We start from the raw sequence: 56,724 nt of genomic DNA on the forward strand, positions 1-56,724 counted from the left end.
ACTACCCGGCACCGCTTCGTTCTGCGTCGCTGCATCAGCAGCAGAGAAACGAGATTATGAAGAACTTTCGCTACGCCGTCAACAGGTTTTTCTAACTTCCTGAACCTGCCCGCCTCGCGCAAAGCCTTGCCACTGCTGGCTCTCCCACTTCCCGTGCCCCGGCGTCCGAAGCACGAAAGAGCGAGATTCTAGCGAGCCGCACGGCCCCTTGCAAGCCATATCTGGAATTTATTTCAAGGCGCCTTTTCTATGCGCCCCGGCTCATCGACAACCGGCACTTTCATGTCGGGCGCCAGAGCGTCCACTACTGGGGCACCGATCGTCCAATCGTGCAGCACGGTATAAGCAACCGCCAGCAACGTCGGGCCGATGAACACACCGAGGAAGCCAAAGGCAAACGCCCCGCCCAGAATACCCAGCATCACCAGGATCAGCGGCATATCACTACTCTTGCCGATCAGGATCGGCTTGATGACGTTGTCGGACATGCCGACGACCAACACGCCCCACACGACCAGAAAGATCGCCCAGCCAGTTGAGTCGCCGTGATACAGCCAGATTGCCGCAGGCAACCAGACGACCACCGGGCCGCCCGGTATCACCGACAGGAAGAACGTCGCCAGCCCGAGCAGCGCCGGCGCCGGGACGCCCGCAATCCAGCAACCGAAGCCGGCAAGAATGCCTTGCACAAGCGCCGTGCCGAGAATCCCGTAGACCACGCCCTTCACCGTACTGCCCGCCAGCGCCAGCAAGTAATCAGCGCGTTCGCCGGCGATGCGGCGCATGCCCGCCCTCAACCAGGCCGCCGCGCCCTCCCCTCCGGTGTAGAAGAAGAACGCGAGCACGATGCTCAGCGCGAGCAAACCCAAACCATGCGTAACGGCAATCGCAGCCGCCAGAATCCACTTGCCGGCCGGCGCCGCCAGCGCACGCATTTGCGCGATCAGTTCAGAGTTGCTACTCGTTACATTCGCCCAGAACGTCTCGATGTTCGAGCCAACCAGCGGGATTCGTCCGACCCACGGCGGCAAATCCGGCAAGCCAGCCTCGAAGAGCCTTTGTACCAACGCGACGATGTCGTGAACGTGCGCGCCAAAGGCAAAGCCCGCATAGACGAACGGACCGAGCACCACAATCAGGATGATGAGCACGATCAACGTCGCGGCGAGCTTTCGGCGCCCACCGACTGCCGCAGTGAGCCGCCGGTACAAGCCCCACGAGCTATAACTGAGAATGGCGCCCCACAACAGCGCGGTCGTAAAAGGCGCAAGCACCAGCAGGGAGCCACCTACCAATATGATCAACGCGAACACTGCGGCGAGACGTTCAATCAGTTGGTCCGATTTCACTATGAATCTCCTGTTGTGCCAGACCACAGCGACGAATAGACATACGCTTGCCAGGCGCCGACCGACGGTGGTCAGTATAGAAGTGGGCCGCGCCCCTGGGCATGTCTTATATCATCCGGCCAGGACGCCGCGCAACGCATCCGGCGCCCCCTGCAACGGGCTTATTTTTAATGTGGAAACGTCCCAATCCATCCGGCATAGTCAGGCAAATAATATGGCGGCATAGAAAAGACTAGAATATAAGGTTCTGTGCCTCCCAATTTCCGGATTTATGCGCTCGCGAATCGCCAAACGTCTCCCCCCCGATGCCGACAAGCTTGTCGGTCTCTCGCTCGCGCTTTTCGCGTCGGGCAGCCGCACCGAAGACCGCTTCTGGGAAGCGAAGCTCGATGCGCTGCTGACCAAGATCGTCCGTAACGCCAACCAGACTACGCTGGACGCCGCACTCGATCATCTGCAGCAGAATCATCCCGATGCTTACGGCGCGCTCGCCGACATGGCGGAAACGCACAGCGAGTCGTTCATCATCGACCATGAAGGCGCTCCTTATGAAGCGCTGCTGATTGCCGCGCCCGTGCTGGCCTGGACTCGCTACATGATTCCTTCCGGCCCGCTCAAAGTGGACGCGGCCGACGCGCTGCGCGCGCACCTGCAGGCGCACGTGCTCGCGGCCAATACGCGTGTGGCCATGGTGCCGTTCCTGTACAGCATCGACCAGCTGCCGCGTCACCACGTCGAGACCTGGCGTATCGCCCAGCAACTCGCTCAAGCAGCCATGGCGGGTGGCAACGTCAAACTCAATTTCGGCGAACTGCCGGAAACCTCGCCCATCCTGGCCGACCCGCGCTTTCTGCTGGCTGTGGTCGCGGCGCCGGTGGGCGAGCCGGCGTTTCGCTGGCAGGAAGAAGAAAACGGCAGCCGGATTGAGCGTGGTCAATGCCTCGAACAATGGGCAACGCAAGGCGGCGCCAATCTGTCGCTGGTGCTGCCCGGATGTGAGTTCGAGTGTCTGCTGCCGGATGCCTATTATTCGGCCTGCCGCGACGCCGACGAACGGGTGCGCCCGCATACGGTACGCACTGCCGTGCGCTACCTGTTCGACACGATCGGCGCGGCGCCACAGGAATTGCGCGCGGTTGTCGCAGGCTTCGGCGAGCGCCGTATCGACGAATACCGCGTCGGCTTCACACGCCGCGGCAGCAATGATGTGATCTACGGCGTTGTATGGCCGCTTTACGGCCGCGAGAACGGTGAGCCCGGCATCGATGAAGAACCGCAAGAGACTGCTGCGTCGGATGACCCGCTCGAAGAAATCGTCGCATTGCTCAAGGAAACCGGCGTGACAGACGTGCGCCGCCACTCGGGCCGCTTCGAGCCGGAATATTGCGATGACTGCGGTGTGCCGCTCTATGCGGACCCGCTCGGCGAAATCGTCCACGCCGAAATGCCGGAGGACGCGGAGCCCGCGCAACCGCATTTCCACTGAGCCGCCAGCGTCGGCGTCATTGCGCCGCAGTCGACATCAAAAAGCCCCGCCACGCGCGGGGCTTTTTTTATGTCATTCCTCCTATGCCTTTTGGACAGGGGGTCAAACCGAAGGGAATTTGTCATCATAGTGCCGGTGGTGCATCGCAATGCGCCCGGCACCTTCGCCGGCCCGCGCGCATCGCGCCACTTCGCCCGATTCATCTGGAGACACGGCATGCGATTCTCAATACTCAACACAGACGCGGAACGACGCGATGGACTCAAAGCACTGCTGCGGCAAATCGACCGGCTAGCGCGCTTTAACGAAGCACAGGATTGGCGTCAGGTTGAGCGTACGCTCAAGCGTCTGCTGCCCGACCTGCTCGTGATCGACTGGCAGGACTGGATGTCGGTTGACGACACCCGTCATCTGCTCAGCCACTACCCGGACCTGCGCATTGCAGTGCTGACCGACAAGGTCTCTCCAACTGTCGTACGGGACCTCATGGACGAAGGTGTGCTCGGCGTGATTCCGCGCGAAACCGACCCATGCCTGATCGTGCGCGCTTTCGAGATGGTTCTGCTGGGCGGTCACTATGTGCCGCCCGGCGCGTTGGCGCTCAATCCTCCTCTACCGCCGGATGCCACCATCCGACCGTTCGATGAAAAGAGTCCACCACCGCGCCGGGCCAAACTTTCCAACGGCCTGTCGCCCCGCCAGGAGCAGATCATGCGCTGCGTCCACATGGGCAGCACTAACAAGATGATCGCGCGCACGCTCGGCATCAGTGAAGGCACCGTCAAGATCCATCTGACCAGCATATTTCAGCAACTCGGAGCGCCTAACCGCGCCGCCGCAGTCGCGCTGTACAACGGCTGGCTGTCGGCTCATTTGCAAGTACTGCGCAACGATGGAGGAGGTCAGGTTCGTCCGGTAATGGGGCAAGCCGGAGTGGTGCCATTGCGGCGCCGCACCCTGCGGCGCTTCCAGTATCCGTTGCCCGCGAACGACACGGCCGACGCGCTGCCAATGGCGGCCGAACCGACCACGCCGTACGGCGATGCGCCCGCCGAATTGACGGCGGAACAGGTCACGCAGGGTTCGGCATAACGTCAGCCGGCGCGCGCGCCAGAATCGAAACGCGCGTTTTCTCACAGCGTTCGCGCCGGCTGGCATGGAATCCGCTCACACCTTTTCTCGTCCAACGAGTAATATGGAATACATGGGTTTCCTCTACACACCGCTTCCGTTCTGGGTCGCTGTCGGTGGCTGGATCGCCACTGCGATAGTGGTCGCGCTCGCGCTGTGGAAAAATCCTTTCAAACGACTTCAAGACGGCACACTCCAGCATGTCTGGCTCGCAATCATCGTTGCGGTGTCCGTGCTGTGGGCGAGCAACGCGTGGCTCGACGACGGTACTGTCATGCATCTGCTCGGCGCCACGCTGGTCGTCACATTATTCGATTGGGCGCTGGCGCTGATCGCAATGGCGATCGTCACCGGTCTCGCCGCTGTCGTCTTCGACGCCCCCTGGCAGGGTATTGCGCTGACCTTCCTCGTGTTCGGTGCGTTGCCTGTCGGTATCTCCACCCTCATCCAGCGCGCCAGCATCGCCTGGCTGCCGCGCAACCTCTTCATGTTCATCTTCGGCCAGGGTTTTGTCTCACCCGCCATTGCCGTGTCGCTTACCGCGGCCGCGGCGCTCGGCGTTCACATCACACTCGCAGACGGTTCGATGACCGTGGTGCCGGTCGGCTACGCGTTCAGCGTGCTCCTGCTCGCCACTGGCGAAGCCTGGTTCACGGGCATGTCGACGGCATTGATCGCGGTATACCGCCCGGCGTGGGTTACCACTTATGATGTGCGTCGGTATCGCCTGGGCGGGCCACGCACCTGACACGAGCGCGGCATCGAGCACGTATCGACGGCAATCTGCCATCCCGGCACATCAGCGCCTGAGTCCACGCGCCACGACAGGACAAAATATTTGTGTCAGGATTGAACTCATCCCTCTCGCCAGGCATCTTACGTGCCTCATGTCTTATTAGCGTCTAACGAACTAGATGGATCGCACCAACGTACCGCGCCGATTGCTGCGGTTGGTCGGCCGGTTAGCAACATTTGCAGCGAGTCTCTCGCTCATTTGCTCTGCTCCCGCATACGCCGATCAACTCGAACAGCACAACGATCTCGTCAACAAATTTGTCAATGACATGCATGCGGACCCGCTAGTCGCGGACTGCGCTGCCCATGGCAATTTTGTTGCGAGCACATCGACCGCCTTCGACCATGTCGAATTTCCACCCAGCTCCTTCGATAGCGCGCATGCCGCGGTCACGCCCTGGAACGATTCGTTCGACGAGGGCAAGCAGCGCGTCAAGGTGGACAACATCGTTACCGTCGAGGGCCTAGGTATCCGCCAGAGCGGCGGTGGAGATCCAGCCGATCTCAAATTCCGTTGCGGCTATGTGGGCGCCCAGATGCTGGCGTTCAGCTGGAACGATCCGGTACCGCCGGCCCGTGCGCACAGCACCGGGTCAACGGGATCGCGAGCGTCCTCGGGCAAGCACAAGAATGTGAAGGGCAAGCACTCCGCCGGCGGCAAAACTACGAAGAAAGCGACCGGCAAGTCCTCGAAAGCAAGCTCGGGAAAATCTTCGCGAGCAACTTCCAGCAAGCCTTCGAGCAAATCGACCGCGAAGAAGTCCCCAGCGAAGAAGACTCAATAGCGGACAAGAGCGAAGGCCGCGTCAACGAGTCCGCACTACTGACCGGGCTCGCACCCAGCAAAAAAACGGGGCACACACTTCCAGAGTGTGTGCCCCGTTTCTCTATGCGGCGTCCAGTTACGCGAACGTCTCCACGTGCCGCAAAATAGCCTGCAGCATGGCGGCGCCCAGCGATGCGCTACGTTCGCCGTTCCAACCCACCCGCTCGTCCGGCAGATTGGCGTTGTCCTTGAACGGCATCTCCAGCGTCAACGACAAACAGCCGAATTCGTTGCCGATGTACTTCGAAGCCAGCTTGAGCGCGTCCTCACGATACTTGCTCGCGGCGTAGCCGTACTTGTCCTGGAAATCCGGGCTCGCATGCTTGAATGCTTCGATGAACGCTTTCTGCTCCTCGCCCTGCCGCTCGGTGAAACCCGGCAGCATTTCGGAGCCGGCCACGAACACATACGGCAGCGCCTCGTCGCCGTGGATATCGAAAAAGAGGTCACAACCGGTCGCGTGAATCGCATCACGCACCACGAGCACCTCGGGACTGCGCGCTGCGTCCGGCTCCATCCATTCGCGGTTCAGGTTCGCGCCCGTCGCGTTGGTGCGCAGATTGCCGTGCACGCTGCCGTCCGGATTCATGTTCGGCACGATGTAGAACACTGCGTGGTCGTAAAGCTTGCGCGCCACCGGATCGCCCGCCCAATCGCCCCAACCCGCGAGACGCTTGACGAGACCTTCGATAAACCATTCGGCCATCGTCTCGCCAGGATGCTGACGCGCGATCAGCCAGATCTTCTTCTTGGGTGTGTCGCCGGTTTGCGGCGTGCCAAGCGTCAGCAGCGACATCGGCCGGCCTTCGACGGTCTTGCCCAACTCCGTGAGCGTGGCCTGCGGCATCTGCTGAATCGCGCCGAGAAACTCCGAGTGACGTTCCTCGCTATACGGCTCGAAATAAGCGTAGTAAATACGGTCGAAATCCGGCGTGTGGTCGATCGTCAACACGCGGCCGTCGTAGGAAGTCGGCACGCGGAACCAGTTCACGCGGTCATAGCTTGCTACCGCCTGGTAGTCGCGCCAGCCTTCGGCGAACGCGCACGCTGCAGCATTTTCGAAGGTCATTACGCAGCGCTCGCCGGCCGCGCCGGACAACCGGAAGTAAAACCATTGCGCGAACTCGGCGTGACTGTCGGGCCGCACGCGCAAACGGATGTTGCCGGCGTCTTCACAGGCCAGCACTTCGATCGCGCCCGCGTCGAAGTTGCTCGTAATCGATAACGTCATGATGTTCTTCCCTGCTTGTGTGCGCGGCAATCGCTCAGTCAGCGATGCGGCGGCGGAATACGTAGGTGGAATCGTTCGAGGCTTCGGCGTCGAACGCATAGCCTTCGACGTTGAAGGACTTCAGTTGCTCGGGCTTGTCGAGACGGTTTTCGACCGCGTAGCGCGCCATCAGGCCGCGCGCGCGCTTTGCGTGAAAACTGATGATCTTGTAGCGGCCGCCCTTCCAGTCTTCGAACACCGGCGTGATGATCGGCGCTTCGAGCACCTTGGGTTTGACCGACTTGAAGTACTCACCCGACGCGCAGTTGACCAGCACGCGCGAGGCGGCAGCGCGCTTCTTCAATTGTGCGTTCAAAGCCTGCGTGATCCGTTCGCCCCAGAACGCGTACAGATCCTTGCCGCGCGTATTGGCAAAGCGCGTCCCCATTTCGAGGCGGTACGGTTGCAGCAGATCGAGTGGGCGCAGCAATCCGTACAGGCCGGAAAGCACGCGCACGTGATTCTGCGCGTAATCCAGATCGGCCGACGACAACGTCCTGGCATTGAAGCCTTCATACACATCGCCGTTGAACGCGAGCACGGCCTGCTTGGCGTTGTGCGTGCCGAAACTGGGCGACCATTGCGCGTACCGTTGGAAATTGAGGTGCGCGAGCTGGTCGGAAATGCTCATCAGCGAACCGATCTGCTGCGGCGACAAAAGACGCAATCCGCCGATCAATTCGGCCGCATCGTCGACGAAATCGGGGATCGTGTGCTTTTTGACGTGCGGAGGGGTTTCGTAGTCGAGCGATTTCGCCGGCGACAGAACGATTATCATAGAGGCTTGCAGGCACGCCGTGCCTGGCGGTCAAAGACGAAAGCCAGATTGTAACGAATGCCCGGTTCCCATGCCTCACACGGCGCTTTGCGCGTCGTCCTCGATTCCAATGTGTGGATCGACATTCTCGTGTTCGACGATCCGCACACGCGGCCGATTCGCGCCGCGCTCGAAAGTGGCGCGCTCGCCGCGCTGATCGACGCGCGCTGCCTCGCCGAACTCACCTACGTGCTCGACTACCCGCAATTCGTGCATCGCAATGTGGACAAGGCGGCGGCGCTTGCCGTCGTTGCACGCCTCGCGCAGTTGGTCGAACCCGCTGCACCCGCGGAAAATGCCAGGCCGTTGCCGAAATGCAAAGACCGCGACGACCAGAAATTCCTCGAACTCGCGCACGCCGCACAGGCCGACTGGCTGGTGTCGAAAGACCGCGCGGTGCTGAAACTGGCCAAGCGGATTGCGCGTGACTTCGGTTTCCAGATTGCGCAGCCGGCGCCGTTCGTTAGCGCCTGTATGGCAATCGCGGACGAGCCCGCATCGGTATGACCCCTGGCCGGATGGCCAACGTCGGGCCGACTGCGCGCACGCAGGGCCGCGATTCCCTACAATCAGGCTTCGTCCTTTTCGAACGGCGTCTTTCGCCAACTCACTCGACCACGCTCCGGACAGCGCCATGAATGCACCGCACGACACGCCCATGAGTCCCTCGTTTCCGTCCCGCCTGCCGGACGTCGGCACGACGATTTTCACCGTGATGAGCGCGCTCGCCGCCGAAAAAGGCGCAGTGAACCTCGGCCAGGGCTTTCCCGACTTCGGCTGCGACCCCCGCATTGTCGACGCGGTCGCAAACGCCATGCGCGACGGCCACAATCAATACCCGCCGATGGCGGGCGCCGCGCCGCTGCGTCAGGCGATTTCGGACAAGATCGCGAACCTGTACGGCCGCCGCTACGACGCCACCAGCGAGATCACCGTGACGGCAGGCGCCACCCAGGCGCTGCTGACCGCGATTCTCTGCACCGTGCATCCGGGCGACGAAGTAATCGTGGTCGAGCCGACCTACGACAGCTACCTGCCGTCGATCGAACTGGCCGGCGGCAAGCCGGTATTCGTCACGCTCGACGCACCTGACTACGCAATCCCGTTCGACAAGCTCGCCGCCGCGATCACGCCGAAAACGCGGCTCCTGCTGATCAACACACCGCATAACCCGACCGGTACGGTCTGGCGCGCGGAAGACATGCGCAAGCTCGAAGAAATCGTGCGTGGCACCAACGTACTGATTCTGTCCGACGAAGTCTACGAACACATGGTGTACGACGGCGCACCGCACGAGAGCGTGGCGCGTTATCCGGAACTGGCGCAGCGCAGTTTCGTGGTGTCGAGCTTCGGCAAGACCTACCACGTCACCGGCTGGAAGATCGGCTACGTGGCCGCGCCCGCCGCGCTCACGGCTGAATTCCGGAAAGTGCACCAGTTCAACGTATTCACGGTCAACACGCCGATGCAGGTCGGCCTCGCGGAATACATGAAGGATCCGGCGCCGTATCTGGATCTCCCCGCGTTTTATCAGAAGAAACGCGACTACTTCCGCGCCGGCCTCGCGAATTCACGCTTCAGGCTGCTGCCTTGCACGGGCACCTACTTTCAGTGCGTCGACTATTCGGGAATCAGCGATTTGCCCGAAGCCGAATTTGCGCAATGGCTGACGGGCGAGATCGGTGTCGCGGCAATTCCCGTTTCGGCGTTCTATCACGAGGCGCATGAATCGGGCGTGGTGCGCTTCTGCTTTGCCAAACAGGAAGCCACCCTCGCTACGGCGCTCGACCGGCTGGCGCGGCTCTAGGACGCCCCGCGCGATGCTGCGAACGAACCCACGTTCCTCGCCATCGCGCGCAGCGGCCCATGCGTGCGTTGCACGCCCGGGTTCATTTCAACCGCAACGCCACCGCCACGCCTCAAGCCGGGCGCGAGGCCGCGATATACGCCTTGCGATCGTCGGTCACGCGCTGCGCGGCCGGCCGGGCATTGATCGCCTTTACATAGCTTTTCCAGTCCACGCCAGCATCGAGCAGGAAATCGCGGCCGTAGATGGTCTGCGTCGCCATGCCCACCAGCGGCAAACTCACAAAACCCGCTGCGTCGGCGACACTGAAGCGTTCGCCGCGCAGATACGGCCCGAACTTCGCGATCCGCTTGAAGCCGGCAATGTGATGCGCGAGCAGTTTCTCGACGCGCCCCTTGGTCGCGTCAGTCACAGTGCCACCGAAGAATGCTTCCTTGTAGAGATTGCGCGCGGTCAGTTCGAGATGCACATCCACGAACATGATCAGTTCGCGCTCCTTGGCCGCTTCCCACGGGTCCGCGGAGAAAATTGCCTTGTCAGGAAAACGCGCGGCCAGATACTCGACGATGCCTTGCGATTCGCACAGATCGCCGTGTTCGGTCTGGATATAGGGCACCTTGCCGAGCGGAGAATGCTCGAGCATGGTTTCTTCCTGGCTCGGCAGCACGAACACCTCCTCGAACGGAATGCCGTGTTCGAGAAGCACGAACTTGACCTTGTTGTAATAGTTAGAGAGCGCGAAACCGCACAGCTTGATCATCGGGTGTCTCCTTTCTTCGGGTTGTTTGAGACCGCCCGTCAAAATCAACGCAACGGCCTTCGATCAATCATCCAGTAAATTGCACGATCGTGCTATTCTAAAATAACCATGGAGTCGAGCATCACAATGACCTCTCGCAATTTCAGCATCGAGACTATCGGCATTGTCGGAACCGGTGCAATGGGCCGTGGCATCGCCCAGATTGCCGCGCTGGCGGGCCTCACCGTGCGTCTGTACGACACGAACCCTGCTGCAATCGGTGCGGCGCGCGACTACCTTGCCGAGACTTTCGCCAAATTGACTGCCAAAGGCAAGCTCGACCAGGCCCGCTCGCTCGCCGCACTGGCGAACGTGAGCGGCGCGCAAGTTATCGGCGATCTGGCCGATTGCGATCTGGTCGTCGAGGCGATCGTCGAAAAGCTCGATGTGAAGCAAGCGCTCTTTCGCGAACTCGAAACGGTGGTGAGCGGGCGATGCGTGCTGGCGTCGAACACGTCGTCGTTATCAATTACCGCGATCGCGGCGGGCTGCACGAATCCGTCGCGCGTAGCCGGTTATCACTTCTTCAATCCGGTTCCGTTGATGAAGGTCGTCGAAGTGATCGACGGCCTGCGCAGCGACCCCGCCGTCGGCGACGCGCTGATGGAACTCGCGCGCCGCATGGGCCACACGCCAGTGCGTGCGAAAGACATGCCTGGCTTCATCGTCAATCATGCCGGCCGCGGCATGAATACCGAAGGCCTGCGCGTAGCGGGTGAAGGCGTGGCGAGTTTCGCCGACATCGACCGCATCATGCGCGAGCAGGCAGGCTTTCGTCTCGGGCCGTTCGAACTGCTCGACCTGACTGCGCTCGATGTATCGCATCCGGTGATGGAATCGATCTACCACCAGTTCTATGAAGAACCGCGTTTCACGCCCTCGCCGATCACGGGCACGCGGCTCGCGGGCGGACTGATCGGCCGCAAAACGGGCGAAGGCTTCTATCGCTACGAAGACGGCAAGCAGCAAGTGCCAGCAGAAGCGCCCGCACCCACTGAACTGCCGCACAGCGTGTGGGTCAGCAAGCGCTATCCGGAGGCGCATGAAGCCGTCGTGCAACTCATCGCCAAGGCCGGCGTAAAGCTCGACGAAGGCGCTACACCCGCAGCGGACTCGCTGATCGTCGTGACACCGTTCGGTCATGACGCGACTACCGCCGCCGTCGACGAAGCCCTCGATGCAACTCGCGTTGTCGCTATCGACGCCCTCTTCCCGTTGGCCGCCGCGCAGCGCCGCACCCTGATGACCACACCCGCCACCAGCCACGCTGCACGCGAGACCGCGCACGCACTATTCGCCGCGGATGGCGTTCCCGTCACCGTGATTCGCGATTCGACCGGCTTCGTCGCGCAACGCGTCGTGGCGACCATCGTCAACATCGGCTGCGACATCGCGCAAAAACAGATCGCGACGCCGGAGGACATCGACCTCGCGGTGACGCTAGGCCTCGGCTACCCGCGCGGACCGCTCGCACTCGGCGATGCACTCGGCTCGAAAACGATCCTTACCATCCTGCGCAATATCTTCAGCGTGCTCAGCGATCCACGCTATCGTCCGTCGCCCTGGCTTGCACGGCGCGCGCAACTTGGCCTGCCGCTGACGCAACGCGACGCTGCCGACACTCAAACGGAGACCCAACAATGAGCGCCGAACTGCTGACCTCACGCCCGACCGAAAGCGAATCGACGCTGGTCCTCACGCTGTCGAACCCCGGCGCACGCAATGCGCTGCATCCGGATATGTATGCCGCGGGCATCGAAGCGCTCGAATCGGTGGAGCGCGATCCGTCAATCCGCGCTGTTGTGATTACCGGCGCGGACAACTTCTTTTGTGCCGGCGGCAATCTGAACCGTCTGCTGGAAAACCGCGCGAAGGATCCGTCGGTGCAGGCGGAGAGCATCGATCTGCTCGGCGAATGGATTTCGGCGCTGCGTTTATCGTCGAAGCCGGTGATCGCCGCCGTCGATGGCGCCGCTGCCGGCGCGGGATTTTCATTAGCACTCGCGTGCGATCTGATCGTCGCCGCGAAAGACGCCAAGTTCGTGATGTCGTATGCACGCGTCGGTCTCACGCCCGATGGCGGCGGCTCGTGGTTTCTCGCGCAAGCCTTACCACGTCAACTGGCAACCGAAGTGCTAATCGAAGGCAAACCGATCGGCGCCTCGCGTCTCTACGATCTCGGTGTCGTCAACAAGCTAGCGAAGACCGGCGCCGTGCGCGACACCGCTGTCGCCTGGGCCGACGAGATCGGCAAGATTTCGCCGAATTCGGTCGCGCGCATCAAGGGGCTAATCGGCGCGGCCGGTGCACAACCACTCGCCGAACATCTGGTTGCTGAACGCGACAGCTTCGTCGCCTCACTGCACCATCGCGACGGTCTCGAAGGCATTTCAGCGTTCCTCGAAAAACGCGCTCCGGTCTACAAGTAAACATAAGCGAACGAAGGGACGATGCCTGACTATCAACTCCCCAAGCGCCGCCGCATCTTCCTGATGCGTCACGGCGACGTAACCTACTTCGACGACAGCGGCCGCGCGATCGATCCGGAAACGGTGCCGTTGAATGCGAATGGCCGCGAACAGGCCAGCGCGGCAGGCCGCGTATTCGCCGAGCAGCAGGTCCGGTTCGATCGGGTGATCGTGAGCGGCTTGCCGCGCACGGTCGAAACGGCGCAGCGCGTATTGGCCGAGACCGGTCAGCAGATCGAACTCGACATCGAGCCGGCATGGCAGGAAATTCGCGGCGGCAAGCTCAGCAACATTCCGCCGCAGGATATCGAAGCGGCATTTCTCGGCGTGTTCGATGGCGTCGTGCCGGAAAGCACACGCTTTCTCGACGGCGAAACCATCGGCGCGTTGTTCGACCGCGTGTTGCCCGCGGTAGAGGCGTTGCGCGAGGACACATCGTGGGACACCGTGCTGCTGGTACTGCACGGCGGCGTAAATCGCGCGATTCTGTCGCACGCGCTCACCGCCGGCGGCCGTACTTTCTTCGGCCACCTGGCGCAGGCCACCGGCTGCATCAACGCGCTCGACGTCGGCGCCGAGCCACGCGACTGGGTGCTGCGCGAGATCAATTATTCACCGCCGTCGCCGCTCCATCGCGACGTTCGCAACACCACGATGGAAATGCTCTACGCACAATTCATTCAATACAAGCGTAGCTGAACCCGAACTGGAGGAGACACATGGTGCAAGCCACACAGACCGGCGAACCAGAACAGAAACCGGATTACTCGGCCTTCGAGGGCACGCGTCCGGTCAACGAGCGGCAACGCTTCGACAGCGACGCGCTCGCCGCGTGGCTAAGCCAGCATGTCGACGGCTTTGCCGGGCCACTCACGTTGGAGCAATTCGCCGGCGGCCAGTCGAACCCCACCTTCAAACTCGTCACGCCGTCGCGCTCGTACGTGATGCGCGCGAAGCCCGGGCCAGCCGCGAAGTTACTGCCCTCGGCGCACGCTGTCGAACGCGAATACCGCGTGATGCATGCGCTCGCCGACACTGACGTGCCGGTCGCGAACATGCTCGCATTGTGCGAAGACGAAAGTGTGATCGGCCGGGCGTTCTACGTGATGGAGTTCGTCGAAGGCCGCGTGCTGTGGGACCAGTCTCTCCCCGGCATGACACCCGCGGAGCGCGCCGCGATTTACGACGAAATGAATCGCGTGATCGCCGCGCTGCATAGCGTCGACGTCACGGCAATCGGTCTTGCCGACTACGGCAAACCGGGCAATTACTTCGCACGCCAGATCGGCCGTTGGAGCAAACAGTACGTCGCATCAGAAACCGAACCGATCGACGCAATGCAGCGTCTGATCGAATGGCTGCCGCAACACATGCCGGCGGAAACGGGCGAGCTCGCCTCGGTCGTGCATGGCGACTACCGGCTCGACAACCTGATCTTCCATCCCACCGAGCCGCGCGTACTGGCCGTACTCGACTGGGAACTATCGACGCTCGGCGACCCGCTCGCCGATTTCGCCTATCACTGCATGGCGTGGCACGTCGACCCGGCGCAATTCCGCGGCATTGCGGGCCTAGACTGGGCGGCCCTCGGCATTCCCGACGAAGCACAGTACGTCGAGCGCTATTGCAAGCGCACCGGCTTCGAGATCCACGGCGACTGGAGTTTCTATCTCGCGTACAACATGTTCCGCATTGCCGCGATCCTGCAAGGGATCATGAAGCGTGTAGTCGACGGCACCGCGGCCAGCGCTCAGGCGCTCGATGCCGGCCGTCGCGCGAAGCCGATGGCCGAACTCGCCTGGCGCTACGCACAGAAAGTACGTTAGGCAAATCGGCGCACCAGATTGCGTTCCTGAACAAACGTCATTCGTCATCCGCGAGGTCATACATGAATTTCGATTACACCCCGAAGGTGCAGGCGCTGCGCGAGAAACTGCTCGCCTTCTTCGACGAGCACATCTATCCGAACGAGCAGGCGTTCTATGCCGAGATCGCGCGCAATCGTCAGAACGGCAACGCGTGGCTGCCGACCGAACTGATCGAACAACTGAAACAGAAAGCACGCGACGCCGGTTTGTGGAACCTGTTTCTGCCTGAATCGGTACGCGGCGCCGGTTTGACGAATCTTGAATACGCACCGCTCTGCGAGATCATGGGTCGTGTGCCCTGGGCGCCGGAAGTATTCAACTGCAATGCGCCCGACACCGGCAACATGGAAACGATCGAGCGCTACGGCAGCGACGACAACAAGCGCGAATGGCTCGAACCGCTGCTGCAAGGGCAGATCCGCTCGGCGTTTCTGATGACCGAGCCAGAGGTGGCGTCGTCGGACGCGACCAATATCCAGACGAGCATCGTGCGCGATGGCGACACCTACGTGATCAATGGCCACAAGTGGTGGTCATCCGGTGCGGGGGACCCGCGCTGCAAGGTCTACATCGTGATGGGCAAGACCGATCCTGAGGCGCCGCGTCATGCGCAGCAGTCGATGATCCTCGTTCCCGCCGATGCCACAGGCATCACCGTGCACCGCCCTCTCACCGTATTCGGCTACGACGACGCGCCACACGGCCACATGGAAATTACGCTCGAAAACGTGCGCGTGCCAGCTACCAACATGCTACTCGGCGAAGGCCGCGGCTTCGAAATCGCTCAAGGGCGCCTCGGACCGGGCCGCATCCACCACTGCATGCGCCTGATCGGTCTCGCCGAGCGCGCGCTCGAACTCATGGCCAAACGCTCCATGCAACGCGTCGCTTTCGGCAAGCCGGTTTCCGCACAGGGCGTCACGCAGGAGCGCATGGCCGAAGCGCGCTGCATGATCGAACAGGCGCGCCTCCTGACGCTGAAGACCGCGTACATGATGGACACGGTCGGCAACAAGGGCGCGCGTGGCGAGATCGCCATGATCAAGGTGGTCGCACCGAATATGGCATGCCAGGTGATCGACTGGGCGATTCAGGCGCACGGCGGTGGCGGCGTCAGCGACGATTTCCCGTTGGCGTATGCGTACGCCAACGCGCGAACGTTGCGCTTCGCCGATGGCCCCGACGAAGTGCACCGCAACGCGATCGCAAAGCTCGAACTGGCGCGTTATATGGATGCGGGTGCTGCGGCCCAAGTGGAAACGCCGATTACGCGGGTTTGAGATCGAGGTCGGGGCGGCAGCCGACCGCGCGCGGGTTCACCGCCAGCAGCATTGGCCGATCTATGCTCTAATTTTCGTCAACAGCGGCGCCCTTTGTGGCGCCGCTTTCACGAAACGAAGGAGCCAGGATGATCGACGTCTATAGCTGGGCAACCCCGAACGGCCATAAGGTTCACATCATGCTCGAGGAAACGGGCCTCGCGTACACGGCGCACGGCGTCGATATCGGCGCGGGCGACCAGTTCAAACCCGAGTTCCTCGCGATTAGCCCGAACAACAAGATTCCGGCAATCACCGATTCCGAAGGTCCCAAAGACGCCGACGGCAAGCCGTTCGCGCTATTCGAATCAGGCGCGATTCTGATTTATCTGGCCGAGAAAACCGGCAAATTCCTGCCGACTGATCCGGCCGCACGCTATGCCACCCTGCAGTGGCTGATGTTCCAGATGGGCGGCATCGGTCCGATGCTTGGGCAAACGCATCATTTCCGCATCTACGCGCCGGAGCCGATCGAATACGCAATCAATCGCTACACGAACGAAACGCGGCGTCTCTATGGCGTGATGGATACGCAGCTCGGCAAGACTCGATATCTGGCCGGCAACGACTACACGATCGCTGACATCGCCGCATTTCCGTGGACGCGCTCGTGGCAAAACCAGGGCATCGAGCTGGATACGCTCCCGAATGTGAAGCGGTGGCATGAAGAAATTGCCGCGCGTCCGGCGGTGGTACGCGGTGTCGAGGTGCTGGCGTCAGCCCGCAAGCCGCTCATGGACGACAAGGCTAAGGAGATGCTGTTCGGCGCGACGCAGTACGCGAAGCGGTAGTCGTCGTGCCGCCGATCTATGGCATCGGCGCGCTCGTTCGCACTGACAACGACTGCGGCATTGCCATCTGTTGAGGCATCGAAATAAAAAAGCGCGAGGCGGCATCACTGCCACTCGCGCTTTTTTGCCAACCGGTCGGCTGTGAACGGTTAGAAATAGTGCCGCGTGATGAACTCCGCGACGCAGACCGGCCGCTCACTGCCCTGCCGCTCCAGCGTCACATTCCACTCGACCTGCACACCGCCGTTGTCGACGTCGGTAACGGATTCCACCGCAAACCGGGCGCGCAACTGCGAGCCGACCAGCACCGGCGACGTAAACCGCACACGATTCAATCCGTAGTTGACACCCATCCGCTGCTTAAGCGCCACTGTCTTGCCGAGCAACGCCGGAATCAACGATAGTGTCATGAACCCATGCGCGACCGGCCCACCAAACGGTGACTCACGCCGCGCCCGTTCGGGGTCGACGTGAATCCACTGATGATCGCCGGTGGCCTCAGCGAAACGATCGACGCTTGCCTGATCGACCGTCAGCCAGTCGCTAACGAGCGGCTCAGCGCCAATCAACGCACGCAACGCCGCTGCGTCTCCAAACGTTACGGCGGCTACCGCGTTGCCGCCCGTCATGACGCGGCGCCCGGATTGCGCAGTCCGAACAAACCTTTCGAACGCACCGTAATCACGGTTTCGCCGTGCTGGTTGATGCCTTCCCACTGCGTCGAAACGATGCCGCGATCCGGCTTACTCTCCGAAACACGTTTGTCGAGTACCGCGTTCATCATCGTGATCGTGTCGCCGACACGTACCGGCTTCAGCCAGCGAATCTCGTCGATACCGGGCGAGCCCATCGAGGTGGAACCCGCGATCGCGTTGCGCACCAGCATGCCCATCATGACCGAACAGGTATGCCAGCCGCTTGCGACCAGTCCGCGAAACGGCGACGCTGCGGCTGCAGCGTCGTCCACGTGGAATGGCTGCGGATCGAACTTCTCCGCGAACTCGACGATCTCTTCACGCGTGAAAGTATGCTTGCCGATTTCTGTAGTCGTGCCGACTACCATGTCCTCGTAACTCAGACCCATCGCACACCTCTTTCTTATCCGATTCGACCGGCTGATCAGGCTTCGGTCGAGACAAAACCGGGCAGCGCGGCGAAGCGCGCGAGATGGTGATCGACATCGCCCAATGTGGTTTCGATGATAGCAAGGCGTTTGAACAGATGCGCCGCGGCGACCTCGTTCGTGACGCCCATGCCGCCGTGCAACTGCACCGCCTGCTGACCGACGAAACGGGCGGCCTGCCCGACCCGCGTCTTCGCTGCGGAGACGGCGCGGCGACGTTCGTCGGCGTCTGCGCTGGTGTAACGCACAGCCGCGAGATAAGTGATCGAACGCGCCTGCTCGGCGTGAATCAACATCTCGACCATACGATGCTGTAGCGCCTGGAAACGTGCGATCGGCTGGCCGAACTGCTGGCGCGTCTTGGTGTACTCGCCCGTTGCATGGTTCAGTGCGTCGAGCGCGCCGACCGCTTCCGCGCACAGCAATACCGTGCCGTAGTCTGCAATGTGCTCGAGCGCTGCGGCACCCGAGTGTTTGCCGGCGAGCTGGCGTGCAGGCGTGCCATCGAACTCGAGCGTCGCGGCGCGCTGGCCGTCGATTGTGCGGTAGTCGGTGACTTTGACGCCGGCCGCATCGCGGGCGACGACAAAGAGCGCGATCTCACCATTCAGCCGAGCCGGCACGATCCAGTAATCCGCTTGCGCACCGTGCAGCACAACCGATTTCTTGCCGGTCAACGCCAGCTGATTGCCTTGGCCGTTCGCAACCGTGTCGACCTCGAACAGATCGTAGCGAGCGTGCGGCTCGTGAAATGCCACTGCCAGCTTGATCTCGCCCTGGGCCGCACGTTCGAGCAGCGACGCGTCTTCGCCCTGCCCGGTGCCCGCCAGCCGCAGCGCCTCGATACCCACAGCGGTCGCCCAATACGGCTCGACCACCAGAGCGCGCCCGAGCTCCTGCATGACCACCAGCATGTCGATCGGGCTGCCGTTGAAGCCACCTTGGGCTTCCGGCACCGGCAACGCAGTCAGGCCCAGTTCGGTAAAAGCTGTCCAGTGCGCGTCCGACATACCGGCTTCCGATTGCACGATCGCCTGGCGCGCTTCGAACCCGTAGCTCTTATCAAGGTAGCGGCGCAGCGCGTCAGCGAATTGCTGTTGTTCGTCGTTGAAAGTGAAGTCCATGCGCCGCTCCTCAGAGTCCGAGAATCATCTGCGCGATGATGTTCTTTTGAATTTCGTTCGAGCCGCCGTAAATCGACGTCTTGCGGAAGTTGAAGTAGTACGCGGCCAGCGGCGCGGCGTCATCGTCGCCGGCGAGGCTATGTTCGCGTTCGCCTTCGAGGAATGGCACGTCGAATGGCGCGGCGAGCGGCCCGACCGCTTCGAACATCAGCTCAGTCAGCGCCTGCTGCACTTCCGTGCCCTTGATCTTGAGCATCGAGGCTTCCGGACCCGGCCCACGCCCGCCCGTTTCATTGGCGACCACACGTTGCACGGTAACTTCGAGCGCCATCATTTCGATCTCGAGACTTGCGACTTTCGTGGCGAATACAGGATCTTGCAGCAACGGCTTGCCGTTCTTCTTCTGATCCAGCGCGAGGCGTTTCAGGAATACCAGTTCGCGCTTCGATTGCCCGACGCGCGCAATGCCGGTGCGCTCGTGCCCGAGGAGGTACTTCGCGTAGGTCCAGCCACGATTCTCTTCGCCGACCAGATTCTCGACCGGCACTTTCACGTCTTCGAAAAAGACTTCGTTGACTTCGTGCTCTTCGTCCAGCGTGATGATCGGGCGCACGGTAATACCGGGCGTTTTCATGTCGATCAGCAGGAACGAGATGCCCTCCTGTTTTTTCGCGCCGCTATCGGTGCGCACGAGGCAGAACATCATGTCGGCGTACTGGCCGAGCGTGGTCCAGGTTTTCTGGCCGTTGACCACGTAGTGATCGCCAACGCGCTCGGCGCGGGTGCGCAGCGAGGCCAGGTCGGAACCGGAGCCCGGTTCGGAATAGCCCTGACACCACCAGTCCGTGCCGTCGAGAATGCGCGGCAAATAGTGGCGTTTCTGCGCCTCATTGCCGTACTTCATCAGCACGGGTGCCACCATGGAGACGCCGAACGGCAGCACGGACGGCGCGCCGATACGCGCGCACTCTTCGTCCCAGATATGCCGTTGGGTGGCGTCCCAGCCCGGGCCGCCGTATTCTTTTGGCCACGCGACGACCGACCAGCCGCGCGTGCCGAGCAGCTTGTGCCAACCCGCGAAGTCTTCGCGGTTCAGACGCTTGTGGTTGAGTACTTTGTCGCTCAGCTCGCGAGGCAGATTCGCTTCGAGCCAGGCGCGGATGTCGGCGCGGAATGCGTCGTCAGCGGGGGAATAGTCCAGATTCATGCGTCGTGTCTCCTGGCCGCAACCGCCCGCCGCCAGTGAGCCACTGCGCTATTGCAGCGGTTCCTTCAAGGCAGCCGGGACCGGCAACGGCATCACTTCGATGCCTTCTTCGACCAAAGCTTTCGCGTCTTCCGGTGTCGTGACACCGCGAATATTGCGTGCAGGCGCTTCGTTGTAGTGAATGCGCCGTGCTTCCTCGGCGAAGCGGTCACCCACGTTCTCAGTCTTTTCCAGTACCTCGCGCAAGGCACGCATGACGCGCGCCTGCATTTCTCCCGTATCCGCAGGGACTTTCGCTTCGGTCGCTCCCGACAGATTCAGTCGGGGCGCCGACGGCAGACGGCTCACTTCGTTCGCACCGCAGATCGGACATTCGACGAGCTTGCGGGACTGCTGCGACTCGAAGTCATCAGCCGAAGCAAACCAGCCTTCGAACCGATGGCCATGCGGACACTGTAAATCGAGGACCTTCATGTGGAATCAGGGCTTGCGTGCCAGTTTAGCGCAAAATGGAAATTTGTGAACGGTCGTTCGTAAATTTTTACGGACGGCGCGTTGACACCAGGCGTCGCTGACAAATCGAACGCGGTGCGCGATTTTAACGCTTTGCGCAGTGGGCTGCCGAAGGTCGCTCAATCGGTGAGCGGCACACCGAACCCGTCAATAAAAAAGCACGCTGGTTGTATGGAGTTCATAGGTTCGCGCAGCTGGCCGCTGCGCACCTTTTAAGCCTCCAGAAATTCGAGCCGGCGGTTAAGTTGCGGTTCGATTTCACGCGCCTCTTTGGCAAGGTTGATCTGTTTGGCCGATTTCGCGACATCGAATACGTCCGCCTTGATGTCATACCCGCCACGCTCGGTCAGCCAACCCAGGATGTCCGACAGATGCCACACCGACGCACTGCCCTCGTGAACCGGCGGCGGAAAGTCGATTGCGTGGCTCAGCATCAGCTTACGCATGTTCTGCCGTGACACGCCCGCGACCTCAGCGACATCCGTCAGGCCGACGAAATCCGGCCCCGCCTCGACAAGGCGCGCAGACGGCACTGCCTGCTTGATATCTTTGAGTGCGCTGACGAGCGCTTCGAACGCCGACGTGCCTTCGCGAGCAAAAACCAGTGCCATGCGCCCCGGTTGCCCCACGCCGATCGTAGCGTCATCGCATCCAGCTTCGCCCAGTCGTTCGACGATCTCATCAAGATCGCAGTCTTCGGCCGAGAGCCGGTACTTCAAGGTGAACACATATTCCATAAGCTACTCCTACCTTCATTCAACTGCGGGCCTTTGCCCTTCGAACACTTTTACTGCCGACGTGTCGTGCAATTGTCGACAATGCGCCTGAGGTGCTTTGCGTGATTGCCGGGATTCTTTGGCGTACGCCACACACTCGAGATGCAAAACTCGCCGCAACGGCATTCCGCGTCGTTGTACGGACAGTAAATCTTTCCCCACGCGTGACCTTTGCCGCCGCCTTGCACGCGCCAGCCGTTTCTTTCAGCGTAAACCAGCGCGGCCTCGACCTCTTTCTTTGAATGGACTCCACGAACCATCTATGCCCTCCAATTTAGCCCGTGCTCGCATGGTTGTCAAGTGACAACCATGCGAGCACGGTCATAACCAAATATGTCCCACACCCTTCGCTATCCAAAATAAGTGCGATAACAAACCTCGTTGCCAGATGTCGATACTAGAGTGACAACGGCTACGGGGCGAGACTGTCAAATGGCATAGGACTGGAGCCCGTTTTTCAGACACGGGGGGTTACGCATTGAGTCGATATCGCGCCCACAATGACAAAGCCCCTGCCGGTCGTAGACCAACAGGGGCTTTTTGCGGATTTTCTAACCGGCGTGTGAGCCGCGCCCGTTTAGCGTTCTTGCGTTCTGAACCGTGCGCGCTATTGCGGCGCGGCCATTGGCCAGGTACCCGCCAAAACTTTTTCCAGCCAGAACGTGCCAATGATGGTTTTCACGTCCGTCACCTTGCCCGTGCGTACCCATTCCAGCATATCGGTGACGCTGGCCGTGAACAGTTCGAGGAATTCGCCGTCGTCGAGTTTGCGCTCGCCGGCAGTGAGCCCGCGCGCCAGGTAAATATCGATGAATTCGGTCGAGTAGGAAATGATCGGATGAATGCGCGTCAGATAAACATACTCGCGCGCCGTATAGCCGGTCTCTTCCTGCAGCTCGCGTTTCGCGCAGGCCAGCGCGCCTTCGTTCGGATCGAGCTTGCCCGCAGGATACTCGACCATGACCTTGCCCATCGGATAGCGATACTGGCTTTCCAGCAACACGCGGCCGTCGTCGAATAGCGGAATCACCATCACGGCGCCTGGATGCTGAACGTACTCGCGAGTGGCCTTCTTACCGTCGGGCAAGCGGACCGTATCGCACTTGAGCGTGAGGAATGGCCCTTGATGGATCGTTTTGCTCTCGAGACAGGTCTCGGTGAGCGCAGCGTCGTGATCGGGAAGTTCAGCCATATGCGACCTCTGGACAGCGTGGTGCGCGACGGCGAGACGCCGTCAGCGACGTTTGACGAGATACTGGAAGGTAAAGCCAGGAAATGCGAATACGACGAACAGCGCGAACGTGATCGCGTAGAACTGCCACCCCTGTTCGAAGCGGTTACCCGCGCGCGCTTCCAGCAGGAAACCGAGCGCACCGACCACAAAATACAGCACGATCAACTCGGCAATCCGGATCCACGCGCTCTTCTTCACCGCTTTCAACGGCACGGCGGCGAAGAGGCGCTGATTCAGGAACGGCAGGTTGGCGCCGACCAGCGCCAACAACACGATAAACCAACCCGCAGCCGACATCAGAGCAGCAGCGTGTGCTGGATAGCCTGCAGGCAGGCCTTCAACAGCGGATCCGGCACGATACCGAGCACCAGCACGGCAACACCGTTTAGCGCCAGCAAAGCGCGCGTGCTCGTGTCGGCGAGGATCGGCGACTTGTCTTGCGGTTCGTCGAAGTACATCAGCTTGACGATACGCAGGTAGTAGAAGGCACCGAACAACGAAGTGATCACGGCCAGCACGGTCAGCCAAGTCAAGCCGGCATTCATGGTTGCCTGCAGCACCGCGAGCTTGGCGTAGAAGCCGACCGCGGGCGGGATACCGGCGAGCGAGAACATCATCACCATCATGACGAACGCAAACACCGGGCTGCGTTGATTCAGACCCTTGAAGTCTTCGAGCGTATCCGCTTCGAAATCGCGGCGTGCCAGCAGCATGATGATGCCGAAGGTGCCCATCGTCGTAATCAGGTAGACGATGCTGTAGTACATCGCCGAGCCGTACGCGTTGGCGGCGCCCGTGGTCTTGTGGTCGACCACGCCGGCCAGCAGGCCCAGCAGCACGAAGCCCATGTTCGAGATCGCCGAATACGCAAGCATCCGCTTGACGTTGCGTTGCACGATACCGGTGATGTTGCCGACGATCAGCGACAGCGCTGCCAGGATCACCAGCATTTCCTGCCATTCGACCGCCAGCGGCAGCAGACCCATCACGAGGAAGCGCAGGCCCCACGCGAATGCCGCCACCTTCGGGCCACCACCGACCATCAGCGTCATGGCCGTTGGAGCACCCTGATACACGTCAGGCACCCACATGTGGAACGGCACTGCGCCCATCTTGAACGCCACGCCTGCCACGATGAAGATCACGCCGAACAGCAGCACGCTCGGATCGTAGTGGCTCGTGCCGATCGCCTTGAACACTTCGTTCAGGTCGAGCGAACCGGTTGCACCGTACAGCATGGAAATGCCGTACAGCAGGAAGCCGGAAGCCAGCGCGCCGAGCACGTAGTACTTCATTGCTGCTTCGTTCGAAGGCGCCGCGTCACGACGCAGTGCGATCGCACCGTACAGCGACAGCGACATCAATTCCAGACCGAGGTACAGCGTCAGGAAGTTGTTGCCCGAGATCATCACGAGCTGACCGAGCAACGAGAACATGCCCAACAGGAAGAACTCGCCGCGGAACAGCCCGCGATCCTCGAGGTACCGGCGCGAATAAACGATCGACACAGCGTAGCCGAGCGTCACCACCGCCTTCATCACGCTGGCGAACGAATCCACCACATACATGTGACCGAAGAAGTAGTGGACCTGCGGATCGAACGCGTTCACCGCGAACCAGATGCCGGCAATCAGCGTCGAGAAGAACGCGATGAAATACGTGGTACGGCGACCGGCCTGGCCGACGAACGTGTCGTTGAGCCACGCGACCACAACGGCGAGCATCACCAGTGCGTCGGGCAACAGGGCAGTCATAGGGGCGTTTTGCATGATCTTTAAATTCCTCCGCTCTGCATTACTGTGGCAACGGCAGTTTGGACTGCGCGACGTGGGAGAGGAGGTTTTCCACGGATACGTGCATCACATCGGTAAAGGGCTTCGGATACAGGCCCATGAACAGCGTCAGTGCAGCGAGCACTGCCAGCATGAAAAATTCGCGACGGTTGATGTCGACGAGGCCCTTCACGTGATCGTTAGCGATCGCGCCGAAGTACACGCGCTTGTACATCCACAGCGTGTAGGCCGCGCCGAGAATCAGCGTGACAGCCGCACCGCCTGCGATCCAGAAGTTGTACTGGACAGCAGCCAGAATCACCATGAACTCGCCGACGAAACCGGAAGTACCCGGCAAGCCGCAATTCGCCATCGAGAACAGCATCACGAACGCCGCGAACTTCGGCATCACGTTGACGACGCCGCCGTAATCGGCGATCTGACGCGAGTGCATGCGGTCGTACAGCACGCCGATGCTCAGGAACATCGCGCCCGACACGAAGCCGTGCGAGATCATCTGTACGATCGCGCCTTCCACGCCGAGCTGATTGAAGATGAAGAAGCCGAGCGTCACGAAACCCATGTGCGCGATCGACGAATACGCGACCAGTTTCTTCATGTCGGTCTGCACCATCGCGACCAGACCGATGTAGATCACCGCGATCAGCGACAGCGTGATGACGACCGGCGCGAGGAAGTGGCTTGCATCCGGTGCGATCGGCAGCGAGAAGCGCACGAAACCGTAGGCGCCCAGCTTCAGCATGATCGCGGCCAGCACGACCGAGCCACCAGTCGGCGCTTCCACGTGGGCGTCAGGCAACCACGTGTGAACCGGCCACATCGGCACCTTCACGGCGAAGGCCATGAAGAACGCGATAAACAACAATATCTGCGGGGTCATGCCGATCTGCGCGTTCTGCCACGTAGCCAGATCGAACGTGCCGGTCTGGATGTACAGGTACAGCAACGCAACCAGCATCAACAGCGAACCCATCAGCGTGTACAGGAAGAACTTGAACGCCGCATACACGCGGTTCGCCCCACCCCACACGCCGATGATGATGTACATCGGAATCAGCGTCGCTTCGAAGAACACGTAGAACAGCATGCCGTCCGCTGAACTGAACACGCCGACCATGATGCCGGAGAGGATCAGGAATGCAGCGAGGTACTGCGCCACGTTCTTCGTGATGACTTCCCACGCGGCGATCACGACGATCACCGTAATCAATGCGGTCAACACGACGAACCACATCGAGATGCCGTCGACACCCAGGTGGTACGTGATGTTGAAGCGCTCGATCCAGTTCGCCTTTTCGACGAACTGCAGATCGGCGGTGCTCGAATCAAAACCCGTAATCAGCGGGATCGTCACGATGAAACTGACGACCGAGCCGATCAGCGCTATCCAGCGCGCCGGAGCCGGGTTCCGGTCGGAACCAATAGCCAGGACCAGTAGACCTACGAGGATCGGTAACCAGATCGCGATACTGAGAATCGGATAAGCGTGCATTAGTGTCCCTCGCCTTATTTGCCGCCGAGCGTTACAAACAGGGTCAGGAGCCCCAACATGCCGATAATCATGGCAAACGCGTAGTGGTAGATGTAGCCGGATTGGAGGAAGCGGATCACGCCGGCAAACCAGCCGATAAAGCGTGCGCTGCCGTTGACGATGCCGTCGATAACCACGACGTCGCCTTCCTTCCAGAGACCACGGCCAATCGCCACCGCGCCCCGCGCAAACACGACGTCATTGATCTTGTCCATGTAGTACTTGTTGTCGAGCAGCGTGTAGATCGGACCGAACGCGCGCTTGATGACAGCCGGCAGATCAGGACGAACCAGGTACAGGAACCACGCGACCACGACACCCGCGAGTGCCAGCCACACCGGCAGACCCGAAACCGAGTGCAGGCCCATCGACGCCCAGCCCTGGAACTCTTCCGCCATCTCATGCAGCGCCGGATGGTTTTCGCCGATGAAGATCACCTTGTCGAACGCCACACCGTGCTGGAAGAAGTCGCCGAACAGCATCGGACCGACACCGATCGCACCGATCACCACCGACGGAATCGCCAGCAGCACCAGCGGCACCCACACCACCCACGGCGTTTCATGCGGCTCATGCGCGTGGTCGTCGTGACCGTGGCCATGGCCGTGCGCGTCATGGCCGTGACCGTCATGCGCGTGCGCTGCCGCTTCGATGCCCATCGGCGATTCCGGATGCTTCGGATCGCGGAAGCGCTCCTTGCCGTGGAATACCAGGAAGTACATACGGAACGAGTACAGCGCGGTGACGAACACGCTCGCCACCACTGCGAAGTAGGCGAAACCCGAACCCGGCAGATGCGACAGCTTCACTGCGTCGATGATCGAGTCTTTCGAGTAGAAGCCGGAGAAGAACGGCGTGCCGATCAGCGCGAGCGAACCGACCAGCGACGTGATCCACGTGATCGGCATGTACTTGCGCAGGCCGCCCATGTTGCGGATGTCCTGATCGTGGTGCATGCCGATGATCACGGAACCCGCGCCGAGGAACAGCAGCGCCTTGAAGAACGCGTGCGTCATCAGGTGGAACACGGCGACCGAGTAGGCCGATGCGCCGAGTGCGACCGTCATGTAACCGAGCTGCGACAGCGTCGAGTAAGCCACCACACGCTTGATGTCGTTCTGGACGATCCCGAGGAAGCCCATGAACAGCGCCGTGATCGCACCGATCACCATCACAAACGACAGCGCCGTATCCGACAGTTCGAACAGCGGCGACATGCGCGTGACCATGAAGATACCGGCCGTCACCATGGTTGCCGCGTGAATCAGTGCGGAGATCGGCGTCGGGCCTTCCATCGAATCCGGCAGCCAGACGTGCAGCGGGAACTGCGCCGACTTACCCATCGCGCCGATGAAGAGGCAAATACAGGCGACCGTCAGCAGACCCCAGTCCGTACCCGGGAAGCTCAATGCTGCAAGTTCGGTGCGCTTCGCGAAAACGTCGCCGTAGTTCATCGAACCAGCGAACGCGAACAGCAGGCCGATACCGAGCAGGAACCCGAAGTCGCCGATGCGGTTCACGATGAACGCCTTCATGTTCGCGTAGATCGCCGTCGGACGCGTGAAGTAGAAGCCGATCAGCAGGTACGACACCAGACCCACCGCTTCCCAGCCGAAGAACAGCTGCAGGAAGTTGTTGCTCATCACGAGCATCAACATCGAGAACGTGAACAGCGAGATGTACGAGAAGAAGCGCTGGTAGCCGTCGTCGTCGGCCATGTAGCCGATCGTGTAGATGTGCACCATGAGCGACACGAAGGTCACCACGCACATCATCATTGCCGTCAGCGAGTCGACCAGGAAGCCGATCTCGAACTTCGTCTGGCCGATCTGCATCCAGTCATAGACCGTCGCGTTGAAACTCGCGCCGTCCATTACCTGGAAGAAGACGATGGCCGAAAGGATGAAGGAGATCGCGACGCCGAGGATCGTGACCGAATGCGCGCCGGCTCGCCCTACCGCTTTCCCAAACAGCCCCGCAATCAGGGAGCCGGCCAGCGGTGCCAGCGGGATCGCCAGCAGCAGGTTTTCATTGAGTGTCGTTGACATAACCGCTTTACCTGAAATTAACCTTTGAGCTGATCGAGGTCCTCGACATTGATCGTGTCGAGGCTACGGAACAGGGTCACCAGAATTGCGAGGCCGATCGCCGCTTCAGCTGCTGCAACCGTCAGCACGAAGAAGACGAAGATCTGACCATGCACGTCGCCGAGGTAATGCGAGAACGCGACGAAATTGGTGTTCACCGCCAGCAGCATCAGTTCGATCGCCATCAGGATGATGATGACGTTGCGGCGGTTCAGGAAAATGCCCACGACGCTGATCGCAAACAGGATCGCGCCGAGGACAAGGTAATGAGCAAGGGTCAACATGATTTCTATCTCCTGTCCGCTCAGCTGTTTTTAGCAGGTGCCGAGTCGGCCGCTGCGGCTGCCGCTGCGGCGGCTTCTTCTGCCGCGACAGTTGCCGCGGTCTTTTCAGATGCCATCTTCACGATACGCACACGGTCCTGGGCACGCACCTTGACCTGCTCGCTGACGTTCTGGCGCTTGCTGTCTTTCTTGTGGCTCGTGGTCAGCGCAATCGCCGCGATGATCGCCACCAGCAGCACGAGGCCGGCGACTTCGAACGCGAAGATGTAGTCGGTGTAGATGACCTTGCCGATCAGACGCGTGTTCGACCAGTCGGCCATACCGTTCGCGGCAGCCGTGGTGTCGCGCAGCGCTGTGGCGGTCGCGCCGTAGCCGTGCCACAGGATCAGCGCGGTCTCGATCACGATGATTGCGCCCACCAGCGTGGCCATTGGCACGAAGCGTTTGAAGTCTTTGCGCAGCACGTCGATGTTGATGTCCAGCATCATCACGACGAACAGGAACAGCACCATCACCGCGCCGACATACACTAGCACCAGCAGAATCGCGAGGAACTCGGCCTGCAGCAGCATCCAGATCGCGGCTGCGTTGAAGAACGCCAGCACCAGAAACAGTGCGGACGAAACCGGGTTGCGCGAGGTGATCACCTTCAGCCCTGAAACCACCAGGAGCAGCGCGAAGATGTAGAACAGTACGGTCGTGAATTCCATGATTACCGGTTCATCGTTAGGCCATCGTCAGGCATTGTTCTTTGGCACGTGGCGGATAAAGCGGCCGAAACCGCCAGAACATCCGCACAGGTGCGCCGTGCCGCGGCGCTCAGGCCGCGGCGCTCGGCCCGACAACAGGCCGTGTTACTGCTGCATTTACTGCCGCGTTTATTGCCGCGCTTTTTGCCGCAATTACCGCTTCAACTGAAGTGCTTCAACGATACGGTGCGTCGGCTGCCTTGCTCGCAGCGATCTCCGCTTCGTAGCGATCGCCCACCGCCAGCAGCATGTCTTTCGTGAAATACAGATCGCCGCGCTTTTCGCCGTGATATTCGAGAATGTGCGTCTCGACGATCGAATCGACCGGGCAGCTCTCTTCACAGAAACCGCAGAAGATGCACTTGGTCAGGTCGATGTCGTAACGCGTCGTGCGGCGCGTGTTATCCGCACGGGTTTCCGATTCGATCGTGATAGCGAGTGCCGGGCACACCGCTTCGCACAGCTTGCAGGCGATGCAGCGTTCTTCGCCGTTTTCATAGCGGCGCAGCGCGTGCAGGCCCCGGAAACGCGGCGAAATCGGGGTCTTCTCTTCCGGGAACTGCACGGTCACCTTGCGCTGGAACGTGTAACGTCCGGTCAGCGCGAGGCCTTTGAGCAGCTCCGTCAGGAAGAAGGTCTTGAAAAAGTTTTGGATTGCGGTCATGGGTTCATCCGCCCTTTATTTCCAGATATTCAACGGCGACATGATCCAGAAGCCGACCACGATGAGCCACACCACGCAAACCGGAATGAAAATTTTCCAGCCCAGACGCATGATCTGGTCGTAGCGATAGCGCGGGAACGTGGCACGCGCCCAGATGAATACCGACAGCAGGAAGAAAACCTTGGCGACGAGCCATACGATGCCCGGGACAAACGACAGGAAGCCGAACGGTGCGCTCCAGCCGCCGAGGAACAGTGTTGCAGCCAATGCCGAGATCACGATCATGTTGATGTACTCGGCGAGGAAGAACAGCGCGAACGCCATCCCCGAGTAATCGATCATGTGGCCCGCGACGATTTCCGACTCACCTTCCACCACGTCGAACGGGTGACGGTTCGTTTCGGCGATGCCCGAGATGAAGTACACGACGAACATCGGCAGGAGCGGCAGCCAGTTCCACGACAGGAAGTTCAGGCCGTAGCTGGCGAAAATGCCGCGTTCCTGTGAACCGACGATCTCCGACAGATTCAGACTGCCCGCCGTCATCAGCACGACGACGAGCGCGAAGCCCATCGAAATTTCGTACGAGACCATTTGAGCGGCCGCGCGCATGGCGCCGAGGAACGCGTATTTCGAGTTCGACGCCCAGCCCGCCAGAATCACGCCGTACACGCCGACCGACGAGATCGCCATCGCGTAAAGCAGACCTGCATTGATGTCGCCGAGAACCGCGCCTGCCTGGAACGGAATCACCGCCCAGACCGCGAAGGCCGGCACCACCACCATGATCGGCGCGATCATGTAGATCCAGCGGCTCGCCTGAGCCGGCTGAATCACTTCTTTCAGCAACAGCTTCAGCACGTCGGCGATTGGCTGCAGCAAACCTGCCGGGCCCACGCGGTTCGGACCGAGACGCACGTGCATCCAGCCGATCAGCTTGCGCTCCCACAGAATCAGGTAAGCCACGCACAGCAGGATCACGACGGCCACCACCAGGATGCGCACCAGTGCCCACACCGTGGGCCATGCCACACCGAGAAGCTGGGTGCCGCCCGAGTTGATCGTATCGAACAAGCTCATTTACGCCTTCTCCACCACCAGTTCACCGAACAGGCTGCCCAGCGCTGCACCGGCAGGCGTAGCCGCCGATACGCGGACGACCGTCTCCGCAAGATTTGCGTCGCGCACGGCCGGCAACTGCACCGATTGCTCGCCCTGGCGCACGCGCACTGCGTCGCCTTCCTTCAAACCCAGTTTGTCGAACAGCGCAGCCGGCAGACCGGCCGAATTCGCTGCGCGCGCCGCCGCCGTCAGATGCAGCGATTCGGCACGACGTACCAGCGAGTCCGCGTGGTAGATCGGCACATCGGCGATACGCTCGAACTTGCCTTCTGCTGCCTTCGCTGCCTTGCCGCGTGCAACCGTGGCGCCCGTCTTGTTCGACAGGCGCGACTTGATCTCGCCATCGCCAAGAGCGGCCGTGCGCACTTCTTCCGAGGTGTCGAATTCGAAGCCCGGCACGCCGAGCAGGCTGCCGAGGACGCGCAAGACCTTCCATGCCGGACGCGTGTCGCCGAGCGGGCGCACGACGCCGTTGAACGTCTGCACGGTACCTTCGGCGTTGACGAACGTGCCGGCCGTTTCCGTGAACGGTGCGATCGGCAGCAGGACGTCAGCGTATTCAACGCCCATCTGGAACGGCGACATCACGACGACCATTTCAGCCTGCTTCAGCGCGGCCAAAGCCTGCGCCGGATTGGCCGTGTCGAATTCCGGTTCGACGTTCAGCAACACATAACCCTTGCGCGGTTGCTCGAACACTTCGCGAGCGTTCAAACCACCCTCGCCCGGCAATGCGTTCACGAGATGCGCGCCGACCGTGTTGGCCGCTTCCGTGAGGAAACCCAGCGTTGCGCCAGTCGCGTCTGCAATCCATTGCGCCGCGGCGTGAATCGCAGCGAAGTCCGGATGACGGACCGCGCCGTTGCCGAGCAACACCACACGCTGTTCGCCGGTGACGAGCGACTTCGCGATTTGTTTGTTGGCGTCCGTCGGCTGCGCTCCGGCGAAGGCTTCCGGCAGTGCAACGCCGTTTGCTTCCGACACCGCGCCCGCGATGCCAGCCAGTGCGTCGAGCCATGCCGACGGCGCGGCAACCACGCGTTGCGCTTGCGGAATCAGCGCATCGTCGTTGGTGGCCTGCACCAACGTCAGCTTCGTGCCGCTCTTGGCGGCTTGACGCAGACGCGCGGCAAACAGCGGATGATCGCGGCGCAGGTCCGAACCGATCACCAATGCGGCGTCGAGGTTCGAGAGGTCGGCGATCGCCGTACCGAGCCACGGCGCACCGTTGGCAGGTGCGGAGAAATCCGACTGACGCAGACGGAAGTCGACGTTAGGCGTGCCGACCGCCTGGGCCAGCTGCTTCAACAGGAACAGTTCTTCAACGGTGCTGTGGGCGCTGCCGAGTGCGGCCAGCGCGTTCGCGCCGTGGTCGCCCTTGATGCCCTTCAGACCCTTGACCACGTATTCAAGCGCGGATTGCCAGTCGGTCTCGACCCACTTGCCACCTTGCTTGAGCATCGGCTGCGTGAGACGTTCCGGGCTGTTCAGACCTTCGTACGAGAAGCGGTCCTTGTCCGAAATCCAGCATTCGTTGATGGATTCGTTTTCGAACGGCAGAACACGCATCACGCGATTGTTCTTCACTTGCACCACAAGGTTTGCGCCGACGGAATCGTGCGGGCTCACCGACTTGCGGCGCGACAGTTCCCATGTGCGGGCGCTGTAGCGGAACGGCTTGCTGGTCAGCGCGCCCACCGGGCACAGATCGATCATGTTGCCCGACAGTTCGGAGTCGACCGTCTTGCCGACGAACGACGTGATTTCCGAATGCTCGCCGCGGCCCAGCATGCCGAGTTCCATCACGCCGGCAACTTCCTGGCCGAAGCGGACGCAACGCGTGCAGTGAATGCAACGCGACATTTCTTCCATCGAGATCAGCGGGCCGACGTTCTTGTGGAACACGACGCGCTTTTCTTCGCTATAGCGCGACGACGACTTGCCGTAACCCACCGCCAGATCCTGCAGTTGACACTCGCCACCCTGATCGCAGATCGGGCAATCCAGCGGGTGGTTGATCAGCAGGAATTCCATCACGGCTTGCTGGCCCTTCACGGCCTTGTCCGACTTGGTGCGCACGATCATGCCTGCCGATACCGGCGTGGCGCATGCGGGCACGGCCTTCGGCATCTTTTCGACATCGACCAGACACATCCGGCAGTTGGCCGCAATCGACAGCTTCTTGTGATAGCAGAAGTGAGGAATGTACGTGTCGACCTTATGCGCAGCCTGGATCACCATGCTGCCTTCAGGCACCTCTACTTTCTTGCCGTCTATTTCAAGTTCAACCATGATGGTCAATCTTCCTTAACCTGTTACCGCTCAATCGTTCGCCCTGTTCAGCGCCCGTTTCAGGCGATGAATCCCGCGGATGACGTGTTCTGGTGCGCTATTTCGCGTACTTAGGCAGCCACTGTTTCTGACGCCGCTGCCGCACCGGCGTGACCGCCGACGAGGCAATGCTTGTGGGCGACGTGGTATTCGAATTCGTCCCAGTAGTGCTTGAGCATGCCGCGGACCGGCATGGCCGCTGCATCGCCGAGCGCGCAAATCGTGCGGCCCATGATGTTCTCGGCGACCGAGTTCAGCAGATCCAGATCTTCCGGACGGCCGAGCCCGTGTTCGATACGATGCACGACGCGATACAGCCAGCCGGTGCCTTCGCGGCAAGGCGTGCACTGACCGCACGACTCTTCGTAATAGAAGTACGACAGACGCAGCAGCGAACGGACCATGCAACGCGTCTCGTCCATCACGATGACCGCACCGGAGCCGAGCATCGAGCCAGCCTTGGCGATCGAGTCGTAGTCCATGTCGGTCTGCATCATGATGTCGCCCGGAATCACCGGCGCCGACGAGCCGCCAGGAATCACAGCCTTGATCTTCTTGCCGCCGCGCATGCCGCCAGCCAGTTCCATCAACGTGGCGAACGGCGTGCCGAGTGGGACTTCATAGTTGCCTGGACGCTCGACGTCGCCTGCAACCGAGAAGATCTTCGTGCCGCCGTTGTTCGGCTTGCCGATTTCGAGGTAATTCTGCGGACCGATCGCGAGCAGGAACGGCACCGCAGCGAACGTCTCGGTGTTGTTGATCGTGGTCGGCTTGCCGTACACGCCGAAGCTCGCCGGGAACGGCGGCTTGAAGCGCGGCTGGCCTTTCTTGCCTTCGAGCGATTCGAGCAGCGCTGTCTCTTCGCCGCAAATGTAGGCGCCGTAACCGTGGTGCGCATGCAGTTCGAACGAGAAGCCCGAACCCATGATGTTGTCGCCAAGGAATCCGGCACGGCGGGCTTCTTCCAGCGCTTCTTCGAAGAGCTTGTAGACTTCCCAGATCTCGCCGTGGATATAGTTGTAGCCGACCGTGATGCCCATCGCGTATGCGCCGATGGCCATGCCTTCAATCAGCGAGTGCGGATTGAAACGCAGAATGTCGCGGTCTTTGAACGTGCCCGGTTCGCCTTCGTCCGAATTGCAGACGAGGTACTTTTGCCCCGGGAATTGACGCGGCATGAAGCTCCACTTCAGACCGGTCGGGAAGCCCGCACCGCCACGGCCGCGCAGACCCGACGCCTTGACGTCGGCGATCACCTGCTCGGGCGGAATCTTTTCTTCCAGAATGCGGCGCAGCTGGGCGTAACCGCCACGCGCCACATAGTCTTCGAGATGCCAGTTGTCGCCGTTCAGGCCGGCGAGAATCAGCGGTTTGATGTGACGATCGTGTAAAGACGTCATTTCGAAAGTTCCTCGAGCAGCTGGTCGATCTTCGCGCGGCTCATGAAGCTGCACATGCGATGGTTGTTCACCAGCATCACCGGCGCATCGCCGCACGAGCCCATGCACTCACCTTCTTTCAAGGTGAACTTGCCGTCAGCCGTGGTTTCGCCGAAGTCGATGCCGAGCTTCTGCTTCAGATATTCAGCGGCGCTGTCTGAGCCGCCGTCCGGGCCGAGCTGGCACGGCAGGTTCGTGCAGAGCGTGATCTTGTATTTGCCGACCGGCGAGGTCTCATACATCGTGTAGAAGGTTGCCACCTCCTGCACGGCGACCGCCGGCATGCCGAGATAGTCCGCGACGAACTGCATGAGTTCGGGCGACAGCCAGCCATGCTCTTCCTGAGCAGTAGCCAGCGCCGACATCACGGCGGACTGTTTCTGATCGGCGGGATACTTCGCGATCGCACGATCGATTTCTTTCAGGCCTTCAGCTGAGATCATTTTCAGACACGACTCTTTCAATTCCTACCGAACGAAAACCCGTCGCGCGTTGCATGTTGCGACAGACCCGGCGTTCCTTTGCTTGACGCGCGCTTCGGTGCAATCTGAAGACGCGCGCTGATGAATACGTCCTAGCGATCGACTTCGCCGAACACGATGTCCTGCGTACCGATGATCGTCACAGCGTCGGCGATCATGTGACCGCGCGCCATTTCGTCGAGCGTGGACAAGTGCGCGTAGCCCGGCGCCCGAATTTTCAGGCGATACGGCTTGTTCGCGCCGTCCGAGATCAGGTAGATACCGAACTCGCCCTTCGGGTGCTCGACCGCGGCATATGCCTCGCCTTCCGGCACATGGAAGCCTTCCGTGAAGAGCTTGAAGTGGTGAATCAGATCTTCCATGTTCGACTTCATGCCGACTCGCGACGGCGGCGCAACCTTGTGATTGTCGACCATCACCGGACCTGGATTCTTGCGCAACCACTCAATGCACTGTTTCACGATCCGTGTGGATTGGCGCATTTCTTCGACGCGAACCAGATATCGGTCATAGCAGTCGCCATTCACGCCGACCGGAATGTCGAAATCGAGCTTGTCGTAGACTTCGTACGGCTGCTTCTTGCGCAGATCCCACTCGATACCCGAGCCGCGCAGCATCGCGCCGGTCATACCGAGGTTCAGCGCGCGTTCCGGGCTAACCACGCCGATACCGACCAGACGTTGCTTCCAGATCCGGTTGTCGGTGAGCAGCGTTTCGTATTCGTCGACGCACTTCGGGAACCGCGTGAAGAAATCGTCGATGAAGTCGAGCAGCGAACCTTGGCGGTTCTCGTTCATCCTCGACAATGCCTTCGCATTGCGGATCTTCGAAGCTTTGTATTGCGGCATTGCGTCAGGCAGATCGCGGTACACGCCACCCGGACGGTAGTAAGCTGCATGCATCCGTGCGCCGGACACCGCTTCGTACACGTCCATCAGGTCTTCGCGTTCGCGGAACGCGTACAGGAAGACCGCCATCGCGCCGACGTCGAGTGCGTGTGCGCCGATCCACATCAGGTGGTTCAGCACTCGCGTGACTTCGTCGAACATCACGCGGATGTACTGCGCGCGAATCGGCACTTCGATGCCGAGCAGCTTTTCGATCGCCATCACGTAGCCGTGCTCGTTGACCATCATCGACACGTAGTCGAGGCGGTCCATGTACGGCACGGACTGGATGAAAGTTTTGGTTTCCGCGAGCTTTTCAGTCGCGCGATGCAGGAGGCCGATGTGCGGATCGGCGCGCTGAATGACTTCGCCGTCGAGTTCGAGCACGAGGCGCAGCACACCGTGCGCGGCCGGGTGCTGAGGACCGAAGTTGAGCGTGTAGTTCTTGATCTCTGCCATGGCGTTCTCTTAGTGTTTCAGACCGCCATAGCGATCCTCGCGGATCACGCGCGGCGTGATTTCCCGCGGCTCGATCGTCACAGGCTGATAGACGACGCGCTTCTCTTCCGGGTCGTAACGCATTTCGACGTAGCCGGAGACAGGAAAATCTTTACGGAACGGGTGACCAATGAAACCGTAGTCGGTCAGGATGCGGCGCAGGTCCGGGTGACCCTCGAAGACGATGCCGTACAGGTCGAATGCTTCGCGTTCGTACCAGTTGGCCGAACTCCAGATATCGACGACTGACGCGACGATCGGCATTTCGTCGTCTGGTGCGAATACACGCAGACGCAGACGCCAGTTGTTCTGCACCGACAACAAATGCAGAACGGCCGCAAAACGCGGGCCGTCATAGGCGCCATCGGCGTAGGTCTGATAGTCGACGCCGCATAGATCGACCAGTTGCTCGAAACCGAGCGAGCGGTCGTCGCGCAGACGCGTTGCCACATTGATGTAGTCGCTCGCCTTCACGACGATCGTCAACTCACCGATTGCCTCGGTGGTGCTCAACAGGAGGCCGCCAAAGGCCGCCTCGAGGTTCGCTTTCAAGGTCTCGAGTTTGCTTGCCATATTGTGGGGGAGGCGTTGGCCTTATTGACGGGCGATTGTGTTGGTGCGGCGGATCTTGGCCTGCAGCTGGATCACGCCATACACCAGCGCTTCCGCAGTAGGCGGACAACCTGGCACATAGACGTCGACCGGCACGATCCGATCGCAGCCGCGCACCACCGAATAGGAATAGTGGTAGTAGCCGCCGCCGTTCGCGCACGAGCCCATCGAAATCACCCAGCGCGGCTCGGCCATCTGATCGTAGACCTTGCGCAGAGCCGGCGCCATCTTGTTGCACAACGTGCCGGCGACGATCATCACGTCCGACTGACGCGGACTCGGACGAAACACCACGCCGAAACGGTCAAGGTCATAACGGGCAGCGCCCGCATGCATCATCTCGACCGCGCAGCACGCGAGACCGAACGTCATCGGCCACAACGAGCCGGTGCGCGTCCAGTTGATCAGTTTGTCAGCCGTCGTGGTGACAAACCCTTCCTTCAAGACCCCTTCGATACTCATTTGCTTTCCACTCCAGACGGGGCGGCAAGCCTTGGCCACCCACGCAAACCGGCGATTAATCCATCATTCCCAGTCGAGGCCGCCCTTCTTCCAGATATAGGCAAAGCCCAACAGGAATTCGAGCAGGAAAATCATCATCGCCATGAAGCCAGGCCAGCCGATGTCGCGCAGGGCTACACCCCACGGGAACAGGAACGCGGTTTCAAGGTCGAAAATGATGAAGAGAATGGCGACGAGGTAGTAACGCACATCGAACTTCATGCGCGCATCTTCGAATGCTTCGAAGCCGCACTCGTATGGTGCGTTTTTCTCGGTATCGGGCTTGTTGGGACCGAGGATCTTGCCAATGCTGACCAGTGCTACGCCTAAACCGGTGCCCACAATGAGGAACAACAAGACGGGGAAATAGGCTGCGAGGTTCAAGACTATCCTCTATCGGTTGGTTCTGAATGCCGCCAAGAGCATAGCACTCCTGACGCGAAATCACTTCGGCAACGTACATGCCGCAAGCCCAACGCAAGCCGCGCGTCAGAAGTGAAAATGCCAGCCGAAGCGAAGCAAGCGGCTGGCATTAGATAACATTTGGTGCCGACGGCGAGACTCGAACTCGCACAGCTTTCGCCACTACCCCCTCAAGATAGCGTGTCTACCAATTTCACCACGTCGGCACTAACTGCAATCCGGGAAAACAACTTATAAAACCCGCGAATCGCTTCAAGACTTAGATTGTAACTGGTCTAAACAGTTTGTTCAACGCACAAAAGCACTTTGAACGAAAAATTTATTTCGGCACATCCGTAGCCGGGACGGACGCAGCCGACGCCGGCAACACTGCCGAGCCACCAGCCGGAGCGGCCGCAGCGGAAGCCGCGACCGGTGCGGTCACAGCCGCGCCCAGCAAGCCTGCGGACGGTTTCGCACGATACGCGCCGAGGTACGTCAGCGTCAATGTCGTTACAAAAAACACGGCTGCGAGGACGGCCGTGGTACGCGACAAAAAGTTTGCCGAACCGGTCGCGCCGAACAGGCTGCCCGACGCGCCGCTACCGAAAGCAGCGCCCATATCGGCGCCTTTGCCGTGCTGCAGCAAGACAAGGCCAATGACCCCGAGTGCCGACAACAGCTGAACGACGATAATCAATGTTTTCAAATACAGCATCACACTCACCTGAGTCTTTATTTAACCGCACCACACAAAGTGTGCCGCGCGGGATTGGGTCATCCTCGCCAAGGCGCCCTGCTTAACCGGCAACGCTCGTCGCGGCCGCCGCTTTACAGATCGCCAGGAAATCCTGGTCTTTCAACGACGCGCCGCCGATCAGGCCACCGTCGATATCCGGCTCGCGGAACAATTCTTCCGCGTTCTCCGGCTTCACACTGCCGCCGTACAACACCGGCACATCCGCCACTGCCGCGCCCTTTGCCGCCAGACGCGAACGCAGGAAAGCATGCACTGCCTGCGCCTGATCCGATGTAGCGCTCTTGCCGGTGCCAATCGCCCAGACCGGTTCGTACGCGACGACGATGCGTGCCGCATCCGCTACCGACAGCTTCGCCAGCACCTCATCCAGCTGCGCGCCGACCACCTGCTCCGTCGAACCAGCCTCACGCTCTTCAAGCGTTTCGCCGACACACACGATCGGGGTCAAACCTGCTTCCAGTGCGCGCTGTGTCTTCACCGCGACCAGCTCTGCGCTTTCGCGATGGTAAGCACGGCGCTCCGAGTGCCCGACGATCGCAAGCGTGGCGCCGAAATCCACCACCATCTGCGCCGCCACTTCACCGGTATAGGCGCCATGCGTGAACGCGGAGACATCCTGCACGCCCCACACGACCTTGCCGCCTTCCAGCAACGATTGAGTCTGCGCGAGGTAAGGGCTCGGCACACAGACACCGACGCGCACATCAGCCGGCAATTCTCCCGCGCCTTGCGCCACGGCCTGCAACAGCGTTGCATTCTCGGCGAGGCGCCCGTGCATCTTCCAGTTACCGACTACCAGCTTGGCTCGTTGTTTCGACATCGTCTCGTCGTCTCGTGTATTGGCGGCGGACTTGGTTTGCGCTTACAGCCCGCCTTTCGTATTCATGCGGCGTGCGCAAAACGCGCAATTTTACTGCGTGGGGTGGATCGGGTCAAACCAACCGTGTCAAGCGTCCTGACCCCAAGTCAGCACGATCTTGCCGACGTGCGTGCTGCTTTCCATCAGCGCGTGCGCTTCGGCGGCTTGCGCTGCCGGAAACACACGATGCACCACTGGCTTAATGCGGCCGTCTTCGAGGTGCGGCCACACGCGCTCTTTCAACTGCGCGGCGATCTTCGCCTTGAACTCGATCGGCCGCGGACGCAACGTCGAACCCGTCACCGTCAGACGGCGGCGCAGCACTTCGTTCAGATTCAGCTCGGCCTTCGCGCCGCCCAGCAAGGCGATCAGCACGATGCGGCCGCCGTCGGCCAGCGCGGTCAGCTCGCGCGGCACATAACTGCCCGCCACCATGTCGAGAACGACGTCGACACCACGATCGTTCGTCAGCGACTTGATGACTTCGACGAAATCCTCAGTCTTGTAGTTGATCGCCCGTTCGGCGCCGAGCGCTTCGCAGGCGCGGCACTTTTCGTCCGACCCGGCCGTGGCGAACACACGAAAACCCAGCGCATGCGCGATCTGGATCGCCGTCACGCCGATGCCGCTCGAGCCGCCCTGCACCAGCAGCGTCTCGTTCGGGGCGCCCTCGCCCTTGCCGAGCTGCGCACGATCGAACACATTGCTCCACACCGTGAAGAATGTTTCCGGCAGCGAAGCCGCCTCGACATCCGACAAGCCAGCGGGCACCGGCAAGCACTGCAACAGCGGCGCGGTCGCATATTCCGCATAGCCACCGCCCGCAAGCAACGCGCACACGCGATCGCCGATTTTCAGACCGAACGGGTTGTTCTTCTCGTCGATAGTGCCGCCGACGATCTCACCCGCCACTTCCAGCCCCGGCAGGTCCGACGCACCCGGTGGCGGCGCATAGCCACCCTTGCGCTGAAACACGTCCGGACGGTTGATGCCTGATGCCGCCACCTTGATCAGCACCTCGCCCGCTTTCGGCTGCGGCGTGGGCCGCTCCGCCAGCTTGAGGACTTCCGGCGCGCCAAATTCGGTGATTTCGATCGCTTTCATCTGCGTCAACTCCAAGATTGGATTGCGTTGCCTACCGTCGGAAATCGTCTGAACCGAGGCGACATGCCTCGCTTAGAGAGAGTACCCGTTTGCGCCGGTTCGCACCTGCTTGCCGACAACGCAATCCACCCTGCGCCCTTCATGAAAAACGGCCGGCGCGCATTCGCGCTGCCGGCCGTCGCCCTGCTACCGCATTACTGCGGCGTCGGTTCGCCTTGCGGCGCGCCGTTTGCGGCGTCGTTCAGCAACGCCTTGGCCGACAAACGCACGCGGCCCTTTTCGTCCGTCTGGATGACCTTGACCTTCACTTGCTGGCCATCCTTCAGGTAGTCGTTGATGTCCTTGATACGCTCATTAGCGATTTCGGAGATGTGCAGCAGACCATCCTTGCCCGGCAGGATGTTCACGATCGCACCGAAGTCCAGCAGCTTGAGCACGGTGCCTTCGTACACTTGGCCCACTTCGACTTCCAGCGTGATGTTCTCGATACGCTTCTTCGCTTCGGCCATCCCTTCGCTGCTGGTGCTGGCGATGGTGACGACGCCGTCGTCCGAAATATCGATCGTCGTGCCGGTTTCTTCCGTCAGCGCGCGGATCACCGAACCACCCTTGCCGATCACGTCGCGGATCTTTTCCGGATTGATCTTGATGGTGATCATGCGTGGTGCGTAGTCCGACAGCACCGTGTTCGCGCCCGACACAGCCGAGGTCATCTTGCCGAGGATGTGCATACGGCCTTCCTTCGCTTGCGCGAGGGCGACCTGCATGATTTCCTTGGTGATGCCCTGGATCTTGATGTCCATCTGCAGCGCAGTCACGCCTTGCTCGGTACCCGCCACCTTGAAGTCCATGTCGCCGAGGTGATCTTCGTCGCCGAGGATGTCAGTCAGCACGGCAAACTTGTTGCCTTCCAGGATCAGGCCCATCGCGATGCCGGCGACGTGCGCCTTCATCGGCACGCCGGCGTCCATCAGTGCGAGGCAGCCGCCGCACACCGATGCCATCGACGACGAACCGTTCGATTCGGTGATTTCCGACACGACGCGGATCGAGTAGCCGAATTCGTCGGCGCTCGGCAGGCATGCAGCCAGCGCGCGCTTGGCCAGGCGGCCGTGACCGATTTCACGGCGCTTCGGCGAACCGACGCGGCCCGTTTCGCCGGTCGCGAACGGAGGCATGTTGTAGTGGAGCATGAAGCGTTCGCGGTACTCGCCTTCGAGCGCGTCGATGTTCTGCTCGTCGCCCTTGGTGCCCAGCGTTGCGACAACCATAGCCTGCGTTTCGCCACGCGTGAACAGTGCCGAGCCGTGCGTACGCGGCAGCACGCCGGTACGGATTTCGATCGGGCGCACGGTGCGCGTGTCACGGCCGTCGATACGCGGCTCGCCGTTCAGGATCTGGGTACGGACGATCTTCGCTTCGATGTCGAACAGCACATTGCCGACGCTAGCCTTGTCTGCTGCAACCGTGCCGGCTGCCGCTGCTTCTTCTTCCAGCTTGGCCGACGTCGCTGCATAGACTTCCTTCAGCTTGGTCGAACGGGCTTGCTTGTCGCGGATCTGATAAGCGGCGAGCAGATCGGCTTGCGCCAGTTCCGACACGCGTGCGATCAGCGGCTCATTCTTGGCGGCCGGCTTCCAGTCCCATTCCGGCTTGCCGCCTTCGCGAACCAGCTCGTGGATCACGTCGATCGCGACCTGCATTTGTTCGTGACCGAACACCACTGCACCGAGCATCACTTCTTCGGTCAGTTGTTGTGCTTCCGATTCCACCATCAGCACCGCGCGTTCCGTACCGGCGACGATCAGGTCGAGCGCCGATTCCTTCATTTGCGGACGCGTCGGGTTCAAGACGTATTCGTTGTTGATGTAGGCCACGCGTGCTGCGCCGACCGGGCCGTTGAACGGCAGACCGGAAATAGCGAGCGCCGCCGACGCGCCGATCAGCGCGGGGATGTCAGCGGGAATTTCGGGGTTCAGCGACAGGACGTGGATCACGACCTGGACTTCGTTGTAGAAGCCTTCCGGGAACAGCGGACGCAGCGGACGATCGATCAGGCGCGAGATCAGCGTTTCGCCTTCCGACGGACGGCCTTCGCGGCGGAAGAAACCACCGGGGATCTTGCCTGCAGCGTAGGTCTTTTCGAGGTAATCGACGGTCAGCGGGAAGAAGTCCTGACCCGGCTTGGCGGTCTTGGCGCCGACCACAGTAGCCAGCACAACGGTGTCTTCGACATCGACGATCACCGCACCGCTCGCCTGACGAGCGATTTCGCCCGTTTCGAGGCGAACCTTATGTTGGCCCCACTGAAATTCTTTGACGATCTTATTGAACATAGTCATTGCTTTTCCTCTTCGTTATGCCGCGCGGACCAGAAGCGGCGCGGCAACGCCAGGACCGGCGCCACAGGGGAAGAGTAGTGTTATGCCATTCCAGAGAACCACGCCTTACGTTATGTACGCGCGCGAACCGCTGGAATGACACAAAGCTCTGCCCTGAAGCCCGGCCGTATTTCTGCTTTTTGCTGCTTTTTTTACTGCTGTTTTCCTGCTAGGCGCCGCATGAATCGTCACGCTACCGCGACCGGCAGGCGGTGCACATCACATGAAGCGCACCGTGCAAAAACAAAATGCCTGTATCAGTGGAACTGACACAGGCATCTTGCTGAACGACTGGCCGATTACTTACGCAGACCCAGCTTCTCGATCAGTGCGCGGTAACGATCCGCGTCCTTACCCTTCAGGTAGTCGAGCAGCTTACGACGGCGGCTCACCATGCGCAGCAGACCGCGGCGGCTGTGGTGATCCTTCGTGTGTGCCTTGAAGTGAACGGTCAGTTCGTTGATGCGGGTCGTGAGCAGCGCGACCTGAACTTCGGGGGAGCCGGTGTCGTTAGCTGCGCGTGCGAATTGCGCAACGACTTCGGACTTCTTGCTTGTTTCAACTGCGGACATGTCGATTTCCTTGAGAACTAGACAGGCGGTCACGGAAGAAAGGCCGTGCCGTGGGTTACCCGTGGGCGCATATCCGCAATCACTTGCAGCCATGCCTCACAACGGGACGCGTATTGTAGCACAGCCCGATCCGGCCGCGAACCCTGCTGTGCCGGGCGGGATCGTGGCCGGCCCGGGTTTGTTCAGGGGCTGTTTTACGGCCGTTTCATCTTGCATACAGTCGGCGGCACAGTCCGCTCGGGCGGCAAAGCCAGCACCGTGCGGAAACCATAGCCTGAACCTTCGTTGTCGAACTTGACGCCCGGCGTGCCGGCCTTGTCCATTTCCATCACGTAAAGGGGCTGGATCAGCTGATGGTCGTCGGCACGCATCCAGGAGGCGTGGAAGCCGTTGTCGAACTTGATGCCCTCCAACGTCCGGGCGACCGCTGTCGGGTCCGCACTGCCGGCGCGGTTCATCGCCACGGCCAAGGTCTCGATCATCAGCGGCATGCGCAGCACCGGGTAGTCGTCTTGTGCAGCCGGGAAACGGGCGCGAAACGCCGCATACCAGGCGTCGGAGGCCGCGCCGCCGGCGTTCGGGTGCCAGTCGGCCACCGCGATCACGTGTTTGACGCCGGCGTCGCCCAACGCGGCAGGCGCCCCAAGGCTGTTGCCGTAGAAAGTGTAAAACCGGGTGTCCAGGCCCTGCTCTCGCGCCGCCTTGACCAGAAGGGTCAGGTCGTTGCCCCAGTTGCCGGTGATCACCGCATCCGCGCCGCTCGCGCGGATCTTCGCAATGTACGGCGCGAAGTCCTTCACGCGGCCGATCGGATGAAATTCGTCGCCGACAACCGCAATATCAGGGCGCTTGGTCGCCAGGGTCGAACGCGCGAGGCTGCTGACGTCGTGGCCGAAGCTGTAGTCCTGGTTCAGCAGATAGACCTTCTTCACGGCTTTGTCGCGCTGGATCACGTCCGCCAGTGCATCCATGCGCATGCCCGCGTGCGCATCGAAACGGAAGTGCCAGAAACTGCAGCTGGCGTTGGTCAGGGCGGGATCGTCGGCGGAATAATTGAGGAACAGTTCGCGGTTGCCCGGCTCGCGGCTGTTCTGTTTCTCGATCGCGCCGATCAGCGCCGCAGCGACCGCCGAGCTATTGCCCTGCATGATGTAGCCGATATGGCGGTCAGCGGCAGCGCGCAGTTGCACGAGCGCCTCCTCGGCACTGCCCTTGCTGTCGAGCACAACCAGTTCGAGCGGATGCGCGCCGTCGGCGAGCTTGACGCCGCCTTCCGCATTCACCTGCTCGACACCGAAGCGCAGATTGCGCTCCACCGCCGCGCCCGCATTGGCGAAGGGGCCGGACATGCCTTCGATCAGCGCCAACTGGATCGGTGCACCCATCGGCTTATTGACCGGCTTGCTTGCCGGACCCGGCACCGTTTCTCCCGCGGCGAGCGCCGCCGCGGCCATCGAAATCGCCGCCAGCGCCACGACTGCCGCTGCTGCCGCCCGTTGCCACTTCGCCATCGTCATTGCCCCGCTGGATTCGTCGAAGCGCGGATCATAGGGCGTTCCAGATGGAATAAGCAAGCCGGCAAAGCCGTTATCGTAATAACAGCGAGGGCCTGTACGACGCGCAAATCTTTTGCCGCCGCCCGTGTCAAAATAATGCGTCTCGATGATAAAAACCGCTACACAAATGCCATCGGAGGAATTCATGTTCAACCGCCACCCATCCACGGCGGCCTCGATCGAAGCGCCGCCCGCAGCACGCCTGCGCCGCGCCGCGCTCGTCTGCGTGAGCGCACTCGCGCTCACGGCTACGCTCGCCGGCTGCGTGCAGCCATGGCAGCAATACCAACAAGGCGCGGACGAATCGACCATCGTCGCCCGCCTTGGCGCGCCGCGTGAAAGCTACGACCTGCCCAACGGCGGCAAGCGGCTGATGTGGCCGACCCAGCCAATGGGCGAAACCACTACCGCCGCCGACATCGACGCATCCGGCAAGATCGTCACCGTGCGTCAGGTGCTTCAGCCCAACGAGTTCTACCGGGCGGAAATCGGCAAGTGGACGAAGAGCGACGTGCTGGTGAACTTCGGCCGCCCCGTCGAAACGTCGTACTTCCCGTTGATGAAGCGCGAGGTCTGGACGTATCGCTATCTGGAAGACAACGTCTGGTACATGATGTACAGCTTCTATTTCGACGACCAGGGCATCGTGCGGCTCACGCAAAAAACGCCTGATCCCTTGCACGATCCGGATCGCCGCAGTCTGTTCTGAGCGCTCGCTCGAACCCATTGCGCATGGATCTGCCAAGCCGCCTCTTCAGGCGGCTTTTTTTTATTTATTGCGCATGCCCGCGAATTTTATTTCGCGCACAGCAGATTTATTTTTTGATAGAAAGGTTTTCGTAAGCATTGATTCAGTACCGATTGCACCCGCTGCGCCGTCCGGGCACAGCCGTGGTGTCGGCGACGAGTCTGTGCGCCCTACTTACGGAGCCACTATCGATGAACCGTCCGAAACGCCTGCTGGTCGCCAACGTCGCTTGGGCGCATGAAACCGCCGCGCGCAACCCCGAATTTTTCCGTGATCTGGTGCGAGGCCAGAATCCGCATGTGCTGTGGGTCGGCTGCTCGGACAGCCGCGTGCCCGCAGAAACCATCACGCATTGCGAGCCCGGCGATCTGTTCGTTCACCGCAACATCGCCAACCTTTTTCATCCCGACGACGACAACACCGCGAGCGTCCTCGAATACGCGGTGCGCGTGCTGAAGGTGGGGCACGTGATCGTCTGCGGCCACTATGGCTGCGGTGGTGTGCGCGCCGCCCTGCTGCCGCCGGAACCGACGTTGCCGCATGTGAATCGGCGCATCGCGCCCCTATGTGCGTTGGCAAAAACGCATGGCGACGAGCTCCAGAGCCACGCAAACGAGCGTGAGCGTATCGACCGCCTCGCGGAGTTGAACGTGCTCGAACAGGTACGCCAGTTGCGCGCGAGTGCGATCGTGCGGGACGCTGACCCGGCACCGCTCGTTCACGGCTGGATCTTCGCGCTCGAGGACGGGCGCATCAAGGTACTCACGTCCGGCTACGAAGCCGACGACGCGATGACCTGCACAACAGCCGCCCATAGCGCCGCCTAGTGCGCAGCTTTTATGAAACCGGCCGCAGCATGGCCTTCGCCTTTGCCTTCGCCGCACACAGGGCTCCACCCACTACTGCACCGACACCATGAACCTACGAGCTTTCTTTTCCACGTTTCAGCGCGATCTGCTGGCAGGCACGGTCGTTTTTCTGGTGGCGCTGCCGCTATGTCTGGGCATCGCCAACGCCTCGGGCGTCGAGCCATTTGCCGGGCTTGTATCGGGCATCGTCGGCGGCCTGGTGGTGGCCGTGCTGAGCGGTTCGCGGCTGAGCGTCAGCGGGCCCGCGGCGGGCCTCGTCGTGATCGTCGTCGACGGAATCGCGCAACTCGGCAGCTTCTCCGCGTTCCTGCTGGCCGTCTTGTTGTCCGGCGCGATTCAGTTCGGCTTCGGCATGCTGAAGGCCGGCAGATTTGCGGCCTATGTGCCATCGCCCGTGATCAAGGGCATGCTCGCGGCGATCGGCGTGCTGCTGATCGTCAAGCAGTTTCCGCTTGCGCTTGGGCTATCCGGCGCGAATGCGTCGGCCGGATCGCACGCTGCCGCCCAGATAGCCGGTAGCGTAATGACGCCGTTCGGCTCGATATCGCTCGCGGCCTGCGTGATCACCTTGCTCTCGCTGGCGATTCTGGTGGGCTGGGAAACGCGCGCGTTACGCCGCTTTGCGCTGGTGCGCCTTGTACCCGCGCCGCTCGCGGTGGTGCTGCTGGGCATCGGCGCGACGCTGCTGCTCAGCCTGCTCGCCCCGGCGTTCGCGCCGCCTGCCGAGCATCGCGTCGCGCTGCCGTCGCTCGAATCGTTCGCCGCCTTGCAGGTTGCTCTCCAATGGGCCGACTTCGGGCCGCACTTCGCGCAACTGGTCAATCCCGATGTCTGGCGTGTCGCCATCACATTGGCAATCGTCGCAAGTCTCGAAACGCTGCTGAGCCTCGAAGCGGTCGAGCAGATCGATCCCGCCCGACGTGCCGCACCACCGGATCGCGAATTGAAGGCACAGGGCGTGGGTAACCTGATCGCCGGCGCAATCGGCGGCCTGCCGATCACCTCGGTCATCGTGCGCAGTTCCGCCAATGTGCATGCGGGCGCTCAAAGCCGGCTGTCCGCGATCATTCATGGCGTGTTGCTGCTGGTCAGCGTGTTCGCGCTCACCAGCGTCATCAACCTGATTCCGCTTGCGTGCCTCGCGGCGATTCTTATCTTCACCGGCGTGAAGCTCGCCAAACCGTCGTTGTTCGTCGCCATCGCCAAGCAGGGTTTCGCGCCGTTTGCGCCGTTCATCGTCACGCTGGTCGGCGTACTCGCCACCGATCTGCTGATCGGCATCGTGCTCGGCATTCTGTGCAGCGTGCTGCTCGCGCTGTATGCGAACCTGCGCAGCCCAATCGTGCTCGCGCAGCACGGCGATCACTACCTGCTGTCGTTTCGCAAGGACGTGTCGTTTCTCGGCAAGGTGCCGCTCAAGCACTACCTGCAGCAGATTCCCGACGGCGCGACCTTGATCGTCGACGCAACGCGTGCCGATTTCGTCGATCACGATGTGCGCGAACTGCTGGATACGTTTGTCGCCGATGCGCCGCGCCGCGAGATCGCAGTCGAAGTGCGGCATCAGGTCCAGGCGCAGGCACGCGCGGCGCGCGGGTGGTCGATGCGGCGCGCGGCTACGGAGTAGTTTCAGCGCGCGGTACTTCAGCGCGACACTCGAGGAGGAGACACCACAAAAGCAAGAAGCCCTGTGCTTTTGGGAGCACAGGGCTTCTTGACAATCCGGTTCAGCGGGCACGCAATCAGCGCGCCTGCTTCTACTACTCCGAACGTTGCGGATTCAACTTATCGAAGTTCGAATGCAGCTTGTTGAGCGCCGAGATATACGCCTTAGCCGAGGCCGCGACGATATCCGGATCGGTGCCCACACCGTTGACGATGCGCCCGCTCCTGGACAGCCGCACGGTCACTTCGCCTTGCGCCTGCGTACCGGTTGTAATGGCATTCACCGAGTACAGCAGCAACTCCGAACCGCTGCCCACTTCCGTTTCGATCGCATTTAGCGTGGCATCCACGGGACCGTTGCCACGTGCTTCCCCGGTCACTTCCTTGCCTTCGACCGAGAACACGATCTTCGCGTGCGGTTGCTCACCGGTTTCCGAATGCTGCGACAACGACAGGAACTTGTAGTGCTCCTTCTCCTGTGCTTCTGCCGATTCCTCAGTGACGATCGCGATGATGTCTTCGTCGAAGATTTCCGATTTACGGTCGGCCAATTCCTTGAAGCGTGCAAATGCGGTGTTCAATTCGCCTTCGCTATCGAGTGCGATACCCAGTTCCTGCAGACGCTGCTTGAATGCATTGCGGCCCGACAACTTGCCAAGCACGATCTTGTTCGCGCTCCAGCCCACATCTTCGGCACGCATGATTTCGTACGTGTCGCGCGCTTTCAGCACGCCGTCCTGGTGAATGCCGGATGCGTGCGCAAATGCGTTCGCGCCAACCACCGCCTTGTTCGGCTGCACGACGAAACCGGTGATCTGCGACACCAGCTTCGAAGCCGGCACGATCTGGGTCGTATCGAGACCGATTTCAAGGCCGAAGTAATCCTTGCGCGTCTTCACCGCCATCACGATTTCTTCGAGCGACGTATTACCCGCGCGCTCACCGAGACCGTTGATCGTGCACTCGACCTGACGCGCGCCGCCGATCTGCACACCGGCCAGCGAGTTCGCCACCGCCATGCCGAGGTCGTTATGGCAATGCACCGAGAACACCGCCTTATGCGAGTTCGGAATCCGCTCGCGCAGCGTCTTCACGAGCTGGCCGTACAACTCCGGCACACCATAGCCGACCGTGTCCGCAATGTTGATGGTGGTGGCGCCTTCGGCGATGACCGCTTCCAGCACGCGGCACAGGAAATCCATGTCCGAACGGCTGCCGTCTTCCGGCGAGAACTCGACGTCGTCCGTGAACTTGCGGGCAAAACGCACCGCCAGCTTTGCCTGTTCGAACACCTGATCCGGCGTCATGCGCAGCTTCTTTTCCATATGCAGCGGCGACGTTGCGATGAACGTGTGGATGCGGAAATGATCGGCCGGCTTGAGTGCGTCAGCAGCGCGTTGAATGTCTTTGTCGTTCGCACGGGCCAGCGAGCAGATCGTGCTGTCCTTGATCAGGCCCGCGATGGTGTGGATCGAATCGAAGTCGCCATTCGAACTGGCCGCGAAGCCCGCTTCGATCACGTCCACCTTCATCCGTTCGAGCTGCTTCGCGATGCGGATTTTTTCTTCTTTCGTCATCGACGCGCCGGGCGATTGCTCGCCGTCACGCAACGTGGTGTCGAATATGATCAGTTTGTCGGCCATGTCGGGTCTCCTGAGGAGTCGTTCAATTGTGGGGATCGGATATTGGAATTCGGGCGTTTTGCGCCACCGTTGGCGACGCTAAAAGCCGCAGACGAGGCAGACGGAGGGCGGAAAACGATAAGCGATCAGCGCGCTAGATGCGCCAGCACTAGCGCACCCGCGGCGCACCAGCTTGTTGAGGCTCGTGCTGCAGCTCAAATGGGAACCTGAACGCATTTATCGAACGACTATAGCGGCATTCCCGTCGCCGTGCAATTGGCGTCGGACCTGCCTGTCGCGCGCCGCCGGACGGGCTCGACAACGAAAAACGGCAGCCTGCGAAGGCTGCCGTTTTCTCATGTCACGCTCATGTAACGAAGCTGCGCGGTTACCTGTCCCGCGCCACGGACCGAGCCGGATTCGCTCTGCCCCGCATCGCCTGGTAGCCCCAGAACACATAGCCCGACAGACCGTACAGCACGAACAGGCCGAACAGCATCAGCGGCGGATCGGACGACACCAGCACGAACGCCACCACCACGAGCAGAATCACGCCGAACGGCACGCGATGCCGTACGTCGAGCGCCTTGCCGCTGTAGAACGGCGCGTTCGACACCATCGTCACACCGGCGTAGATGGTCAGCACAAAGGCGACCCACGGCAGCCACACCAGCTTGAGCGGCACGCGGTTGTCGGTGGCGAGCCACACGAAACCGGCGATCAGCGCCGCAGCCGCAGGGCTCGGCATACCCTGGAAGAAACGCTTGTCGACCACGCCGATGTTCGCGTTGAAACGCGCTAGACGCAACGCCGCTCCCGAACAGTAGACGAACGCCGCGAGCCAGCCCCAGCGGCCGAGATCCTTCAGAATCCACTCGTACATCACAAGCGCCGGCGCTACACCGAACGACACCATGTCCGAGAGACTGTCGAACTGTTCGCCGAACGCGCTTTGCGTATGCGTCATGCGGGCGACCCGTCCGTCCATGCCGTCCAGCACCATCGCCACGAAGATCGCGATTGCCGCGATTTCGAAGCGCACGTTCATCGCCTGCACCACGGCGAAGAAGCCGCAAAAGAGCGCGGCGGTGGTAAACGCGTTCGGCAGCAGGTAAATGCCGCGTTTCCTCAGGAACTGCTGACGCTGAGCGCGCCGGCTCTCGACTGCGCCTGTCTCCGCCACGATCGGCTTGTTACGGCGGAACGGGCGCGGGAGCTGCCCGCTGTTGCGGGGTCGACGCGGTTTGAATGCGGCCATTCGGAAAACCTCCTTGGTGCCGCTTTATAGTTCAGCGAGGATCGTGGACGACGCGGAAACCTTCTCACCGATCGACACACGCGGACGGCTGCCAACCGGCAGGTACACGTCGACACGCGAGCCAAAACGGATAAATCCATAGCGCTGGCCACGCGTGAGCGGCTCACCTGAGCGTACGTAGCAAAGAATGCGCCGCGCAATCAGACCGGCGATCTGCACCGACGTCACCGTCTGGCCGCCGGCCATTTGGATCACCACCGCATTGCGCTCGTTTTCGAGCGAAGCCTTATCCACAGCGGCATTCAGATACGCGCCCGGGAAATATTCGACCTTGGAGATCGCACCGTCCACCGGTGAGCGCTGCGAATGGACATTGAAAACGTTCATGAACACGCTGATCTTCAGCGCTTCACGGTTGGCATACGGATCATGCGCTGTCTCGACTGCGACGATACGGCCGTCGGCCGGGCACAGTACGGCGTTCGCCTGAGTCGGAATCGGGCGTGCCGGATCACGGAAAAACTGCACGACGAAGATCAGGATCAGCCAGAACAGCCATGCAAAGCCGAATCCCGCGAAGGCATGAACCAGTAATGCAACGACGGCCGCGATGGCGATGAACGGCCAGCCTTCTCGCGCGATGATCGGATGAGGGTAATTCATGGATGGCTTCTGTATTTTTGTAAAACCGTAGGATAGCAAAAGCCGCCCAGGGTTCAGCACCCTTGGACGGCTTTTTGCATTACCGGCTGCTGCGACGAGGCGCCGCGCCGGTCACATGCGATAAAACTGGCTTCTTAGTTCTTCGACTGGTCGACCAGCTTGTTCGCGGCGATCCACGGCATCATCGAACGCAGCTTGGCACCCACCGTTTCGATCTGGTGCTCGGCCGTCAGACGGCGGCGCGATTGCAGCGTCGGTGCGCCGGCCTTGTTTTCGATGATGAAGCTCTTTGCGTACTCGCCGGTCTGAATGTCCGTCAGCACGGCCTTCATCGCCTTCTTCGTTTCAGCCGTCACGATACGCGGACCCGTCACGTACTCGCCGTATTCGGCGTTGTTCGAGATCGAGTAGTTCATGTTCGCGATGCCGCCTTCGTAGATCAGGTCGACGATCAGCTTCAGTTCGTGCAGGCATTCGAAGTACGCCATTTCCGGCGCGTAACCCGCTTCCACCAGCGTTTCGAAGCCGGCCTTGATCAGGTCGACCGTACCGCCGCACAGCACGGCTTGTTCGCCGAACAGGTCGGTTTCCGTTTCTTCGCGGAAGTTCGTTTCGATGATACCGGCACGGCCGCCGCCGTTCGCTGCTGCGTACGACAGCGCGATGTCACGTGCTGCGCCCGACTTGTCTTGTGCAACGGCGATCAGGTGGGGCACGCCGCCACCTTGCGAGTACGTACCGCGAACCGTGTGGCCCGGTGCCTTCGGCGCGATCATGATCACGTCGAGGTCAGCACGCGGGATCACCTGACCGTAGTGCACGTTGAAGCCGTGTGCGAAGGCGAGCGCTGCGCCTTGCTTGATGTTGGCGTGCACTTCCTTTGCGTAGACTTCAGCGATCTGCTCGTCCGGCAGCAGCATCATGACGACGTCCGCGCCCTTGACGGCTTCCGCCACTTCCTTGACTTGCAGGCCGGCGTTCTCAGCCTTGCTCCACGATGCGCCGCCCTTGCGCAGACCGACCGTGATATTCACGCCGCTTTCCTTCAGGTTCAGCGCGTGAGCATGGCCTTGCGAGCCATAGCCGATGATGGTGACTTGCTTACCCTTGATGAGGGAGAGGTCGGCGTCCTTGTCGTAGAAAACTTTCATGTCGGTTCCTTGGCTAAATTCGGTGAAATCAGTGAAATACAAATACTGCGAATGGTGTGTTGCTTGGCCGGGCTCTTGAAGGCACTGCCCGGCCCCGATCGAAACGTTAGCGAATCGTCGATAAGCGCGCGTCAAACCTTCAGAATGCGCTCGCCGCGGCCGATGCCCGAACTGCCCGTACGGACGGTTTCGAGAATCGCAGTCGCGTCGATCCCTTCGATGAAGGCATCGAGCTTGTCGCTCGCGCCCGTCAGTTCGATCGTGTAGGTCTTCTCTGTGACGTCGATGATCCGGCCGCGGAAAATATCCGACATCCGTTTCATCTCCTCACGTTCCTTGCCGACCGCCCTCACCTTGATCAACATCAGCTCGCGTTCGATGTGGGCGCCCTCGGTAAGGTCGACCACTTTCACCACCTCGATCAGGCGGTTCAGATGCTTCGTGATCTGTTCGATCACGTCGTCCGAGCCAATGGAGACGATGGTCATGCGCGACAGCGAACGGTCTTCGGTCGGAGCCACCGTCAAGGTTTCAATGTTGTAGCCGCGTGCCGAGAACAGCCCCACCACGCGTGATAACGCGCCCGGTTCGTTTTCCAGCAGGACAGAAATAATGTGTCTCATGTTTCGCTTCTTCCAGATGTTTTGTCGATGTATGCGAGCGGTTTCGCGCCGCTTCGTCCGCCTTCGCCCTTTTTGAAGGCGCGCATGACGAAGCCAACGCTAAAAACCGTCGTTATAGATCTTCCGAACCCATGAGCATCTCAGTGATGCCCTTGCCGGCCTGGACCATCGGCCAGACGTTTTCGGTCGGATCGGTCTGGAAATCGAGAAACACCGTGCGATCTTTCAGGCGCAGCGCTTCCTTCAGCGCCGGCTCGACATCGGCCGTGCGTTCGATACGCATGCCGACGTGGCCGTACGCCTCGGCGAGCTTCACGAAATCCGGCAGCGCATCCATGTACGAATGCGAATAACGCTTGCTGTATTCGATCTGCTGCCACTGGCGCACCATGCCCAGATAGCGGTTGTTCAGCGAAATGATCTTGATGGGCGTCTCGTACTGCTTGCAGGTCGAGAGTTCCTGGATACACATCTGGATCGAGCCTTCGCCCGTGATACAGAGCACGTCGTCGTCCGGGTGCGCCATCTTCACGCCCATCGCCGCCGGCAGGCCGAAGCCCATCGTGCCGAGGCCACCGGAATTGATCCAGCGGCGCGGCTTGTTGAAGCGATAGAACTGCGCCGCCCACATCTGGTGCTGGCCGACGTCGGAACACACGAAGGCATTGCCGTCGGTCAGTTCCCACGCCTTTTCCACCACGTACTGCGGCTTGATGATGTCGCTCTTGCGATCGAACTTCAGGCAGTCTTTGGCGCGCCAGGCTTCGATGTCCTTCCACCAGTCGGCGAGCGCCGCGGTGTCAGGGCCATGCTCGGCCGTTTGCAACTGCTCGATCAGCTCCTTCAGCACTTCCTTCACGTCGCCGACGATCGGAATGTCGACCTTGACGCGCTTGGAGATGGAAGAAGGATCGATGTCGATATGGATGATCTTGCGCGGGCGCGATGCGAAGTGCGCCGGATCGCCGATCACACGGTCGTCGAAGCGCGCGCCGATCGCGATCAGCACGTCGCAGTGCTGCATCGCCATGTTGGCTTCGTACGTGCCGTGCATGCCGAGCATGCCGAGGAATTTCTTGTCGCTCGCTCGGTAGCCGCCCAGACCCATCAACGTATTGGTGATCGGATAACCGAGCAGATCGGCGAACTGGTTCAGCTCACGCGACGCATCCGCGAGAATGATGCCGCCACCGGTGTAGATATACGGACGCTTGGCCGACAGCAACAAGGCCACAGCCTTGCGAATCTGGCCGGAGTGACCTTTCGTGACCGGGTTGTACGAGCGCAGCGAAACGGTCTTGAGCGGTTCGTACTGGCACGGCATCTTCGACACGTCTTTCGGAATGTCGATCAGCACCGGGCCGGGACGGCCGGTACGGGCGATGTAGAAAGCTTTCTTGACGGTAGCCGCGAGGTCGCGCACGTCCTTCACGAGGAAGTTGTGCTTCACGCAAGGACGCGTGATGCCGACCGTATCGCACTCCTGGAACGCATCCTGACCGATCGCAGCAGTCGGCACCTGGCCGCTGATGATCACCATCGGGATCGAATCCATGTAGGCCGTGGCGATGCCGGTCACCGCATTGGTAACGCCGGGGCCGGAGGTCACGAGGCACACACCCACTTTGCCGGTGGAACGCGCATAGGCGTCGGCGGCGTGGACTGCGGCTTGTTCGTGGCGCACGAGGATGTGCTGGAATTTGTCCTGCTTGTACAGCTCGTCGTAAATGTAGAGTACCGAGCCGCCGGGATAGCCCCACACAAACTCGACGTCTTCGTCGGCCAAAGCGCGCATGAGCACGGTGGCGCCGATAGAGTCAGCTTCAGGATGGGGGGTCGTATCCGACGTGGAGAATTCCGCGCTGGGCATATTCATTTATTCACCTTTCGAATTTTCGGCAAAAAATTGATCGGGTGCTCTCTGCCGGGCTTGTGGCTCGGGTTCAAGCGGCGCGTCCAGTTGACAGGTGAGCTTCTTGGGCCACACCTCAATTGAGACAAGTCACTTATGTTGCGAACCAGCGAAGATATCTGCAGATGTTCGCGCGGTCAAGCAAATATTGCCCTGGCGGCCTGCCGCTGAATCCCACAATGGGTCAAAAACGACCGAGACCGTGTTATAGAGATGCAAGGTAGGACGGGTTTCGCCCCAGCGGAGCGAAAGTTTGTTAGCATCCGCGAGTTTTACGACATTTTTCGACCGATTACGCGCACGCACGCTGCGCCGACCCCCAAACGGATGGCATCAGACAAGGAACTCGCCGATTTTCTGGCGGGCGTCGAAAGGCGCGCATTCAAGCAGACGGTCTACGCCGTGCGGGACGACGACGCCTCGCTCGATATCGTGCAGGACGCGATGATCAAGCTCGCCGAAAAATACGGCGACCGTCCGGCCGCCGAACTTCCGCTCCTGTTTCAGCGTATTCTCCAGAATGCGATGCACGACTATTTCCGTCGTGCCAAAGTGCGCAATACTTGGGTTAGCCTGTTCTCCTCGCTCGGCAACGCCGACGACGACGAATTCGACCCACTCGAAACATTCGAGGCGCAGCAAGGTTCAGCGGGCTCAGAAAGCAACGAACAGAAACTCGAACGCGAACAAGTCTTACAGTTAATCGACGACGAGATCCAAAAGTTACCGGCACGTCAACGGGAGGCGTTTCTCATGCGTTATTGGGAAGATATGGATGTCGCCGAGACTGCCGCCGCGATGGGCTGCTCCGAAGGCAGTGTGAAAACACACTGCTCGCGGGCCACCCACACGCTGGCGCAAGCGCTCAAGGCTAAAGGAATCACGCTATGAGCTCC

At 61.0% G+C, this 56,724-nt stretch carries 56 protein-coding genes and 1 tRNA gene (1 of these 57 only partly in view); 17 read left to right on the plus strand and 40 right to left on the minus strand.

The window, feature by feature from the left end:
• Nucleotides 1-233 precede the first annotated feature (233 nt).
• Nucleotides 234-1,349 carry an AI-2E family transporter gene (locus KHO30_RS30940; RefSeq protein WP_200655444.1) on the minus strand — a complete coding sequence of 372 codons (1,116 nt, stop codon included), beginning with the start codon at nt 1,347-1,349 and terminating at the stop codon, nt 234-236.
• A gap of 271 nt (nt 1,350-1,620) precedes the next feature.
• On the opposite strand from KHO30_RS30940, the gene KHO30_RS30945 reads away from it, so the two are divergent.
• From KHO30_RS30945 to KHO30_RS30960, 4 genes are all read left to right on the plus strand, one after another.
• Nucleotides 1,621-2,835 (plus strand): DUF2863 family protein, encoded by a 1,215-nt coding sequence (locus KHO30_RS30945; protein WP_054034941.1) that lies wholly within the window; start codon nt 1,621-1,623, stop codon nt 2,833-2,835.
• Nucleotides 2,836-3,051: 216 nt separating this feature from the next.
• A complete protein-coding gene (locus KHO30_RS30950) occupies nt 3,052-3,927 on the plus strand; it encodes a response regulator transcription factor (RefSeq protein WP_093639756.1) in 876 nt (291 codons plus the stop codon).
• A gap of 112 nt (nt 3,928-4,039) precedes the next feature.
• Entirely contained in the window at nt 4,040-4,714 is a 675-nt protein-coding gene (locus tag KHO30_RS30955; RefSeq protein WP_093639753.1) for an energy-coupling factor ABC transporter permease, read from the plus strand.
• Between the two features lie 166 nt (nt 4,715-4,880).
• Complete coding sequence (locus KHO30_RS30960; RefSeq protein WP_211703231.1) at nt 4,881-5,546, plus strand: BspC domain-containing protein; 666 nt, start codon at nt 4,881-4,883, stop codon at nt 5,544-5,546.
• 117 nt (nt 5,547-5,663) lie between these two features.
• Here KHO30_RS30960 and KHO30_RS30965 read toward each other — a convergent pair whose 3' ends face one another.
• On the minus strand, nt 5,664-6,818 hold the full coding sequence (locus tag KHO30_RS30965) for a M14 family metallopeptidase (RefSeq protein WP_093639706.1): 1,155 nt from the start codon (nt 6,816-6,818) through the stop codon (nt 5,664-5,666).
• A 34-nt stretch (nt 6,819-6,852) separates the two neighbouring features.
• Nucleotides 6,853-7,635, minus strand: coding sequence for a peroxide stress protein YaaA (yaaA, locus tag KHO30_RS30970; RefSeq protein ID WP_093639703.1), 783 nt, complete (start codon nt 7,633-7,635; stop codon nt 6,853-6,855).
• A gap of 57 nt (nt 7,636-7,692) precedes the next feature.
• On the opposite strand from yaaA, the gene KHO30_RS30975 reads away from it, so the two are divergent.
• A complete protein-coding gene (locus KHO30_RS30975) occupies nt 7,693-8,181 on the plus strand; it encodes a putative toxin-antitoxin system toxin component, PIN family (protein ID WP_093639700.1) in 489 nt (162 codons plus the stop codon).
• Nucleotides 8,182-8,308: 127 nt separating this feature from the next.
• Nucleotides 8,309-9,481: a pyridoxal phosphate-dependent aminotransferase gene (locus tag KHO30_RS30980; RefSeq protein WP_211703232.1), complete on the plus strand. Its 1,173-nt coding sequence runs from the start codon at nt 8,309-8,311 to the stop codon at nt 9,479-9,481.
• 112 nt (nt 9,482-9,593) lie between these two features.
• On the opposite strand, the gene KHO30_RS30985 is transcribed toward KHO30_RS30980, so the two are convergent.
• A complete protein-coding gene (locus KHO30_RS30985; protein WP_154567309.1) occupies nt 9,594-10,241 on the minus strand; it encodes a glutathione S-transferase family protein in 648 nt (215 codons plus the stop codon).
• A gap of 126 nt (nt 10,242-10,367) precedes the next feature.
• Here KHO30_RS30985 and KHO30_RS30990 point away from each other — a divergent pair, with 126 nt between their 5' ends.
• The 6 genes from KHO30_RS30990 (at nt 10,368) to KHO30_RS31015 (ending at nt 16,726) form a co-directional block, all read left to right on the plus strand.
• Nucleotides 10,368-11,924, plus strand: a complete 1,557-nt coding sequence (locus tag KHO30_RS30990) for a 3-hydroxyacyl-CoA dehydrogenase (protein ID WP_211703233.1) — start codon at nt 10,368-10,370, stop codon at nt 11,922-11,924.
• A complete protein-coding gene (locus KHO30_RS30995) occupies nt 11,921-12,709 on the plus strand; it encodes an oxepin-CoA hydrolase, alternative type (RefSeq protein WP_211703234.1) in 789 nt (262 codons plus the stop codon). The genes KHO30_RS30990 and KHO30_RS30995 overlap by 4 nt, the downstream gene beginning before the upstream one ends.
• A 21-nt stretch (nt 12,710-12,730) precedes the next feature.
• Nucleotides 12,731-13,447: a histidine phosphatase family protein gene (locus KHO30_RS31000; protein WP_211703235.1), complete on the plus strand. Its 717-nt coding sequence runs from the start codon at nt 12,731-12,733 to the stop codon at nt 13,445-13,447.
• A gap of 20 nt (nt 13,448-13,467) precedes the next feature.
• Entirely contained in the window at nt 13,468-14,574 is a 1,107-nt protein-coding gene (locus KHO30_RS31005) for a phosphotransferase (RefSeq protein WP_211703236.1), read from the plus strand.
• A gap of 62 nt (nt 14,575-14,636) precedes the next feature.
• Nucleotides 14,637-15,896, plus strand: a complete 1,260-nt coding sequence (locus KHO30_RS31010; protein ID WP_175052875.1) for an acyl-CoA dehydrogenase family protein — start codon at nt 14,637-14,639, stop codon at nt 15,894-15,896.
• Nucleotides 15,897-16,024: 128 nt separating this feature from the next.
• Nucleotides 16,025-16,726 carry a glutathione binding-like protein gene (locus KHO30_RS31015; RefSeq protein ID WP_093639674.1) on the plus strand — a complete coding sequence of 234 codons (702 nt, stop codon included), beginning with the start codon at nt 16,025-16,027 and terminating at the stop codon, nt 16,724-16,726.
• Nucleotides 16,727-16,875: 149 nt separating this feature from the next.
• Here KHO30_RS31015 and KHO30_RS31020 read toward each other — a convergent pair whose 3' ends face one another.
• The 30 genes from KHO30_RS31020 to KHO30_RS31160 form a co-directional block, all read right to left on the minus strand.
• Entirely contained in the window at nt 16,876-17,355 is a 480-nt protein-coding gene (locus KHO30_RS31020) for a MaoC family dehydratase (RefSeq protein ID WP_211703237.1), read from the minus strand.
• Nucleotides 17,352-17,810 (minus strand): MaoC family dehydratase, encoded by a 459-nt coding sequence (locus KHO30_RS31025; protein WP_093639668.1) that lies wholly within the window; start codon nt 17,808-17,810, stop codon nt 17,352-17,354. Before KHO30_RS31025 ends, KHO30_RS31020 begins: the two co-directional genes overlap by 4 nt.
• 35 nt (nt 17,811-17,845) lie before the next feature.
• Complete coding sequence (locus tag KHO30_RS31030; protein WP_211703238.1) at nt 17,846-18,973, minus strand: acyl-CoA dehydrogenase family protein; 1,128 nt, start codon at nt 18,971-18,973, stop codon at nt 17,846-17,848.
• Between the two features lie 10 nt (nt 18,974-18,983).
• The gene (locus tag KHO30_RS31035; protein WP_211703239.1) at nt 18,984-20,180 is read right to left on the minus strand and encodes an acyl-CoA dehydrogenase family protein; all 1,197 of its coding nucleotides are present in this window, start codon (nt 20,178-20,180) and stop codon (nt 18,984-18,986) included.
• A gap of 48 nt (nt 20,181-20,228) precedes the next feature.
• Nucleotides 20,229-20,654, minus strand: coding sequence for a DUF1178 family protein (locus KHO30_RS31040; RefSeq protein ID WP_093639658.1), 426 nt, complete (start codon nt 20,652-20,654; stop codon nt 20,229-20,231).
• Between the two features lie 251 nt (nt 20,655-20,905).
• Nucleotides 20,906-21,430: a helix-turn-helix transcriptional regulator gene (locus KHO30_RS31045; protein ID WP_200653035.1), complete on the minus strand. Its 525-nt coding sequence runs from the start codon at nt 21,428-21,430 to the stop codon at nt 20,906-20,908.
• Between the two features lie 50 nt (nt 21,431-21,480).
• Nucleotides 21,481-21,729: a hypothetical protein gene (locus tag KHO30_RS39360; RefSeq protein ID WP_244864174.1), complete on the minus strand. Its 249-nt coding sequence runs from the start codon at nt 21,727-21,729 to the stop codon at nt 21,481-21,483.
• A gap of 347 nt (nt 21,730-22,076) precedes the next feature.
• Nucleotides 22,077-22,661, minus strand: a complete 585-nt coding sequence (locus tag KHO30_RS31050; protein WP_200653034.1) for an NUDIX domain-containing protein — start codon at nt 22,659-22,661, stop codon at nt 22,077-22,079.
• 42 nt (nt 22,662-22,703) lie between these two features.
• Nucleotides 22,704-23,000 carry a DUF2818 family protein gene (locus KHO30_RS31055; RefSeq protein ID WP_054034952.1) on the minus strand — a complete coding sequence of 99 codons (297 nt, stop codon included), beginning with the start codon at nt 22,998-23,000 and terminating at the stop codon, nt 22,704-22,706.
• Nucleotides 23,000-24,472, minus strand: a complete 1,473-nt coding sequence (gene nuoN / locus KHO30_RS31060) for an NADH-quinone oxidoreductase subunit NuoN (protein WP_093639649.1) — start codon at nt 24,470-24,472, stop codon at nt 23,000-23,002. The genes KHO30_RS31055 and nuoN overlap by 1 nt, the downstream gene beginning before the upstream one ends.
• Nucleotides 24,473-24,497: 25 nt before the next feature.
• Entirely contained in the window at nt 24,498-25,988 is a 1,491-nt protein-coding gene (locus tag KHO30_RS31065; protein WP_054034954.1) for an NADH-quinone oxidoreductase subunit M, read from the minus strand.
• 14 nt (nt 25,989-26,002) lie between these two features.
• Nucleotides 26,003-28,075: an NADH-quinone oxidoreductase subunit L gene (nuoL, locus tag KHO30_RS31070; RefSeq protein WP_093639643.1), complete on the minus strand. Its 2,073-nt coding sequence runs from the start codon at nt 28,073-28,075 to the stop codon at nt 26,003-26,005.
• Nucleotides 28,076-28,092: 17 nt separating this feature from the next.
• The gene (gene nuoK, locus KHO30_RS31075; protein ID WP_013339863.1) at nt 28,093-28,398 is read right to left on the minus strand and encodes an NADH-quinone oxidoreductase subunit NuoK; all 306 of its coding nucleotides are present in this window, start codon (nt 28,396-28,398) and stop codon (nt 28,093-28,095) included.
• A 20-nt stretch (nt 28,399-28,418) separates the two neighbouring features.
• A complete protein-coding gene (locus KHO30_RS31080; RefSeq protein ID WP_054034956.1) occupies nt 28,419-29,108 on the minus strand; it encodes an NADH-quinone oxidoreductase subunit J in 690 nt (229 codons plus the stop codon).
• Between the two features lie 214 nt (nt 29,109-29,322).
• Nucleotides 29,323-29,811 (minus strand): NADH-quinone oxidoreductase subunit NuoI, encoded by a 489-nt coding sequence (gene nuoI / locus KHO30_RS31085; RefSeq protein ID WP_054034957.1) that lies wholly within the window; start codon nt 29,809-29,811, stop codon nt 29,323-29,325.
• 15 nt (nt 29,812-29,826) lie between these two features.
• Nucleotides 29,827-30,891, minus strand: coding sequence for an NADH-quinone oxidoreductase subunit NuoH (gene nuoH, locus KHO30_RS31090; RefSeq protein ID WP_054034958.1), 1,065 nt, complete (start codon nt 30,889-30,891; stop codon nt 29,827-29,829).
• The gene (gene nuoG, locus KHO30_RS31095; protein WP_200620064.1) at nt 30,892-33,225 is read right to left on the minus strand and encodes an NADH-quinone oxidoreductase subunit NuoG; all 2,334 of its coding nucleotides are present in this window, start codon (nt 33,223-33,225) and stop codon (nt 30,892-30,894) included. It lies immediately after the preceding gene.
• A gap of 110 nt (nt 33,226-33,335) precedes the next feature.
• Nucleotides 33,336-34,664, minus strand: a complete 1,329-nt coding sequence (gene nuoF, locus KHO30_RS31100; protein WP_093639633.1) for an NADH-quinone oxidoreductase subunit NuoF — start codon at nt 34,662-34,664, stop codon at nt 33,336-33,338.
• The gene (gene nuoE, locus KHO30_RS31105) at nt 34,661-35,146 is read right to left on the minus strand and encodes an NADH-quinone oxidoreductase subunit NuoE (protein WP_054034960.1); all 486 of its coding nucleotides are present in this window, start codon (nt 35,144-35,146) and stop codon (nt 34,661-34,663) included. The genes nuoF and nuoE overlap by 4 nt, the downstream gene beginning before the upstream one ends.
• 131 nt (nt 35,147-35,277) lie before the next feature.
• Nucleotides 35,278-36,531 (minus strand): NADH-quinone oxidoreductase subunit D, encoded by a 1,254-nt coding sequence (locus KHO30_RS31110; protein ID WP_093639630.1) that lies wholly within the window; start codon nt 36,529-36,531, stop codon nt 35,278-35,280.
• A 9-nt stretch (nt 36,532-36,540) separates the two neighbouring features.
• Nucleotides 36,541-37,143, minus strand: coding sequence for an NADH-quinone oxidoreductase subunit C (locus tag KHO30_RS31115; protein WP_093639627.1), 603 nt, complete (start codon nt 37,141-37,143; stop codon nt 36,541-36,543).
• Between the two features lie 21 nt (nt 37,144-37,164).
• The gene (locus tag KHO30_RS31120; RefSeq protein WP_006052903.1) at nt 37,165-37,644 is read right to left on the minus strand and encodes a NuoB/complex I 20 kDa subunit family protein; all 480 of its coding nucleotides are present in this window, start codon (nt 37,642-37,644) and stop codon (nt 37,165-37,167) included.
• Nucleotides 37,645-37,707: 63 nt separating this feature from the next.
• Complete coding sequence (locus KHO30_RS31125) at nt 37,708-38,067, minus strand: NADH-quinone oxidoreductase subunit A (RefSeq protein WP_007175615.1); 360 nt, start codon at nt 38,065-38,067, stop codon at nt 37,708-37,710.
• Between the two features lie 160 nt (nt 38,068-38,227).
• Nucleotides 38,228-38,312 (minus strand) — tRNA-Leu (locus tag KHO30_RS31130).
• Between the two features lie 113 nt (nt 38,313-38,425).
• On the minus strand, nt 38,426-38,803 hold the full coding sequence (gene secG / locus KHO30_RS31135) for a preprotein translocase subunit SecG (RefSeq protein WP_054034962.1): 378 nt from the start codon (nt 38,801-38,803) through the stop codon (nt 38,426-38,428).
• 82 nt (nt 38,804-38,885) lie between these two features.
• Complete coding sequence (gene tpiA, locus KHO30_RS31140; protein ID WP_093639624.1) at nt 38,886-39,665, minus strand: triose-phosphate isomerase; 780 nt, start codon at nt 39,663-39,665, stop codon at nt 38,886-38,888.
• Between the two features lie 126 nt (nt 39,666-39,791).
• Nucleotides 39,792-40,808, minus strand: coding sequence for an NAD(P)H-quinone oxidoreductase (locus KHO30_RS31145; RefSeq protein WP_154567532.1), 1,017 nt, complete (start codon nt 40,806-40,808; stop codon nt 39,792-39,794).
• A gap of 194 nt (nt 40,809-41,002) precedes the next feature.
• Entirely contained in the window at nt 41,003-43,150 is a 2,148-nt protein-coding gene (gene pnp / locus KHO30_RS31150) for a polyribonucleotide nucleotidyltransferase (RefSeq protein ID WP_171925034.1), read from the minus strand.
• Nucleotides 43,151-43,488: 338 nt separating this feature from the next.
• Nucleotides 43,489-43,761, minus strand: coding sequence for a 30S ribosomal protein S15 (gene rpsO / locus KHO30_RS31155; RefSeq protein ID WP_011487489.1), 273 nt, complete (start codon nt 43,759-43,761; stop codon nt 43,489-43,491).
• A 194-nt stretch (nt 43,762-43,955) separates the two neighbouring features.
• Entirely contained in the window at nt 43,956-45,278 is a 1,323-nt protein-coding gene (locus KHO30_RS31160) for a branched-chain amino acid ABC transporter substrate-binding protein (RefSeq protein WP_211703374.1), read from the minus strand.
• 184 nt (nt 45,279-45,462) lie between these two features.
• On the opposite strand from KHO30_RS31160, the gene KHO30_RS31165 reads away from it, so the two are divergent.
• The 3 genes from KHO30_RS31165 (at nt 45,463) to KHO30_RS31175 (ending at nt 48,561) form a co-directional block, all read left to right on the plus strand.
• On the plus strand, nt 45,463-46,026 hold the full coding sequence (locus KHO30_RS31165; protein WP_054034964.1) for a hypothetical protein: 564 nt from the start codon (nt 45,463-45,465) through the stop codon (nt 46,024-46,026).
• Nucleotides 46,027-46,256: 230 nt separating this feature from the next.
• Entirely contained in the window at nt 46,257-46,892 is a 636-nt protein-coding gene (locus tag KHO30_RS31170; RefSeq protein ID WP_211703240.1) for a carbonic anhydrase, read from the plus strand.
• 88 nt (nt 46,893-46,980) lie between these two features.
• The gene (locus tag KHO30_RS31175; RefSeq protein WP_211703241.1) at nt 46,981-48,561 is read left to right on the plus strand and encodes a SulP family inorganic anion transporter; all 1,581 of its coding nucleotides are present in this window, start codon (nt 46,981-46,983) and stop codon (nt 48,559-48,561) included.
• 133 nt (nt 48,562-48,694) lie between these two features.
• Here the strand turns inward: KHO30_RS31175 and KHO30_RS31180 are convergent, their stop codons facing one another.
• From KHO30_RS31180 to KHO30_RS31205, 6 genes are all read right to left on the minus strand, one after another.
• Nucleotides 48,695-50,242: a 2-isopropylmalate synthase gene (locus KHO30_RS31180; protein WP_054034966.1), complete on the minus strand. Its 1,548-nt coding sequence runs from the start codon at nt 50,240-50,242 to the stop codon at nt 48,695-48,697.
• A 367-nt stretch (nt 50,243-50,609) separates the two neighbouring features.
• A complete protein-coding gene (gene pssA, locus KHO30_RS31185; protein WP_211703242.1) occupies nt 50,610-51,479 on the minus strand; it encodes a CDP-diacylglycerol--serine O-phosphatidyltransferase in 870 nt (289 codons plus the stop codon).
• 24 nt (nt 51,480-51,503) lie between these two features.
• Entirely contained in the window at nt 51,504-52,142 is a 639-nt protein-coding gene (locus tag KHO30_RS31190) for a phosphatidylserine decarboxylase (RefSeq protein ID WP_093639600.1), read from the minus strand.
• A gap of 134 nt (nt 52,143-52,276) precedes the next feature.
• Nucleotides 52,277-53,293 (minus strand): ketol-acid reductoisomerase, encoded by a 1,017-nt coding sequence (ilvC, locus tag KHO30_RS31195; protein ID WP_012432364.1) that lies wholly within the window; start codon nt 53,291-53,293, stop codon nt 52,277-52,279.
• Nucleotides 53,294-53,424: 131 nt separating this feature from the next.
• Complete coding sequence (gene ilvN / locus KHO30_RS31200) at nt 53,425-53,916, minus strand: acetolactate synthase small subunit (protein WP_011487482.1); 492 nt, start codon at nt 53,914-53,916, stop codon at nt 53,425-53,427.
• A gap of 112 nt (nt 53,917-54,028) precedes the next feature.
• Nucleotides 54,029-55,792, minus strand: coding sequence for an acetolactate synthase 3 catalytic subunit (locus KHO30_RS31205; RefSeq protein ID WP_054034970.1), 1,764 nt, complete (start codon nt 55,790-55,792; stop codon nt 54,029-54,031).
• 363 nt (nt 55,793-56,155) lie between these two features.
• Between KHO30_RS31205 and KHO30_RS31210 the strand changes: the two genes are divergently transcribed.
• Both KHO30_RS31210 and KHO30_RS31215 read left to right on the plus strand, forming a co-directional pair.
• On the plus strand, nt 56,156-56,719 hold the full coding sequence (locus tag KHO30_RS31210) for an RNA polymerase sigma factor (protein WP_054034971.1): 564 nt from the start codon (nt 56,156-56,158) through the stop codon (nt 56,717-56,719).
• Nucleotides 56,716-56,724: the 5' portion of a DUF3619 family protein gene (locus KHO30_RS31215; RefSeq protein ID WP_200620059.1), read on the plus strand. Its footprint extends 420 nt past the window's final position; the window shows 9 of its 429 coding nt (coding positions 1-9); it begins with the start codon at nt 56,716-56,718; the stop codon falls past the right edge of the window. The genes KHO30_RS31210 and KHO30_RS31215 overlap by 4 nt, the downstream gene beginning before the upstream one ends.

Origin of the sequence: Paraburkholderia aspalathi, from assembly GCF_905220735.1 — a bacterium.
Classification (GTDB): domain Bacteria; phylum Pseudomonadota; class Gammaproteobacteria; order Burkholderiales; family Burkholderiaceae; genus Paraburkholderia; species Paraburkholderia aspalathi.

What these genes read in the sequence shown, in the direction of transcription:
- KHO30_RS30945 (WP_054034941.1), top strand. Translation starts at nt 1,621, where the DNA reads ATGCGCTCGCGAATCGCCAAACGTCTCCCCCCCGATGCCGACAAGCTT.
- KHO30_RS30950 (WP_093639756.1), top strand. Translation starts at nt 3,052, where the DNA reads ATGCGATTCTCAATACTCAACACAGACGCGGAACGACGCGATGGACTC.
- KHO30_RS30955 (WP_093639753.1), top strand. Translation starts at nt 4,040, where the DNA reads ATGGGTTTCCTCTACACACCGCTTCCGTTCTGGGTCGCTGTCGGTGGC.
- KHO30_RS30960 (WP_211703231.1), top strand. Translation starts at nt 4,881, where the DNA reads ATGGATCGCACCAACGTACCGCGCCGATTGCTGCGGTTGGTCGGCCGG.
- KHO30_RS30965 (WP_093639706.1), bottom strand. Translation starts at nt 6,818, where the DNA reads ATGACGTTATCGATTACGAGCAACTTCGACGCGGGCGCGATCGAAGTG.
- yaaA (WP_093639703.1), bottom strand. Translation starts at nt 7,635, where the DNA reads ATGATAATCGTTCTGTCGCCGGCGAAATCGCTCGACTACGAAACCCCT.
- KHO30_RS30975 (WP_093639700.1), top strand. Translation starts at nt 7,693, where the DNA reads ATGCCCGGTTCCCATGCCTCACACGGCGCTTTGCGCGTCGTCCTCGAT.
- KHO30_RS30980 (WP_211703232.1), top strand. Translation starts at nt 8,309, where the DNA reads ATGAATGCACCGCACGACACGCCCATGAGTCCCTCGTTTCCGTCCCGC.
- KHO30_RS30985 (WP_154567309.1), bottom strand. Translation starts at nt 10,241, where the DNA reads ATGATCAAGCTGTGCGGTTTCGCGCTCTCTAACTATTACAACAAGGTC.
- KHO30_RS30990 (WP_211703233.1), top strand. Translation starts at nt 10,368, where the DNA reads ATGACCTCTCGCAATTTCAGCATCGAGACTATCGGCATTGTCGGAACC.
- KHO30_RS30995 (WP_211703234.1), top strand. Translation starts at nt 11,921, where the DNA reads ATGAGCGCCGAACTGCTGACCTCACGCCCGACCGAAAGCGAATCGACG.
- KHO30_RS31000 (WP_211703235.1), top strand. Translation starts at nt 12,731, where the DNA reads ATGCCTGACTATCAACTCCCCAAGCGCCGCCGCATCTTCCTGATGCGT.
- KHO30_RS31005 (WP_211703236.1), top strand. Translation starts at nt 13,468, where the DNA reads ATGGTGCAAGCCACACAGACCGGCGAACCAGAACAGAAACCGGATTAC.
- KHO30_RS31010 (WP_175052875.1), top strand. Translation starts at nt 14,637, where the DNA reads ATGAATTTCGATTACACCCCGAAGGTGCAGGCGCTGCGCGAGAAACTG.
- KHO30_RS31015 (WP_093639674.1), top strand. Translation starts at nt 16,025, where the DNA reads ATGATCGACGTCTATAGCTGGGCAACCCCGAACGGCCATAAGGTTCAC.
- KHO30_RS31020 (WP_211703237.1), bottom strand. Translation starts at nt 17,355, where the DNA reads ATGACGGGCGGCAACGCGGTAGCCGCCGTAACGTTTGGAGACGCAGCG.
- KHO30_RS31025 (WP_093639668.1), bottom strand. Translation starts at nt 17,810, where the DNA reads ATGGGTCTGAGTTACGAGGACATGGTAGTCGGCACGACTACAGAAATC.
- KHO30_RS31030 (WP_211703238.1), bottom strand. Translation starts at nt 18,973, where the DNA reads ATGGACTTCACTTTCAACGACGAACAACAGCAATTCGCTGACGCGCTG.
- KHO30_RS31035 (WP_211703239.1), bottom strand. Translation starts at nt 20,180, where the DNA reads ATGAATCTGGACTATTCCCCCGCTGACGACGCATTCCGCGCCGACATC.
- KHO30_RS31040 (WP_093639658.1), bottom strand. Translation starts at nt 20,654, where the DNA reads ATGAAGGTCCTCGATTTACAGTGTCCGCATGGCCATCGGTTCGAAGGC.
- KHO30_RS31045 (WP_200653035.1), bottom strand. Translation starts at nt 21,430, where the DNA reads ATGGAATATGTGTTCACCTTGAAGTACCGGCTCTCGGCCGAAGACTGC.
- KHO30_RS39360 (WP_244864174.1), bottom strand. Translation starts at nt 21,729, where the DNA reads ATGGTTCGTGGAGTCCATTCAAAGAAAGAGGTCGAGGCCGCGCTGGTT.
- KHO30_RS31050 (WP_200653034.1), bottom strand. Translation starts at nt 22,661, where the DNA reads ATGGCTGAACTTCCCGATCACGACGCTGCGCTCACCGAGACCTGTCTC.
- KHO30_RS31055 (WP_054034952.1), bottom strand. Translation starts at nt 23,000, where the DNA reads ATGTCGGCTGCGGGTTGGTTTATCGTGTTGTTGGCGCTGGTCGGCGCC.
- nuoN (WP_093639649.1), bottom strand. Translation starts at nt 24,472, where the DNA reads ATGCAAAACGCCCCTATGACTGCCCTGTTGCCCGACGCACTGGTGATG.
- KHO30_RS31065 (WP_054034954.1), bottom strand. Translation starts at nt 25,988, where the DNA reads ATGCACGCTTATCCGATTCTCAGTATCGCGATCTGGTTACCGATCCTC.
- nuoL (WP_093639643.1), bottom strand. Translation starts at nt 28,075, where the DNA reads ATGTCAACGACACTCAATGAAAACCTGCTGCTGGCGATCCCGCTGGCA.
- nuoK (WP_013339863.1), bottom strand. Translation starts at nt 28,398, where the DNA reads ATGTTGACCCTTGCTCATTACCTTGTCCTCGGCGCGATCCTGTTTGCG.
- KHO30_RS31080 (WP_054034956.1), bottom strand. Translation starts at nt 29,108, where the DNA reads ATGGAATTCACGACCGTACTGTTCTACATCTTCGCGCTGCTCCTGGTG.
- nuoI (WP_054034957.1), bottom strand. Translation starts at nt 29,811, where the DNA reads ATGACCGCAATCCAAAACTTTTTCAAGACCTTCTTCCTGACGGAGCTG.
- nuoH (WP_054034958.1), bottom strand. Translation starts at nt 30,891, where the DNA reads ATGAGCTTGTTCGATACGATCAACTCGGGCGGCACCCAGCTTCTCGGT.
- nuoG (WP_200620064.1), bottom strand. Translation starts at nt 33,225, where the DNA reads ATGGTTGAACTTGAAATAGACGGCAAGAAAGTAGAGGTGCCTGAAGGC.
- nuoF (WP_093639633.1), bottom strand. Translation starts at nt 34,664, where the DNA reads ATGACGTCTTTACACGATCGTCACATCAAACCGCTGATTCTCGCCGGC.
- nuoE (WP_054034960.1), bottom strand. Translation starts at nt 35,146, where the DNA reads ATGATCTCAGCTGAAGGCCTGAAAGAAATCGATCGTGCGATCGCGAAG.
- KHO30_RS31110 (WP_093639630.1), bottom strand. Translation starts at nt 36,531, where the DNA reads ATGGCAGAGATCAAGAACTACACGCTCAACTTCGGTCCTCAGCACCCG.
- KHO30_RS31115 (WP_093639627.1), bottom strand. Translation starts at nt 37,143, where the DNA reads ATGGCAAGCAAACTCGAGACCTTGAAAGCGAACCTCGAGGCGGCCTTT.
- KHO30_RS31120 (WP_006052903.1), bottom strand. Translation starts at nt 37,644, where the DNA reads ATGAGTATCGAAGGGGTCTTGAAGGAAGGGTTTGTCACCACGACGGCT.
- secG (WP_054034962.1), bottom strand. Translation starts at nt 38,803, where the DNA reads ATGCTGTATTTGAAAACATTGATTATCGTCGTTCAGCTGTTGTCGGCA.
- tpiA (WP_093639624.1), bottom strand. Translation starts at nt 39,665, where the DNA reads ATGTCGAAACAACGAGCCAAGCTGGTAGTCGGTAACTGGAAGATGCAC.
- KHO30_RS31145 (WP_154567532.1), bottom strand. Translation starts at nt 40,808, where the DNA reads ATGAAAGCGATCGAAATCACCGAATTTGGCGCGCCGGAAGTCCTCAAG.
- pnp (WP_171925034.1), bottom strand. Translation starts at nt 43,150, where the DNA reads ATGACTATGTTCAATAAGATCGTCAAAGAATTTCAGTGGGGCCAACAT.
- rpsO (WP_011487489.1), bottom strand. Translation starts at nt 43,761, where the DNA reads ATGTCCGCAGTTGAAACAAGCAAGAAGTCCGAAGTCGTTGCGCAATTC.
- KHO30_RS31160 (WP_211703374.1), bottom strand. Translation starts at nt 45,278, where the DNA reads ATGACGATGGCGAAGTGGCAACGGGCGGCAGCAGCGGCAGTCGTGGCG.
- KHO30_RS31165 (WP_054034964.1), top strand. Translation starts at nt 45,463, where the DNA reads ATGTTCAACCGCCACCCATCCACGGCGGCCTCGATCGAAGCGCCGCCC.
- KHO30_RS31170 (WP_211703240.1), top strand. Translation starts at nt 46,257, where the DNA reads ATGAACCGTCCGAAACGCCTGCTGGTCGCCAACGTCGCTTGGGCGCAT.
- KHO30_RS31175 (WP_211703241.1), top strand. Translation starts at nt 46,981, where the DNA reads ATGAACCTACGAGCTTTCTTTTCCACGTTTCAGCGCGATCTGCTGGCA.
- KHO30_RS31180 (WP_054034966.1), bottom strand. Translation starts at nt 50,242, where the DNA reads ATGGCCGACAAACTGATCATATTCGACACCACGTTGCGTGACGGCGAG.
- pssA (WP_211703242.1), bottom strand. Translation starts at nt 51,479, where the DNA reads ATGGCCGCATTCAAACCGCGTCGACCCCGCAACAGCGGGCAGCTCCCG.
- KHO30_RS31190 (WP_093639600.1), bottom strand. Translation starts at nt 52,142, where the DNA reads ATGAATTACCCTCATCCGATCATCGCGCGAGAAGGCTGGCCGTTCATC.
- ilvC (WP_012432364.1), bottom strand. Translation starts at nt 53,293, where the DNA reads ATGAAAGTTTTCTACGACAAGGACGCCGACCTCTCCCTCATCAAGGGT.
- ilvN (WP_011487482.1), bottom strand. Translation starts at nt 53,916, where the DNA reads ATGAGACACATTATTTCTGTCCTGCTGGAAAACGAACCGGGCGCGTTA.
- KHO30_RS31205 (WP_054034970.1), bottom strand. Translation starts at nt 55,792, where the DNA reads ATGAATATGCCCAGCGCGGAATTCTCCACGTCGGATACGACCCCCCAT.
- KHO30_RS31210 (WP_054034971.1), top strand. Translation starts at nt 56,156, where the DNA reads ATGGCATCAGACAAGGAACTCGCCGATTTTCTGGCGGGCGTCGAAAGG.